General features: G+C 56.6%; 39 protein-coding genes and 2 pseudogenes. 28 read left to right on the top strand and 13 right to left on the bottom strand.

Features of this window, described 5'->3' with window-relative positions; translation table 11 throughout:
* The 14 genes and pseudogenes from ACFPDR_RS17015 to rpsQ all read left to right on the top strand — a co-directional run.
* Positions 1 to 117: pseudogene (locus ACFPDR_RS17015) on the top strand (elongation factor Tu); the annotation flags it as partial.
* Between the two features lie 146 nt (positions 118 to 263).
* Positions 264 to 575 (top strand): 30S ribosomal protein S10, encoded by a 312-nt coding sequence (gene rpsJ, locus ACFPDR_RS17010; RefSeq protein ID WP_003803053.1) that lies wholly within the window; start codon positions 264 to 266, stop codon positions 573 to 575.
* A gap of 272 nt (positions 576 to 847) precedes the next feature.
* Positions 848 to 2,782 (top strand): glycine betaine ABC transporter substrate-binding protein, encoded by a 1,935-nt coding sequence (locus tag ACFPDR_RS17005; RefSeq protein WP_254002463.1) that lies wholly within the window; start codon positions 848 to 850, stop codon positions 2,780 to 2,782.
* A complete protein-coding gene (locus ACFPDR_RS17000; protein WP_266109093.1) occupies positions 2,779 to 3,621 on the top strand; it encodes a quaternary amine ABC transporter ATP-binding protein in 843 nt (280 codons plus the stop codon). Before ACFPDR_RS17005 ends, ACFPDR_RS17000 begins: the two co-directional genes overlap by 4 nt.
* A gap of 240 nt (positions 3,622 to 3,861) precedes the next feature.
* Positions 3,862 to 4,536, top strand: coding sequence for a 50S ribosomal protein L3 (gene rplC, locus ACFPDR_RS16995; protein WP_003803046.1), 675 nt, complete (start codon positions 3,862 to 3,864; stop codon positions 4,534 to 4,536).
* Positions 4,537 to 4,539: 3 nt separating this feature from the next.
* Positions 4,540 to 5,160, top strand: a complete 621-nt coding sequence (gene rplD, locus ACFPDR_RS16990; RefSeq protein WP_009462425.1) for a 50S ribosomal protein L4 — start codon at positions 4,540 to 4,542, stop codon at positions 5,158 to 5,160.
* Entirely contained in the window at positions 5,157 to 5,453 is a 297-nt protein-coding gene (gene rplW / locus ACFPDR_RS16985; protein ID WP_003803043.1) for a 50S ribosomal protein L23, read from the top strand. Before rplD ends, rplW begins: the two co-directional genes overlap by 4 nt.
* Before the next feature lies 1 nt (position 5,454).
* A complete protein-coding gene (gene rplB / locus ACFPDR_RS16980; protein WP_003803041.1) occupies positions 5,455 to 6,282 on the top strand; it encodes a 50S ribosomal protein L2 in 828 nt (275 codons plus the stop codon).
* Between the two features lie 12 nt (positions 6,283 to 6,294).
* A complete protein-coding gene (gene rpsS, locus ACFPDR_RS16975; protein WP_003803039.1) occupies positions 6,295 to 6,570 on the top strand; it encodes a 30S ribosomal protein S19 in 276 nt (91 codons plus the stop codon).
* 3 nt (positions 6,571 to 6,573) lie between these two features.
* Complete coding sequence (rplV, locus tag ACFPDR_RS16970) at positions 6,574 to 6,903, top strand: 50S ribosomal protein L22 (protein WP_009462426.1); 330 nt, start codon at positions 6,574 to 6,576, stop codon at positions 6,901 to 6,903.
* 9 nt (positions 6,904 to 6,912) lie between these two features.
* Positions 6,913 to 7,686 (top strand): 30S ribosomal protein S3, encoded by a 774-nt coding sequence (rpsC, locus tag ACFPDR_RS16965; protein WP_003803035.1) that lies wholly within the window; start codon positions 6,913 to 6,915, stop codon positions 7,684 to 7,686.
* Positions 7,687 to 7,689: 3 nt separating this feature from the next.
* On the top strand, positions 7,690 to 8,106 hold the full coding sequence (gene rplP, locus ACFPDR_RS16960; RefSeq protein ID WP_003803033.1) for a 50S ribosomal protein L16: 417 nt from the start codon (positions 7,690 to 7,692) through the stop codon (positions 8,104 to 8,106).
* Positions 8,107 to 8,115: 9 nt separating this feature from the next.
* The gene (gene rpmC / locus ACFPDR_RS16955) at positions 8,116 to 8,307 is read left to right on the top strand and encodes a 50S ribosomal protein L29 (RefSeq protein ID WP_003803032.1); all 192 of its coding nucleotides are present in this window, start codon (positions 8,116 to 8,118) and stop codon (positions 8,305 to 8,307) included.
* Between the two features lies 1 nt (position 8,308).
* Positions 8,309 to 8,584: a 30S ribosomal protein S17 gene (gene rpsQ / locus ACFPDR_RS16950; RefSeq protein ID WP_009462428.1), complete on the top strand. Its 276-nt coding sequence runs from the start codon at positions 8,309 to 8,311 to the stop codon at positions 8,582 to 8,584.
* Positions 8,585 to 8,945: 361 nt separating this feature from the next.
* Here rpsQ and ACFPDR_RS16945 read toward each other — a convergent pair whose 3' ends face one another.
* Positions 8,946 to 9,914, bottom strand: coding sequence for an AraC family transcriptional regulator (locus tag ACFPDR_RS16945; protein WP_268378142.1), 969 nt, complete (start codon positions 9,912 to 9,914; stop codon positions 8,946 to 8,948).
* A gap of 129 nt (positions 9,915 to 10,043) precedes the next feature.
* On the opposite strand from ACFPDR_RS16945, the gene ACFPDR_RS16940 reads away from it, so the two are divergent.
* The 5 genes from ACFPDR_RS16940 to ACFPDR_RS16920 all read left to right on the top strand — a co-directional run bounded on the left by ACFPDR_RS16940 (position 10,044) and on the right by ACFPDR_RS16920 (position 14,520).
* Entirely contained in the window at positions 10,044 to 10,604 is a 561-nt protein-coding gene (locus ACFPDR_RS16940) for a carboxymuconolactone decarboxylase family protein (RefSeq protein ID WP_009462432.1), read from the top strand.
* Complete coding sequence (locus tag ACFPDR_RS16935) at positions 10,589 to 11,680, top strand: acyl-CoA dehydrogenase (RefSeq protein ID WP_376911568.1); 1,092 nt, start codon at positions 10,589 to 10,591, stop codon at positions 11,678 to 11,680. Before ACFPDR_RS16940 ends, ACFPDR_RS16935 begins: the two co-directional genes overlap by 16 nt.
* Complete coding sequence (locus ACFPDR_RS16930; RefSeq protein ID WP_268378138.1) at positions 11,677 to 12,486, top strand: ABC transporter ATP-binding protein; 810 nt, start codon at positions 11,677 to 11,679, stop codon at positions 12,484 to 12,486. Before ACFPDR_RS16935 ends, ACFPDR_RS16930 begins: the two co-directional genes overlap by 4 nt.
* 10 nt (positions 12,487 to 12,496) lie before the next feature.
* On the top strand, positions 12,497 to 13,693 hold the full coding sequence (locus tag ACFPDR_RS16925) for an ABC transporter substrate-binding protein (protein ID WP_376911566.1): 1,197 nt from the start codon (positions 12,497 to 12,499) through the stop codon (positions 13,691 to 13,693).
* A 77-nt stretch (positions 13,694 to 13,770) separates the two neighbouring features.
* The gene (locus tag ACFPDR_RS16920; RefSeq protein WP_035269569.1) at positions 13,771 to 14,520 is read left to right on the top strand and encodes an ABC transporter permease; all 750 of its coding nucleotides are present in this window, start codon (positions 13,771 to 13,773) and stop codon (positions 14,518 to 14,520) included.
* 298 nt (positions 14,521 to 14,818) lie between these two features.
* Here the strand turns inward: ACFPDR_RS16920 and cysG are convergent, their stop codons facing one another.
* From cysG to ACFPDR_RS16860, 12 genes are all read right to left on the bottom strand, one after another.
* Positions 14,819 to 16,273 carry a siroheme synthase CysG gene (gene cysG / locus ACFPDR_RS16915; RefSeq protein ID WP_226349462.1) on the bottom strand — a complete coding sequence of 485 codons (1,455 nt, stop codon included), beginning with the start codon at positions 16,271 to 16,273 and terminating at the stop codon, positions 14,819 to 14,821.
* 1 nt (position 16,274) lies between these two features.
* Positions 16,275 to 17,984: an assimilatory sulfite reductase (NADPH) hemoprotein subunit gene (gene cysI, locus ACFPDR_RS16910; RefSeq protein ID WP_302357837.1), complete on the bottom strand. Its 1,710-nt coding sequence runs from the start codon at positions 17,982 to 17,984 to the stop codon at positions 16,275 to 16,277.
* 11 nt (positions 17,985 to 17,995) lie between these two features.
* Positions 17,996 to 19,828, bottom strand: a complete 1,833-nt coding sequence (locus ACFPDR_RS16905) for an assimilatory sulfite reductase (NADPH) flavoprotein subunit (protein ID WP_302357838.1) — start codon at positions 19,826 to 19,828, stop codon at positions 17,996 to 17,998.
* A gap of 154 nt (positions 19,829 to 19,982) precedes the next feature.
* Positions 19,983 to 21,647, bottom strand: coding sequence for an AMP-binding protein (locus tag ACFPDR_RS16900; RefSeq protein WP_035269577.1), 1,665 nt, complete (start codon positions 21,645 to 21,647; stop codon positions 19,983 to 19,985).
* A gap of 23 nt (positions 21,648 to 21,670) precedes the next feature.
* A complete protein-coding gene (locus ACFPDR_RS16895; protein ID WP_026484838.1) occupies positions 21,671 to 22,243 on the bottom strand; it encodes a chalcone isomerase family protein in 573 nt (190 codons plus the stop codon).
* A 19-nt stretch (positions 22,244 to 22,262) separates the two neighbouring features.
* Positions 22,263 to 22,781 carry a DUF4442 domain-containing protein gene (locus ACFPDR_RS16890; RefSeq protein WP_026484839.1) on the bottom strand — a complete coding sequence of 173 codons (519 nt, stop codon included), beginning with the start codon at positions 22,779 to 22,781 and terminating at the stop codon, positions 22,263 to 22,265.
* A 9-nt stretch (positions 22,782 to 22,790) separates the two neighbouring features.
* Positions 22,791 to 24,116 carry an OmpP1/FadL family transporter gene (locus tag ACFPDR_RS16885; protein WP_137431141.1) on the bottom strand — a complete coding sequence of 442 codons (1,326 nt, stop codon included), beginning with the start codon at positions 24,114 to 24,116 and terminating at the stop codon, positions 22,791 to 22,793.
* A gap of 125 nt (positions 24,117 to 24,241) precedes the next feature.
* Positions 24,242 to 26,185, bottom strand: a complete 1,944-nt coding sequence (locus ACFPDR_RS16880) for a 3-hydroxyacyl-CoA dehydrogenase NAD-binding domain-containing protein (RefSeq protein ID WP_302357840.1) — start codon at positions 26,183 to 26,185, stop codon at positions 24,242 to 24,244.
* On the bottom strand, positions 26,182 to 27,477 hold the full coding sequence (locus ACFPDR_RS16875) for an acetyl-CoA C-acetyltransferase (protein ID WP_022983329.1): 1,296 nt from the start codon (positions 27,475 to 27,477) through the stop codon (positions 26,182 to 26,184). Before ACFPDR_RS16875 ends, ACFPDR_RS16880 begins: the two co-directional genes overlap by 4 nt.
* Complete coding sequence (locus ACFPDR_RS16870; protein WP_026484842.1) at positions 27,474 to 29,819, bottom strand: acyl-CoA dehydrogenase; 2,346 nt, start codon at positions 29,817 to 29,819, stop codon at positions 27,474 to 27,476. Before ACFPDR_RS16870 ends, ACFPDR_RS16875 begins: the two co-directional genes overlap by 4 nt.
* 212 nt (positions 29,820 to 30,031) lie before the next feature.
* A complete protein-coding gene (locus tag ACFPDR_RS16865) occupies positions 30,032 to 30,685 on the bottom strand; it encodes a TetR/AcrR family transcriptional regulator (RefSeq protein ID WP_083055325.1) in 654 nt (217 codons plus the stop codon).
* 106 nt (positions 30,686 to 30,791) lie between these two features.
* Positions 30,792 to 32,219 carry an NAD-dependent succinate-semialdehyde dehydrogenase gene (locus tag ACFPDR_RS16860; RefSeq protein ID WP_083055327.1) on the bottom strand — a complete coding sequence of 476 codons (1,428 nt, stop codon included), beginning with the start codon at positions 32,217 to 32,219 and terminating at the stop codon, positions 30,792 to 30,794.
* 849 nt (positions 32,220 to 33,068) lie between these two features.
* On the opposite strand from ACFPDR_RS16860, the gene ACFPDR_RS16855 reads away from it, so the two are divergent.
* The 9 genes and pseudogenes from ACFPDR_RS16855 to ACFPDR_RS16815 form a co-directional block, all read left to right on the top strand.
* Positions 33,069 to 34,586: a TolC family outer membrane protein gene (locus ACFPDR_RS16855; protein ID WP_080747981.1), complete on the top strand. Its 1,518-nt coding sequence runs from the start codon at positions 33,069 to 33,071 to the stop codon at positions 34,584 to 34,586.
* 43 nt (positions 34,587 to 34,629) lie between these two features.
* Entirely contained in the window at positions 34,630 to 34,851 is a 222-nt protein-coding gene (locus tag ACFPDR_RS16850; RefSeq protein WP_022983326.1) for a hypothetical protein, read from the top strand.
* The gene (locus tag ACFPDR_RS16845; protein ID WP_338129240.1) at positions 34,835 to 37,018 is read left to right on the top strand and encodes a type I secretion system permease/ATPase; all 2,184 of its coding nucleotides are present in this window, start codon (positions 34,835 to 34,837) and stop codon (positions 37,016 to 37,018) included. Before ACFPDR_RS16850 ends, ACFPDR_RS16845 begins: the two co-directional genes overlap by 17 nt.
* 71 nt (positions 37,019 to 37,089) lie before the next feature.
* A complete protein-coding gene (locus ACFPDR_RS16840) occupies positions 37,090 to 38,376 on the top strand; it encodes an HlyD family type I secretion periplasmic adaptor subunit (protein ID WP_230940577.1) in 1,287 nt (428 codons plus the stop codon).
* A 108-nt stretch (positions 38,377 to 38,484) separates the two neighbouring features.
* On the top strand, positions 38,485 to 39,099 hold the full coding sequence (locus ACFPDR_RS16835) for a response regulator transcription factor (RefSeq protein ID WP_035269588.1): 615 nt from the start codon (positions 38,485 to 38,487) through the stop codon (positions 39,097 to 39,099).
* A 175-nt stretch (positions 39,100 to 39,274) separates the two neighbouring features.
* The gene (locus ACFPDR_RS16830) at positions 39,275 to 41,410 is read left to right on the top strand and encodes a retention module-containing protein (protein ID WP_376911558.1); all 2,136 of its coding nucleotides are present in this window, start codon (positions 39,275 to 39,277) and stop codon (positions 41,408 to 41,410) included.
* Positions 41,407 to 42,249 (top strand): Ig-like domain-containing protein, encoded by an 843-nt coding sequence (locus ACFPDR_RS16825; RefSeq protein ID WP_376911556.1) that lies wholly within the window; start codon positions 41,407 to 41,409, stop codon positions 42,247 to 42,249. Before ACFPDR_RS16830 ends, ACFPDR_RS16825 begins: the two co-directional genes overlap by 4 nt.
* A pseudogene (locus tag ACFPDR_RS16820) lies at positions 42,159 to 42,383 on the top strand (Ig-like domain-containing protein); the annotation flags it as partial. The gene ACFPDR_RS16825 and the pseudogene ACFPDR_RS16820, both read left to right, overlap by 91 nt.
* Before the next feature lie 164 nt (positions 42,384 to 42,547).
* A partial coding sequence (locus ACFPDR_RS16815) for an Ig-like domain-containing protein (protein ID WP_376911554.1) occupies positions 42,548 to 43,569 on the top strand: 1,022 nt, incomplete at its 3' end.

The following is a 43,569-nucleotide window of genomic DNA, read 5'->3' as shown; positions in this document are numbered from 1 at the left end:
ATTTCGATGAAAGTGTCCCTGATCGCTCCTATCGCCATGGAAGAAGGTCTGCGCTTCGCTATTCGCGAAGGCGGCCGTACCGTCGGCGCTGGCGTGGTTGCAAAAATCATCAAGTAATAAGCCTTGATCGCGGTGTGAAGGTGCAGACCTTCCCGCCGCGTCTTTGCTACCCCCAAAAGGGGTGCTTTTTAGTCAGCGTTTCTTCGAGTCATCGATAAACCTGGTCAAAAAGCCCCCACTTATATCGTTCTTTAGGATTACCCATGAAAAACCAGAAAATCCGCATCCGTCTGAAGGCTTACGATTACAAGTTGATCGATCAGTCTGCTGCTGAGATCGTAGAAACCGCCAAGCGCACTGGCGCTGTTGTTCGTGGTCCAGTACCACTGCCAACACGTATCCGTCGCTACGACATTCTGCGTTCGCCGCACGTCAACAAGACATCGCGCGATCAGTTTGAAATGCGTACCCACCAGCGCTTGATGGACATTGTCGATCCTACCGACAAGACCGTCGACGCTCTGATGCGTCTGGATTTGCCAGCCGGTGTTGACGTCGAAATCGCTCTGCAGTAATTCTGCCTAGCTGTTCGAGTTACATCGAAAGAAACGCCATGCAACTGCATGGCGTTTTTTTTCGTCTGCACGTTTCCTTCGGACGCTGCAGGAGCAATGGCGACTGCCCGTTTATCCTGAACAGAACAAGAGCTTTGCTCTTAGGTGCTTCATGGCTAGTTCATCATGGTGTTGTGATTGGGAAAAAGCGGGTTTTGGTCTATTTTTTACGACCGGACACACTTTGCCAGGGCTACAAATGCGACGATGGGCAGGGTTGAAGGAGGACAAGAATGATAAATCGGAGACGACAGCCGTTCCTGGCCCTGTGGTATTTCCTGGCGCTCTGGCTATGTCTGTGGGGAAGCAGTGCATCAGCGCAAGCGTGTGGGGACGACAAACCCATACGGCTGGCGGACCTGAGCTGGGAGAGCGCAGCATTTAGCACCGAGCTGTATCAGCAGATTCTGGAGAAGGCCTACGGTTGCAAGACCGAACGGGTTCCAGGCTCCTCGGCGGCTTTGGAAAGTGCGCTGGCGCAAAATGATATTCAAGTAATTGGCGAGATCTGGTCGGGACGTACCGAGATCATTGAAAAAGCCATTGAAGCCGGCCAGGTGCAGGTACTTGGTAATACCCTGAAGGGTGGGGCAGAACAGGGCTGGTATGTGCCGGACTATGTCGTCGATGGCGACCCGGACAAGGGAATCAAGCCCACTGCACCCGAGCTACAGAAAGTTGAGGATTTAGGGCGCTACGCCACTGTTTTTAGTGACCCGGAACAGCCCAATAAAGGCCGCTTCTATAACTGCCCCTCCGGCTGGGTATGTGAAACCTTCAATAGTCGCCTGTTCGATCTCTATGGTCTGGGCGAACACTATCAAAACTTTCGGCCCGGTACGGGCGCGGCTCTGGATGCGGCAATCAGCGCCGCCTATGACAGGCGTGAACCGATCCTGTTCTATTACTGGCAGCCTGCGGGTCTGATGGCCAAGTATTCCTTCAAGAAGTTAGCTAGCGCGCCTTTCAATGAAAGCTGTTGGGAAGCCGCTGTGTCGGGTAAGGGCAAGATCTGTCCAACGGACTTTATCCTGGCGCATATAGGCGTAGCGGCTTCTACTCCTTTCGTAGAGTCCCACCCCGAGCTGGTCACCTTGTTTGAAAAGATCCAGCTGGAGCCCGAACAGATGAACAAGATTATTCTGGGCATGACAGAGGGTGGGCAGAACGCCAGCACCCAGGTACAGAAGTTCCTGAAAGAGAATGCAGAGCAATGGCGTCAGTGGATGCCAATGGCCCAGGCAGATCGCTTGCAGGCAGCTTTGGAACCTCAGGCAATACAGCCGGTAGCCGCAGCGCAGTCCCGCTTCTTCCCGGAGTGGTCAGCTGCAGACTGGGTTAACCGTCAGTTGTTGGTTGCCGTGCAGGATTGGGGCACAGGTTTTCGTCAGATCAGCGCCTGGATTCTGACGCATGCCATTTTGCCGGTGGAACGTGTCTTGCAGCAGGTGCCTGCCTGGGCGATTCTGGCTTTGACCGGTTTGCTGGCCTGGTGGGGACAACGGCGCTTTTTGCCTGTTCTGCTCTATGTAGCTGGCCTGTACTTGATAGGCGCCATGGGTCTATGGGACAAGCTGATGCAAACCTTCACCTTGGTGCTGGTGGCCACAGTCTTTTCTGTGCTGATCGGCGTCCCGGTTGGCATTCTTAGTGCTCGTAGCCGCCTGCTTAGAAAAGTGCTGACGCCCGTACTGGATGTGATGCAAACCATGCCCAGTTTTGTCTACCTGATCCCGGTACTGATGCTATTCGGTCTGGGTAAGGTTCCCGCCGTCCTGGCCACTGTTGTCTATGCCGTTCCTCCCTTGATTCGTCTGACCAGCCTGGGTTTGCGACAGGTAGACAAACATGTGATGGAAGCAGCCCAGGCGTACGGGGTTACACGCTGGCAAATGCTGACCAAAGTCACCTTGCCCCTGGCGCGGCCCAGCATTATGGCCGGTATTAATCAAACCACCATGATGGCCTTGTCCATGGTGGTAGTTGCTTCCATGATTGGAGCCCAGGGCTTGGGTGAAGACGTGCTGGCTGGTATTCAGACACTGGATATAGGGCGTGGTTTGCAGGCAGGGGTGGCGATCGTGATCCTGGCCATTGTTATTGACCGAATTTCTCAATCCTTTGGCCGTTCTCAGCGTCACCGTCGCAAGGTCAGGAGGCAAGCATGAATATCATTCCTACCCCCTCGGGTGAGCAGGCCTGCAAGATAGAACTGCGAGACGTTTATAAGGTCTTCGGCAACCGGGCGACCGAAGCCGTGGAGTTGTTAAAGCAGGGGGCTGACAAGCAGGCGGTGCAAAAGCAGACGGATTGCATCGTAGGCCTGGCAGGGGTCGATGCCTGCTTTCCCGCGCAGCAGATATCCTGCGTCATGGGTTTATCCGGTTCGGGCAAATCCACGCTGGTGCGTCACATCAACCGTTTGATCGACCCCAGTGCCGGGCAGGTGTTGGTGGATGGGCAGGACATATTGCAGCTGGACATGGCCAGCTTGCGACAATTTCGTCGCTATGGAATCAGCATGGTCTTTCAGGCCTTTGGCTTGCTGCCCCATTTGACGGTGGTGGAGAACGTCGCCTTCGGTCTGGAGGTCCGAGGAGACAAGCGTTCACAGGCCAGAGAGCAGGCTCGGCAATGGCTGGAGCGCGTGGGTCTGCATGATTATGCCGATAACTATCCGGACGAATTGTCAGGCGGGATGCAGCAACGAGTAGGACTTGCCCGAGCCTTGGCCGTTGATGCAGACATTCTTTTGATGGACGAAGCCTTCTCGGCCCTGGATCCCTTGATTCGCTACGAGATGCAGGATGAGCTTTTACGCCTGCAAAGCAGCCTGAACAAAACCATCATCTTTATTACTCACGATATTGATGAGGCATTACGGTTGGGCCAGCATATTGTGGTGCTACGTGAGGGCAGGGTGGAACAAAGCGGTACTCCGGCTCAAATTCGTGATGAACCGGTGAACGAATACGTGGCTCGTTTTGTCAATAAGGCGCACCAATAGAAAATGCGCGGCAGATCAATTTTTCTGATTCAGACTGTGTAGCCAAGCACCCCGAATTCAAAAAAACTGTTGTCAATCAAGCAGTTTAGGGCAGATTTTTGCAGTAAATCTTGCTTGGCTTTACAGCTGCGTGCTATATTTACTAGCTTAGCCAAAAAGTTTTGGCTATGGTCGTCGCGCAAATTATTGCGTGTACTCTCAGTTAGCCCTGACCAATCGTAGTCAGGAATGGAGAAAACGATGTCGAACTCGACACCTACGCCTGCCGCGTGGCGGCTGGGCCTTGTTGGGCGTAAAGTTGGCATGACCCGTGTGTTTACAGAGGAAGGCGAGTCCATCCCTGTGACCGTGCTGGACGTGTCCAACAACCGCATCACCCAGGTCAAGACGCCCGCAGTTGACGGTTACGCTGCTGTACAGGTTGCCTTTGGCACCCGTCGTGCAACACGCGTTACCAAGCCCCAGGCAGGGCACTATGCAAAAGCTGGCGTTGAAGCTGGCAGCATCCTGAAAGAATTCCGCCTCGACCCCGCTGCTATCGCCGAGCTTTCCGCCGGTTCCGTAGTTGCTGTGGAAAGCATTTTCGAAGCGGGTCAGAAGGTTGACGTTACGGGCACCACGATCGGTAAAGGCTTTGCCGGTACCATCAAACGCCACAATTTTGGCGGCCAGCGTAACAGCCACGGTAACTCGCGCTCGCACCGCGTACCCGGTTCCATTGGTCAAGCCCAGGATCCAGGCCGTGTGTTCAAAGGTAAAAAAATGTCGGGCCATATGGGTGACGTTACCCGTACGGTTCAGAATCTTGACGTGATCCGCGTCGACGCCGAGCGTGGCTTGTTGCTGGTCCGGGGCGCTGTCCCAGGTCACAAGAATGCCAATATCGTTGTGCGCCCTGCTGTGAAAGGAGCCTAATCCATGGAACTGAAGCTCCTGAACGAACAAGGCCAAGCTGCATCCACATTGCAGGCCAACGAAACCGTTTTCGGTCGTGAATTCAACGAAGCACTGGTTCACCAGATCGTTGTTGCATACCAAGCCAATGCTCGCAGCGGTAACAGCAAGCAATTGACTCGTGCCGAAGTCAACCACAGCACCAAGAAGCCATGGCGCCAGAAAGGCACCGGCCGCGCTCGTGCTGGTATGACATCCTCGCCCGTGTGGCGTGGAGGCGGTCGTGCATTCCCCAACACCGGTGAAGAAAACTACGCACACAAGGTCAACAAGAAGATGTACCGCGCCGGTATCAGCGCGATTCTGTCTCAGTTGGTCCGTGACGAGCGTCTGTTGGTTGTTGATTCCTTCACTCTGGAAGCACCCAAGACCCGTCTGGCAGCCAACAAGCTGAAAGACCTGGGCCTGGAATCCGTGCTGATCATCACCGACGCGCTGGACGAGAACGTGTACCTGGCTACGCGTAACCTGCCTCACGTTGCTGTGGTTGAACCACGCTACGCCGACCCGCTGTCCCTGATCCACTACAAAAAAGTGTTGGTCACCAAAGCGGCTGTCGCTCAGTTTGAGGAGATGTTGGGATGAACGCCGAACGTCTATTGCAAGTAATTCTGGCTCCTGTCGTGACTGAAAAAGCCACGTACGTTGCCGAAAAAAATCAGCAAATCGCTTTCCGCGTCGCTCCTGATGCTACCAAGCCTGAAATCAAAGCTGCTATTGAACTGCTGTTCAAAGTAGAAGTTGAGTCGGTGCAGGTGCTCAATCAGAAGGGCAAGGAAAAGCGCTTTGGCCGTTTCATGGGTCGCCGCCGCAGTGTGCGCAAGGCATATGTCTCGCTCAAGCCCGGTCAGGAACTCGACTTTTCTGAGGTGAACTAATATGGCATTGGTAAAAGTAAAACCAACGTCGCCAGGTCGCCGTGGCATGATCAAAGTGGTTCACCCTGAACTGCACAAAGGCGCTCCTTACGCGGCTTTGCTGGAAAAGAAATCCAGCAGTGCTGGCCGTAACAACAACGGCCACATCACGGTTCGTCACCGTGGCGGCGGTCACAAGCAGCATTATCGTATTGTCGACTTCCGTCGCAACAAGGACGGTATTCCTGCGAAAGTAGAACGTCTGGAATACGACCCTAACCGCAGCGCTCACATCGCATTGGTGTGCTACGCAGACGGCGAGCGTCGTTACATCATCGCCCCTCGTGGTCTGGAAGTGGGTGCAACGGTTGTGTCTGGCGCGGAAGCTCCTATCCGTTCCGGCAACACTTTGCCTATCCGCAACATTCCTGTGGGTCAAACCATTCACTGCATCGAGATGCTGCCTGGTAAGGGTGCTCAAATCGCTCGTTCCGCTGGTGGTTCCGCTGTGTTGCTGGCTCGTGAAGGCACGTACGCTCAAGTGCGTCTGCGTTCCGGTGAAGTTCGCCGCATTCACATCGACTGCCGCGCCACGATTGGCGAAGTCAGCAACCACGATCACAGCCTGCGTCAAATCGGTAAAGCCGGTGCTGTTCGCTGGCGTGGTATTCGTCCTACCGTTCGCGGTGTGGCGATGAACCCAGTCGATCACCCGCACGGTGGTGGTGAAGGTCGTACGGGTGAAGGCCGTGAGCCAGTCAGCCCATGGGGTACTCCTGCCAAGGGCTACCGCACCCGTCGTAACAAGCGCACAGACAACATGATTGTTTCGCGCCGTAAGCGCAAGTAAGGGGCGAACACTATGTCACGTTCGATCAAAAAAGGCCCATTCGTTGATGCTCACCTGATCAAAAAGGTTGACGCAGCCGTTGTGGGTAACGACAAGCGACCAATCAAAACCTGGTCGCGCCGCTCTACCATCCTGCCCGAGTTCATTGGGCTGACGATTGCCGTTCACAATGGCCGTCAACACATTCCCGTTTACATCAACGAGAACATGGTTGGCCACAAGCTCGGCGAGTTCGCTTTGACCCGTACTTTCAAGGGTCACGCTGCGGACAAAAAGGCCCGGAGATAAGTGATGGAAACTACAGCAATTATTCGTGGAGTCCATATTTCGGCGCAAAAAGCACGTCTGGTTGCGGACATGGTCCGCGGCAAGTCCGTCGCTCACGCTCTGAATACGCTGACTTTCACTCCCAAGAAAGCCGCTGGCATCATCAAGAAAGCTCTGGAATCGGCTATTGCCAACGCTGAGCACAATGACGGCGCCGACATCGACGAACTGAAAGTCACCTCCATTTACGTGGACAAGGCTCAGTCGTTGAAGCGTTTTTCTGCACGAGCCAAAGGCCGCGGTAACCGTATTGAGAAGCAGACTTGCCACATTGTGGTCAAAGTCGGCGCTTAAGGAGTCACAATGGGACAGAAAATCCACCCAATTGGGTTCCGCCTGGCTGTTAACCGTAACTGGAGCTCGCGTTGGTACGCTGACGGTGCTGAGTTCGGTACGATGTTGGCTGACGACATCCGTGTGCGCGAATACCTGAAACGCAAGCTGAAAAGTGCGTCCGTTGGCCGTGTGGTCATCGAGCGTCCTGCCAAGAATGCTCGCATCACTATTTACTCGGCTCGTCCTGGTGTAGTGATCGGCAAGCGCGGCGAGGATATCGAAAGCCTGAAGGCTGACCTGCAGCGCCTGTTGGGCGTGCCAGTGCACGTTAACATCGAAGAAATTCGCAAACCTGAAACCGACGCTCAACTGATCGCCGACTCCATTGCTCAGCAATTGGAAAAGCGCATCATGTTCCGTCGTGCGATGAAGCGTTCCATGCAAAACGCCATGCGTCTGGGTGCCCAAGGCATCAAGATCATGAGCTCGGGTCGCTTGAACGGCATCGAAATCGCTCGTACCGAATGGTACCGCGAAGGCCGTGTGCCTCTGCACACCCTGCGCGCTAACATCGATTACGGTACTTCCGAAGCGCACACGACGTACGGGATCATCGGTATCAAGGTCTGGGTCTACAAGGGCGACATGCTGCCTAACGGCGAAATGCCTGTTGACACCGTAGCCCCTGAAGAGCGCCGCCCACGTCGTCCACGTGGTGACCGCCCTGAAAACCGCCGTCCAGGTGGTCGTGGCCGCGGTCCTCGTAAAGACGCTGCTCCTGCTGCGTCCGAAGGAGAATAAAACATGCTGCAACCTTCTCGCAGAAAGTATCGCAAAGAGCACAAAGGCCGTAACACCGGTCTGGCTACTCGCGGTGCGCAAGTTTCGTTTGGCGAATTTGGTCTGAAAGCCACTGACCGTGGCCGTCTGACTGCTCGCCAGATCGAAGCAGCACGTCGTGCAATTAACCGTCACATCAAACGTGGTGGCCGCATCTGGATCCGCATCTTCCCCGATAAGCCAATTTCGCAGAAACCTGCCGAAGTTCGTATGGGTAACGGTAAGGGTAATCCAGAGTTCTGGGTCGCTGAGATTCAACCAGGCAAGGTCCTGTACGAAATGGAAGGTGTTAGCGAAGAGCTGGCACGCGAAGCATTCCGTCTGGCCGCTGCCAAGCTGCCTATCTCGACGACGTTCGTAACGCGTCAGATCGGTGCTTAAGGAGACGTCATGAAAGCCAGCGAACTCCGTACTAAAGATGCCGCCGAGCTCCAAAAAGAGCTCGAGAGCCTGTTGAAAGCACAATTTAACCTGCGCATGCAGCGTGCTACTCAACAGCTTTCCAACACCAGCCAATTGGGCAAAGTACGTCGCGACATCGCTCGCGTCCGTACCGTCATGGCTGAGACCGCAGGAAAGTAAGATGAGCGAAACTCAAACTACCGCAAAACGTCAACGTACCCTGATCGGTCAAGTTGTCAGCAACAAGATGGACAAAACTGTCGTCGTTCTGGTTGAACGCCGCGTTAAACATCCCTTGTATGGCAAGATCATCGTCCGCTCCAATAAATACAAAGCGCACGACGAGACCAACCAGTACAACGAAGGCGATACCGTTGAGATTACCGAAGGCCGTCCTATCAGCCGCAGCAAGTCCTGGACTGTTGTGCGTCTGATCGAAGCAGCCCGCGTGATCTAAACGCTTGCTCAGATGTCCAGGCTTCGGCCTGGCTCTGGTAGGTCAAAAACCCCGATCTGTTTACAGATTGGGGTTTTTTTATGCTTGTCCACTTTGCTGTTGCTCATAGACAGGAGCAATGTTCGTATTTCGTCTTGTGGCCCGTCATGCCGCTTAAACCCGGAGTTGAACTGAATGATCAAGCTTGGGGCATGGCGGCTTGTATGCGTAAGCCGGAAGCCTTCACAAAAAAGCGGGAACAGCTTGTTCTATTCTGTGCGGTGGCAACTATGGGGCGAGGGCGATATCGTGCCAGCTACCCTGCATACGTACTCGGGTTAGGACGACAATCTGGGGGTCAGAGTTGTAGCAGCTTGCTGACTTATGGACGCGCGTCTTGCTTGCGCCATTGTGCCGGGCTGACACCCACACTACGCCTGAACGCGGCGCTGAATGCGGCCGCAGAGCTATAACCGATACGCTCGGCAATCTGCTCCATGGTCAGACCTTGCTCCAGCTGACGCTTGGCCAGCTGCATACGTAGTTGCAACAGTACTTGGGCTGGCGCCATCCCGCACAGCAAGGTAAAGCGGCGGTGAAAGGCAGCGCGTGACATGTTCAAGTAGGCGGCCATATCGTCCACCGACCAGGCTTTGGCAGGTTCACGCAGCAGCTGCTCGATCAGGCCACCAAAGGCAGGGTCACTTGCCAGATGAATCAAGCCGGCGGGCAGGGCACCTTCGGCAGGTGTCTGTCCGATTTGCTGGCGCAAGGTATAGAACAACAACAGCTCCACCAGCTTTTCCAGCAGGCTGGAGTTGGCTTGCGGCTGGCGTCGCATTTCGGCCTGGATCAAGTCCAGCAAAGGGCGTCCTGAATCTGCATCTGTCTGAGAACCATCAATCAACAAAACATCAGGCACGGTCGCCAGCAGCAATTCGCTCAAACCACGGCCCAGATCCAGAAAACCACAGAGCAAGCCCGTACTGTGTGGCACTTGTGGCTCCAGGCTCTGCATGGTTTGTCGCCGCATGGCCGCATTCCAGTCTGGCGGCGTGGGCGAGGAGCTTAAGCGATGGGGCACATCCCGCAAGAAGAACACAGCGTCACCCGCCTGCAAGGCCAAGGCTTCCTGATACTGAATATGCAGCCAGCACGGCCCATGCAAGACCACATGAAAGCCTGCGCGTTGGTGCCCGTGCAGGCTGCTTTCCCATTGATTGCAGTATTGCCCCAAGTGAAACAGGCTGGCAGAGATCTCCAGCCCGGACAAGAGCAGTTCCTCCACAGGGTGTCCTGTGTCTTTGGAGTCGACAGCGCAATGGCTGTCAGGAAAGGCAGAGTCGCTCATGCAGAAAATATGCTTATTTCTTTTCGTGGATATTTTTAATATGAATACCGCTATGTTCGCACATGGAGATAAGGCGCCAGTCAATCGACAATGAAACCTTCTCGGATTAACTAAGGAATTGTCGCCATCATGACTCGCTTAACTTTGCATACTGTGGACTCCGCACCAGAGGCGGTCAAACCAGCCCTTGAGAAAGCTGTGCGTGGTAGCGGCTTTTTGTCCAATTTGCTGGCTATTTTGGCTAATGCTCCCGTTGCCCTGCAAGCCTATCAGGATATGTCTGCCTTGAACGCCACCGCCAGCCTGTCGCTGGTCGAGCGTGAAGTCGTGCAACTGGTTGCCGGTACCACTCACGGTTGCCGCTTCTGCGTGGCCGGTCACACCGCCATTGCGACCAATAAAGCCAAGCTGGACCCGGAAATTCTGGCCGCTTTGCGTGCGCGTGGCTTTGATCAGATCAACGACGAGCGCCTGCAGGCTCTGGCTCTGTTCAGTCGCGCCGTGATTGATACCCGTGGTCAGGTGTCGGATCAGGCTCTGGCCGATTTCCGCGCTGCTGGTTACGGCGACCAGCAGGCTCTGGAAGTGATTACCGGTATTGGCTTGGCGACGATCTGCAACTTTGCCAATAATCTGGCTCGTACGCCGCTCAATAGCCAGCTGGAGGCCTACGCATGGGAAACGCCTTAAAGCGCGCTGAGCAGCCTGTGCTGGCCTCAGAGCGCCCTGTTTTGTCGCCTGGCTTGGCCCAGTGGCTGGAAGAGCATGCCCTGTCGCTGGATAGCGATGCATCTCAGGCGCAGGCCTTGTTGCCTCGCCTGGCGCAAGACGGTTTGTTGAGCCTGGGCCTGAAAGCGGATTTTTCCGACTTCGGTGATGCCGTTCAATCCATCGTGGAAGTGGCCGAGCATTCGCTGACGGCAGGTTTTGTCCTGTGGAGCCAGCGTACCTTTATTGAATACCTGCGTGACGTTCAGGACCCCGCCATGCGCGAGCGCTATTTGCCCGGTTTGCTGAATGGCAGTGTTGCGGGTGCGACGGGTCTGTCCAATGCCATCAAGTTTTTGGGTGGCATTGAAGAGCTGCAAGTGCGTGCTCAGCCTGAACAAGGACATTGGCAGTTTGAGGGCCGCTTGCCCTGGATTACCAATCTGCGTCCCGGCAACTGCCTGGTTGCCATTGTGGCCGCCATGCCTGAAGAGCAAGCCGGTATTTGGGTGGCAGAACTGGGCGATCCAGGCTTGGAGCGTTCCGCAGATCTGGATCTGGTCGGACTGCGTGGCAGCAATACCGCCGCTTTGAAGTTCAATGCTGTGCGTCTGGGACAAGAGCGTTTGCTGCATCCCGATGCAGGCCACTTTGTGCGCTCGGTACGCCCCCGTTTCATGGCGCTGCAATGCGGGATGACCATGGGCTTGGCACGTCGTTCCTTGAAGCAAGTGCTGGATGCGCCACGCTGCCAATGGGTACAGGAGCAGCCCGCCCGCCGCCTGCTGGATCGTGTGCAGGAATTGTCGGATGTGCTGGTTGATGCCGTACGTAAGCCCGGCTCGGCCACGCCGCCTGATTTGTTCAAAGTCCGTATCGAGCTAAGCGGTCTGGCGTCGCAAGCTGTGGCCCTGGAAAGCTCCGCGATCGGCGGGGCGACCTATATGCAGGGCAAGCATCCGCAACTGCTGCGCCGTTATCGCGAAGCCATGCTGGTGCCTTTGATTTCACCCACGGTGGCGCAACTGAAAGCCGAACTTGGGCAGGATGCAGTATGAGTTCCGGCGCCCCCTCGCCTACCGATTCTGAAGGGGCCGGGCTCTTGTCCGCACGGGGGATCAGTCTGGCCTACGGTGGCCAGACGATCTTGCAGAACCTGGATTTGAACGTGCGCGCGGGAGAGATCGTGGCGCTGCTGGGCCCCAGCGGAGTGGGTAAATCCTCTTTGTTGCGGGTACTGGCAGGCCTCCAAACGCCCACCCAGGGAGAGGTGTCCTTTCTGGGGCAGCCCGTGCGTGGGGTTCACCCCGCTTTGGCCATGGCGTTTCAAGAAGCCATTCTCTTGCCGTGGCTGAATGTGCAGGCCAATACCGGTTTTGGTCTGGGCTTTGCGCGCCAGCCATCCGTATCCGCCGCCGAGCGCCGCCTGCGGGTTGAACAGGCGCTGCGTCAGGTTGGTTTGTATGAAAGCCGTCATCAGCGTCCTGGTGCCTTGTCGGGCGGTATGGCACAGCGTGTTGCCATTGCGCGTTGTCTGGCTCGACGCCCACAAGTCTTGTTGATGGACGAACCCTTTGGCGCCCTGGATGAAGTAACTCGTCGCCAGATGCAGGAGCTGATTCTGTCGATACGCGATCAGACCGGCTGCGCCATTGTGCTGGTCACTCACGATATTGATGAGGCCCTCTTGCTGGCGGACCGTGTCCTGCTGTTAGGTGGCCGTCCTGCCGGTTTGCAGCGTGAATGGAGCTGCCCGGCCCACCCCCGATCTCATCTGGATAACTGGCTTCAGGCCATACGCCTGGAAATTGTGGCCAGCCTGGAGCAAAGCCTCTCCCAGGTGGTTCACGCTTCTGTTTTGTAAGGTGCACGTCATGATTGAATCTCCTACGTCTCGTACCCGTCGCGACTTGCTGAAACTGGCGTCTTTGCTGACCGTGGCGGGTGCTGCGCCCTTGCTGGCCCAAGGGACTGCTCGTGCACAAAGTGAGTCAAATGCGCCTTTGCGTATCGGCTATTTGCCGATTACCGATGCCACCGCCATGTTGGTGGCGCATCACAATGGATATTTTGAAGAAGCGGGTATTGCGGTTGAAAAGCCCGTGATGGTGCGCAGTTGGGCTCAGTTGATCGAGGCTTTCATCTCCGGTCAGGTCAATCTGGTGCACTTGCTCTCTCCCATGACGGTGTGGGCGCGCTACGGCAGCAAAGTCCCTGCAAAAGTGGTGGCATGGAATCACATGAGTGGCTCTGCTATCACGGTTGCGCAGAACATCAGCTCGGCCGAGCAATTGGGCGGGCAGACGGTGGCGATTCCTTTCTGGTATTCGATTCACAACGTGGTGCTGCAGCATGTGCTCAAAGCTCATGGCCTGACGCCTGTCGTGAAAAACGCCGGTGCGCTGGCACCCAATGAGGTCAATCTGGTGGTGATGGCGCCGGCTGATATGCCGCCGGCCTTGGCTTCTGGGCGGATTGCCGGTTTTACGGTGGCCGAACCTTTCAATGCCTTGGCCGAAACTCAGGGCATGGGCCGCATCTTGCGCTTTACTGGCGACGTCTGGCGCGATCACGCCTGTTGCGTGGCCTTCATGCACGAGCAGGATTTGCAGACTCGCCCCCAATGGTCGCAAGCCGTGGTGGATGGCTTGGTCAAGGCACAGATCTGGATACGTAGTCACCGTGCCGAGGCGGCCCAGATTCTGTCGCGTGAAGGCGGGAACCGCTATACCCCGCACACTCAGGAAAACCTGTTGAAAGTGCTGTCCCCGAACCCGGCGGATCGCGCGCAATACGTGAAGTCTGGCGTAATTCGTCATCCGGACTGGGACGACCAGCGTATCGATTTTCAACCTTATCCCTTCCCCAGCTACACCGAGTCCTTGGTGCAAATGCTGCAAGGGACCTTGATTCAGGGCGAGCGTGGTTTCCTGGAAGGGCTGTCTCCTGAACACGTAGCCAGCGATCTGGTGGATGACCGCTTTGTCCGTGCCGCGTTGGAAAAGCAGGGGGGCCTGGCGCAGTTTGGCTTGTCCGAGCAATACATCCGCAACGAGAGCATTGTTGTATGAGTTTGAGTGCGTCTGCTTCTTCTCCGTCATTGGCGCAGTCTGATCCGCGATCGGCTGCGTCTTTGCGACGCCCCAAAATGAATGCCTGGATTGCCAGCACCCTATGGGGCTTGGGCGGTTTGTTGGCGGGAGTCGTGCTGTGGTACTTGGCCACAGCCTGGTCCAGCAGCTCTTTGATGCAGCAATTCGGGCCGGCCGCTGCCTTTCATAGCTTGCTGGAGATACTGGGCTGGTCCGAGACCTGGATGCACGTAGGTGCCAGCTTGCAGCGTATTTTTGTAGGGCTGGCGATCTCATTGGGTGTCGGCGTGCCCGCCGGTTTGCTGCTGGGTTTGTCAGCCCGAGCTCACGCCGCATTGACTCCCTTGTTCCAGTTCCTGCGCATGATCTCGCCCCTGTCCTGGATGCCTATTGCCGTCATGGCCTTTGGCATTGGGGATGCACCGATTTATTTTCTGTTGGGTGTGGCCGGTGTCTGGCCTGTCTTGCTGAATACAGCCTCGGGCGTACGGCATCTGAATCCGCGCTGGCTGATGCTGGGTCGCAGTCTGGCGGCTACCAAGCTGGAAACGCTGTTGTACTTGATTCTGCCCGGCATTGTAGGCTCGGTGCTGACGGGTAGCCGACTGGCAATCGGCGTCTTGTGGATTGTGCTGGTACCTTGCGAAATGCTGGGTGTGTCGGCCGGTTTGGGTTACCTGATTCTGGATACGCGCGACCGTATGGCGTATTCCGAACTGATGGCCGTAATTGTCTTGATTGGTCTGATTGGCTATCTGCTGGATAGCGCTTTGCGAGCCTTATTTGCGGCCTTGGGACAGCGCTAAATAATCAGCCCTTGGGCCGACAGGCGAAGAGCTTTGACTGTTTTGTATTTCCAGGAAAGACAAGTGACAGAGCATGCTCAGGCTATCTGCCGCTGCCAGTTTTACCTGGTGCTTAGTGGCTTTTCAGAAGCTGCAGAAAGATAAAAAAGGCCCTCAACATTGGGATGTTGAGGGCCTTTTTAGATTCAGTTTGAAGCGGTATTCAAGGATGCTAATCCCGCACTGACTGGAGCCTTAGTTGGTATGTATAGAAAAGTGATCTTGAGACGAGACTCTAGCTAGGCCTTGATCACTGCCTTCATGCAGCGACCAGGGTATTGTCCGCATCCTGCGTAATTGCTGTACGTGGACTGAGCTGGTCGATTAGCTCGCCATACCAGGACAAGGTACTGCCCAAGGTAGCTACCTGACCGATCACCAGAATGCAGGGGCTGGCAAACTGATGCTGCTGCGCATCCTGGGCAATGTTTTGCAGCGTGGATAGCAAGGTGCGCTGTTCGGGGCGCGAACCATTTTCAATCAAGGCGCAGGGCGTAGTGGCACTGCGGCCCCGTTGTACCAGCTCATGGCTAAAGCCCAGAATCTGCTGCAAACCCATGTAGACAGCAACCGTCTGGCTGGTATCCAGCAGCGGGTTCCAGTCCTCAATACCATGACCGCTTTTGCGGTGAGCCGTCACAAACTGCACGGACTGCGCGTGGTCACGATGGGTCAGAGGAATACCGCTATAAGCCGCACATGCAATGGCAGCCGTGATGCCGGGTACCACTTCAAATGCGATGCCATGCTCGGCCAGATATTCCAGTTCTTCACCGCCACGGCCAAAAATAAAGCCATCACCGCCTTTCAGGCGCACCACGGTTTGACCTGCTCGGGCGTGTTCAATCATCAACTGATGAATGCGGTTTTGGGTCTGGTGATGATCTTCGCCCAATTGCTTGCCTACAAAAATACGGTGGGCATCGCGACGAGCCAGTTCCATCACCTGATCGGATACAAGACGATCGTACAGAATCACATCAGCACGATTCAGTGCACGCAGGGCATGCAGGGTCAGCAGACCTGGATCGCCTGGACCGGCGCCCACCAGAATCACGCGGCCTTGTGTGGCGCGGGGTGACTCAGGCTGTTGCAGCGCGCTCTCCAGGCTCAAGCGGGCTTGCTCGGCTTGCTGGCTGCGCAGGGCGGCACCTACCGGGCCATCCAGCAGCCAGTCGTAGAAACGGCGGCGTGCACCCAGCTCGGGGCGGGCGCGCCGAATGGCGCTGCGGTATTCCTGCGCCAGACGGCTGATCGCACCCAGGCTGTGGTCCAACATGGTTTCAAGTTGCTCCCGTACTCGCCGTGCCAACATGGGGGCTGATCCCGCTGAAGAAATCGCAATAATCAGCGGTGAGCGATCCACAATGGCAGGCACCTGAAAACTGGACAATTCGGGGTCGTCCACCACATTGACCAGAATGCGGGCTTCTTGTGCGTCCTGGGCAATGACCTGGTTCACGTCACGCTTGTCAGTGGCGGCAATAATCAGCCAGGCCCCTTGCAGATGCTGGGCCTGATAGCGCTCCCGAATCAGGGTGATGCGCCCTTGATTCGCCAGCTCTTCCAGACTGTCCACCACATAGGGGGCGACCAGCGTGACCTGGGCACCGGCGGCCAGGACCAGACGCACTTTGCGCTCGGCGATTTCTCCACCGCCGATCACCAATACCGCGCGCTGCTTCAAGTTGGCGAATAAAGGAAAGAGGTTCATGTCAGGCTGGCTGTAAAACTAAAGGAATCAAGCGGCTTGTAGGCTCGGCAACCACGCCAGCGCGAACTAGAAAATCGCCAAAGTGCTCGCCTTCCAGACGCTCGGCAGCGAAGCGGCCAAACAGCTCGTCCAGAATGCTCAGAATTTCAGGTTCGGCAATATTTTGGCGATAGATTACGTTCAGGCGTTCGCCGCTGAAGTTCGCACCCAAACGCAAGTCATAACGGCCCAGAGCACGGCCAACCAGGGCAATTTCACCCAGGTAAGGACGGGCGCAGCCATTGGGGCAACCGGAGATACGCAGCACAATGCGTTCGTCACGCAACTGGTATTTGTCCAGCAAGGCTTCCAGCTTGGGCAGCAAGATGGGGGCGTAGCGTTCGCTCTCGGCCATGGCCAAACCGCAAGTGGGCAGAGAGACACAGGCAATCGTGCTGCTGCGTATGCCGCTTTGTGTCTGGTACACATCCAGCTTGTGATCTGCGACCAGCTTGTCGATCTTGGCCTTATCTTCTTCAGGCACATCGGCAATGATCAGGTTCTGGTTGCAGGTCAGGCGGAACTGCCCTTGGTGGATCTTCGCGATCTCACGCATACCCGTCAGCCAGGGGCCGACTTCGGTATCCATGATGCGGCCCGAATCGATACGCAGACTCAGGTGCCAGCGGCCATTGCTGCCTTGGGTCCAGCCGAAGCGGTCGCCATTGTGGTCAAAATGGTAGGGGCGTGACGGCTCCAGCGTTTGACCACTGCGGTTTTGCACTTCTTCCAGGAACCAGTCGGCGCCCAGCTTATCCACGGTGTATTTCAGACGGGCATGACGGCGCTCGTCGCGGTTACCGTGGTCACGTTGTGTGGTGATAACGGCCTCGCAAACGGCCAGCAATTGCTCGGGGCGTACAAAGCCGATCACGCTGCCCAGCCGTGGATAGGTGGTGTCGTCGCCATGTGTGGCACCCATGCCACCACCAATGGCGACGTTAAAGCCCAGCAACTGATTGTTCTCAATAATCGCGATCAGGCCGATGTCCTGCGCAAATACGTCCACATCATTCAAGGGAGGCACGGCAATGCCGATCTTGAATTTGCGGGGCAGGTAAGTCTTGCCGTAAATCGGTTCAAAGTCTTCGCCGTCAATGGCGTCTTCGACTTTTTTGCCGTCCAGCCAGATCTCGGCATAGGCGCGGGTTTTGGGCAGGAAGGTTTCGGAAATCTTTTCAGCCCACTCTTGAACCAGACCATGCTGCTCGGACAGCAAGGGATTGGTGGCGCTGACCACCTGACGGTTCACGTCACCACAAGTAGCCAATGTCGTGGACATGGCCTTGTTGATGGCTTGCAGTGTGGGCTTTAAAAAGGGCTTGCGCACGCCGTGCCATTGAAAGGTCTGACGGGTGGTGATGCGCAGGCCAAACTGGGCCCAGTCACAGGCGATCTGGTCAAAGGCCAACCACTGGGCGGGCGTAACCACGCCGCCGGGCAAGCGGGCGCGAATCATGAAGCTGAACGCCGGTTCCAGCTTTTGCTTGCGACGCTCTTCACGCTGATCGCGGTCGTCTTGCTGATAGCTGCCGTGAAATTTCAGCAGCTTGTTGTCGTCTTCGCTGATGGCGCCCGTGATTGGGTCTGCCAGACCCTCGGTAATGCCACCGCGCAGATAGCGGCTATCAATTTTTACTTGTTCGATAGCGGCGATTTTCTTTTCTGTCATGTCCTTGCTTCTCAGTAAACGTCGCGGGCGTAGCGGCCCTGCGCCGAGAGTTCTTCCAACCAGCTGCGAGCCTGGTCTGCGTCCAATCCACCTTCCTGGCGGGCAATTTCCTGCAGGGTCTGGTGTACGTCCTTGGCCATCTGATTGGCATCACCGCACACATAAATGTGGGCGCCGCCCTGAATCCAGGCATAGACCTCGGCTGCTTTTTCCAGCAAGCGGTGCTGGACGTAAACCTTGTTTTCCTGATCGCGCGAGAAGGCCAGATCCAGGTGTTGCAACTGACCGTCCTGCAAGGCGCGTTGCCATTCGGTCTGGTAGAGGAAATCGGAGTGAAAGTGCGGGTTGCCAAAGAACAGCCAGTTGCGACCTTCGCCACCCTGAACGCTGCGCTCCTGCACAAAGGCGCGGAAAGGAGCTACACCGGTGCCAGGACCAATCATGATTACGTCACGGCTGGTATCTTCAGGCAGGCGGAAGCGTGTATTGGGGTCGATAAAGACAGGCACGGTATCGCCTTCGTTCAGCCGGGCCAGATAGTCGGAGGCCACGCCCCAACGATCCTGCTCGTTGAATTGGTAATGCACATTGGCCACGGTCAGATGTACTTCTTCGTCCACCTCGGACTGGCTGGAGGCGATGGAGTACATGCGGGGTGCCAGAGGGCGCAAGGCTTGCACCAGCTCGGCAGCGCTCCAGGTGGCCGGGAAGCGCTCCAGTACGTCCAGCACTTGATGGGTTTTCAGCAGCTCTTGCAAAGTGCTCAAACCTTCTGGGCCTACGGCTGTCTGTAGCACGGCATCGCTATTGCGCTTGGCCAGTTCCACCAGGAAAGGTTTGGTCAGTTGTGTCAGCTCGCGGTAATGGCTAAGCCACTCTTGCAGCGTGTGTGACTTGTCCTGAATGGTGACGGTCTCTTGCGGGTCCAGCTTCAACGTCTGGATAACTGCTTCGACCAGCTTGGCGTTTTGTGTAGGCCAGACACCCAATGCATCACCGGGTTGGTACTTCAGGCCACTGCCTTCCAGCGACAACTCGTAGTGATAGATGTTGCGGGTGCTGTCGCGGCCCGTAATGCTTTGGCTTTGCAGCACGGTGGCCTGGAATGGATTGTCGCGGGTGAAGCTGCTGCGGGTCTGGGTTTCCAGCACCGTAACGTTGCTGGATTGGGCGGCAGGAACGGCCGCAGCGGCGTGGGCCTTGTGATCCGTTTCCAGAAAACCAAAGGCTTTGTCCTGCCAGGGGGCGGCGACCGTATCAATATCCAGATCAGCCAGCCCTGCGTCCAGAATGCGTTCCGCACCCAGCGCCAGCAGACGTTGATCAATCTTTTCCGCGATCCCACAGAACAGGGGATAGCTGGAATCACCCAGACCCAGCACACCGAATTTCAGCTCGGGCAGCTTGGGAGCACGGGCGCCGGATAGGAACTCGAAGAATGCGATGGAATCGTCTGGCGGGTCGCCTTCACCCTGGGTGCTGATAATGACGTACAGCAGACGCTCTTCTTTCAGCTCGCGCGTGGGGTAACGATCGGCGCGCAGCAGGCGCACGGGGATGCCGGCGGCTTCGCAGCGTTGGGCAAAGGCTTCGGCGACGCGTTGGGCATTGCCTGTCTGGCTGCCAAACACAATAGTGGCAGGTCGTTGGGCGGGCGCAGCGGTGGCGGGCACCAACGACAGTTCAGGAGAAACAGGCGCTTGAGCGGGAAGGCCGGTGTGGCGCACTTGCGCGACACCCGCGAGATAGCCGGACAGCCAGTTCAGGGACAGCGGATCGAGCTCGTCGGTAATTTGAGCAATCGCCGTGCGATTGGACTCCGAGAGGCGGGACAGGGCGTGCATTCTGACACTCGCTTATATAAATAGTTTGTCCCATTCTAAAGAGCGGTATCAGGGCTACGAACGATCCGATTCTTATTTGTTTATGAATACTCCGGTTAATGAAAAAGGGGCATAAGCCCCTTTCATCTTGGTCTAAGCGCGTGCGAAATACGTGTTATGGACGCAGTTCCCGACGCAGGATTTTGCCCACATTGGTGCGGGGCAGATCGTCGCGGAATTCGACAATACGTGGGGCCTTGTAGCCGGTCAGCTCCTTGCGGCAAAAGGCAATCACGTCTTTTTCCGTCAGCTCGGGATTACGGCTGATGACATAGAGCTTGACGATTTCGCCTGCTTTTTCATCCGGTACACCGACGGCGGCGGCCTCGACAATATCCGGGTGCTGGGCGGCGACCGCTTCCACCTCATTGGGGTAGACGTTAAAGCCCGAGACCAGAATCATGTCTTTTTTGCGATCCAGCAGGAAGACATAACCTTGCTCGTCCATATAGCCAATATCGCCCGTGCGTAAAAAGCCGTCGCGATCAAAGACCTTGGCGGTTTCATCGGGACGTTGCCAGTAGCCGGGAGTAACTTGCGGCCCACGAATGCATAGCTCGCCCGTTTCGCCCAACGGCAGGTCGTTCTGGTTTTCGTCGCGTATGCGTATGTCGGTAGAAGGAACGGGCAGCCCGATTGAGCCGGTGAACTCTTTTTTATCCAGCGGATTGATCGTGGCTGCTGGTGAAGTTTCAGTCAGTCCATAAGCCTGGGCCAGGGGTTTGCCGGTCGCTTCCAGCCAGCGCTTGGCGACCACTTCCTGCACTGCCATACCGCCACCCAATGTAAAGCGCAGCGAGGAGAAATCCAGCTTGCGGAACTCGGCATTGTTCAGCATGGCATTAAAGAGCGTGTTCACCCCCGTAATGGCAGTAAAACGCAGCTTGGACATGTCCTTGATCATGGAGGGAATGTCGCGCGCGTTAATGATCAAGAGGTTCTCCGCACCCAGACGCAGAAACACCAGCAGGTTCGCGGTGAAAGCGAAGATATGGTAGAGCGGCAGGGCAGTAACAACGCAGTCGATCTGGCCTTCTTTCAAATAAGGGCGAATCCAGGACAGGGCCTGGCTCAGGTTTGAAACCAGATTGCCATGGGTCAGGATGGCTCCTTTTGCAACGCCCGTCGTGCCCCCGGTGTATTGCAGGCAGGCAATATCATCGTGGGTCAGCTTGACCGGGGCCGGTGCGCGGCCTCGGCCCTGAGCCAGTACGGCTTTGAAAGAGACGGAGCCAGGCAAGGACCAGGCAGGCACACCTTTTTTAATGTGGCGCACCACTTGATTGACCAGCCAGCCCTTGAAGCCGCCCAGACAATCCCCCACGCTGGTCACAATGACTCGCTTGATGGGGGTTTCGTGCAGGATTTCCTGCAGCACGTGGGCAAAGTTTTCCGCAATGATGATGGTTTCCGCGCCACTGTCTTGCAGCTGGTGGCGCAGTTCACGGGCGGTATACAGCGGGTTGGTATTGATAATGGTGGCCCCACTGCGCAACACCCCATACAGACTGATGGGGTACTGCAGCATATTGGGCATCATCAGGGCGACACGATCGCCTTTTTTCACGCCTTGGCTTTGCAGCCAGCTGGCCAGGGCCAAGGCATTGGTCGACAGTTCGCGGTAGCTCATGCGTTTGCCCATGCTGATATAGGCAGTGCGCTGCGCGAACTCGGTACAACTTTGTTCAAATACATCCAGCAAGGACGAGTACTGCTGGGCCTGATCTTCGATAGTGGCAGGAATACCGGCGGGGTAGTTCTGCAGCCAGACTTTATCCATGAAGCGCTCCGAGGCGTGTAGGTTCAAGACAATCCCAGCAGGGCCTTTTTGAGCGATTCTTGGGCAGGCTTCTTGCCTAGCCAGATTTTCAACAAAGCAGGGGTCAGATCAGGGTGAGAGAGCTCGCCCAGCGTCTTGTCGTTGAACAGGATCTTGACCTGAGGGGTGTGCATGTCCAGCACCACAACGTCGCCTTCCTTGGCTTCACCCACCTGGCGCATCAAGTCTTCAAATTGCTTGATGACCGGGTCCAGTTCTTGTTTTTCAGGATCAGTCAGGTTGCTGTGAATGCCGTCTTTCAGGGCATCGATCAGGGTTTGGGCATCCAGGTCGCGTTTGAGGACCAGCCGGATCTGATGTGGTCCGGGGGATTGAATAATGGCCTCGGCATCCTGGGAAGGCGAAGCGGTATACAGGGCGGCGACGTACACATCAAAAACAACTTTCTTGCGCAGGCCTGCCCCATTCAGTTTCAGGCTTTGCTGCTCGACGGTGACCGTGTCTGGCACGGTGACATTCGCAACAGTAGCGGCCTGGGCGGCGGGTAGCCCCAGGGACAGACTTAAAATCAGGGCGGCACAGCGGGGGGTAAACATGAAGCGGTCCTCCGGCAAATTAGCGTGATTGTGATTTCTGCTTGTAGAAGTGGGCGTCGGCGATATAGATGGTGCGTTCCACCGTGGTGTAGATCTGGCCTTCGGGGTCCTGGATCTGCACGGTAAATGTGGCTTCAGCCTCGTGGTATTGGTCTAGCTGTCCTCGTATTGCGTCCAGTTCATCTGGATTGATTTGAAAATTGGCGTACAGAGTTTGGTAGCCGGGGCGGCGGTACTGAATCTCTGCATTCTTGTCCCAGACAATCACATGGCGTTGCAGCCCAGCCAGAAGCATGGTGGCGTGCACGCCGTCTGTAATGGCAAACAGGGAGCCGCCAAATAAAGAGCCATTGATGTTGCGAGTGCGACGACGCAATGGCAGGCGTACGACGATGTGTTGCAAGTTCGCTGAAACTTTGTGGACCCGCCCGCCGGTTGCCCGGAAGGCGGGGTGCCAGTTAAAGCCCAGCTGCAAAAAGCGCGCACGCCATGTGGGGGGTAGGCGTGCGAGCAGCTCCATGCGGCGACTGCGGGCCATAGTGCATCCTTAGAAGCGATAGCTGAACTGCACGCCCAGGATGTCACCACTGTTTTTGTAAGTACCGCGTGTCAGACCACGACCTTTCAGATCAGTGTTGTTGTTCATGTCGGTATTTTTCAGGAACAAGTGGGTGTAGCCGATATCCCAGGTGGCGTTCTTGCTGGCACGATACTGAGCACCCAGGGACACCCAGTAACGATCGCTGTCAGGCAGGGCGGTTGGGCGGTAGTTCTTGTCGCGAACGGGGGATTGGTCCCAAGCAATACCACCCTTGAAGGTCCACTGCTCGTTGTAGTGGTAGTTCGCACCCAGGGCGACGCGCCATGCGTCCTTGAACTTCAGTTCCAGACCGGAATCCTTGGCACCGGGGCCGCTGTTTTCAATGGTCAGACGCGGGATGCTGCTCCAGCCTGTCCAGGACACATCGGCCAGCAATTGCCAGCGCGAGTTCAGGTCGTGCACCAAGCTGACAATGGCGGTGTCAGGCAGCTTGATGGTGGCTTCTGCGTCCCAATTGATGTTGGGGGCAGGAATGCCAGCCGGCACGTTGCGGTTACGCAGTTTGGTGTCGCCATCAGCCGTGATCTTGATTTGCGAGCGATAGGAAACGCCCAAACGAGTGCTGGGGGTAATTTGGTACAGCAAACCGGCATTCCAGCCCCAGGCGTCGCCCTTCATCTTGACGCGGGTGTCCATGTCCAGTGGACCCAAAGCCGGGTGATAACCAACCGGGGTAGCCAGACGGTAGTCCGCATCAATGTGCAGCCAGTTCACACCCACACCGAAGGACAACTGATCGTTGACTTTGTAAGCCACCGACGGGTTGACGTTGATGGTTTCAATGGCAAATTTTTCAGAGTGGTAACGGCCAACCCAGCCTTCGTCATATTCAGTTGTCAGACCAAACGGGACACCAATACCCAGGCCCACCCACCACTTGGGCGAGAGCTGATGGGACAGATAAATATTGGGAACGGCGGCGACTTTACCGGCATCACCACCTGAGCCGCCAGTAGCGGGACGGCTGGCGCCACCTGTCAGGGCCAGGGGGTCGGTACTGCCTTTATCGGAGAACTTGAAGGTAGGTTTAATCGCGTTAAAACCTGCCGAGAAGTTGGTCTCGGGCAACAAGGTCATGCCGGCCGGGTTGAAGTAGATCGTGCTGGCATTGTCACCAATGGCGGCCGAGCCTGCGTAGGCATTGCCCAGGCCGCTCGCATTTTGTTCGAGCAAGTTAAAACCAGCCGCATGGGCTTGACCCATTCCCATGCTCATTCCCAGAGGAATCAGCAAGGCGGGGATGGTACGCAAAGCTACAACCGTCTTTTTCATGTCTCTTCTCCAAGGTATAGGTGCGACGTCTGACAGAGGCTTATGACAAGTTTTAAAACACCTGTTTGTTTTCTATGGTGCATGACCTAGGCCAATCGGCGTATAGGTATTTGTGCCAATCCGAACTAATTGCGTTGTTTTTGTGTTGCTTTGTAATGCAGAGGGCCCCCTCTGAATGGCGCAAAGCCGGTACCGAAAATCACGCCTGCATCGGCCAGATCGTCGTTCTCCACAACACCGATGCGAACCTGGTGTTCGGTCTGTTCGATAAGTGGTTTGATCAAGCGATCTGCCAGACCGCTTGGGACTGTTCCCGCAGGAGATTTTTGGGCTTTGCCGTCTTTCCAGGTGTAGAAACCCTGGCCGGTTTTGCGACCCAGTTCCTGGCGGTCCAGATGGGTTTTCAGGCAGGCTGGCATGGCCGCCTGCTGGCTTAATTGGGCACCTGCATCACGGGCAATATCCAGGCCCACGGTGTCGGCCAATTCAAGCGGGCCCATGGGCATGCCGAACTGCAGCATGGCTTTGTCCACGGTGGCCGGGTCTAGCCCCTCGTCCACGCAGCGCATGGCTTCCAGCATGTAAGGAGCCAGCACGGCATTGACCAGAAAGCCGGGGCTGTCTTTAACGGGCAGGGGCAGCTTGCCAATCTGGTTCACAAAGGCGTAGGCAACGCTGCGCACTTCCGGGGCCAGCAACTCGCTTTCCACCACTTCAACCAAGGGCATGCGAGAGACCGGGTTAAAGAAGTGAATGCCTACCAGTCGTTCCGGATTGATCAGGTTCAGGCTGAGCTCGGATAAAGGGAGGCTGGAGGTATTGCTTGCCAGCACAGCACCGGGCTTTAGCAAGGGCTCAATGGTGGCGTACAGGCTGCGCTTGGCATCGGCGTTCTCGAAGATGGCCTCCAGAACCAGATCTGCCGACGGGATGCCGTGGCCGTCCGGGTCCGGGATCAATCGGTCCAAGGCGGCTTGTACCAGTCTGCGGTCTTTGAGACGGCGCTGGAACAGCTTGGCGGCACGACCTTGTGCCTGGGCGATACGCTTGCGGTCCTGATCCTGCAGCGTCACACGCATGCCTTTCAGCGCACATACGGCGGCAATATCGCCTCCCATGACACCCGCACCGACCACGTGAATATGCGTGATCTCCTGAGTCGACGAATGCTTGCCTACGCTTTTCAGACGCTCTTGCAAATGGAAGACACGCAGCAGATTGGCTGCGGTGTTCGAGCGGGTGATTTGCTCGATCAGCTCGGGAGCCTTCAAGGCATTGCCGTTGTGCTTTTCCCAGATCTCCAGGATGGCACGGGGCGCCTGATAGTGCTGATAGGGATCGCGCTTTGCCAACTGCTTGCGTACCTGATTAGCAACCAGGGGGCGTAGCAGCTTGGTATTCATCAGGCGTGGCAGACCCTTGGCGCGACGCGGCTTCTTGCCACTGAGCACCTGTTTGATGGCAGCTTGCTTGGCCAGACGGACGGGAACGCAGGCATCGACCATACCCAGACGGGCGGCCTTGCGGGCATCCACGCTTTTGCCGCTCAGCATCAAGTCCATGGCGGCGGCAGGGCCTATATATTCAGGCAGGCGCAACATGCCGCCCCAACCGGGGAAAATACCCAGCATCACTTCAGGCAGAGCCAGGCGTGTATCGTCCTGATCTACGGCCAGGCAATAACGGCATGCCAGGGCCAGCTCCAGACCACCGCCCAGGCAGTGGCCCTGCACCAGCGCCAACGTGGGGTAGCTCTGCTTGGCCAGCTTGTTGAAGACGGTCCAGCCGCGTGTGACCAGTGCCAAGCCCTTTTCAGGGTTGTTGTTGTGTTCCGAAAACTCGTCAATGTCCGCACCGGCTACAAAACCGGCAGCTTTGCCGGAGTAAATGATCAGTGCTTTAGGAGGATGGCTGCCCAGGTAATCCAGTGCCTGGTTCAGCTCCTGCAGAACGGCTGCCGAGAGTCTATTGACCGAGCTGCCCACGCAATCGATTTTCAGCCAGGCAATTTGCTGATCGTCCGTGTACAGCGTGAAGTTTTGCAAATCCAGGGTAGCGACGGGCATCATGATTCAGTTCCTTGCAGCGATTCGATCAGCATGGCACCGCCTTGTCCGCCGCCAATACAAATAGCGGCCATGCCCAGACGCAAGTTGCGACGACGCAGGGCATTCAAGCAATGCAGCACAATTCGGGCTCCGGAGGCACCCACCGGGTGGCCGATCGCAATGGCGCCACCGTCCACATTGAGCTTGTCCATATCCAGCAGACCCAAAGCATCACGACCCAGATGCTTTTGGCACCACTCCTGGTTGTCCCATGCAGCACGACATGCTAGTACCTGTGCTGCAAAAGCCTCGTTGATTTCCCACAAGTCCGGGCCATTTAGGGCCAGACGGTTGCGCTCCAAAATAGGCGTCGCGGCGAAAACAGGGCCCAGGCCCATGGTGGCCGGATCCAGACCAGCCCATTGCGCATCCACAATGCGGCCAATGGGTTTGAGCTGATGTTCCTTGACGGCGGCTTCGCTGGCCAGAATCAGCAGGGCAGCGCCATCGGTCACTTGGGAGCTGTTGCCGGCCGTGATATTGCCCCAAGGCGGATCAAAGACTGGGCGCAGCTTGGCCAGCTTCTCGGGCGTGGAGTCTTCGCGTACGCCATCATCTTGTGGGTAGTTATTACCGCGCGTGTCGCTTAACGGCACGATTTCTTCAAAAGCGTTTTCTTGTTGAGCACGCAAAGCCAGACGGTGACTGCGGGCCGCAAACTCGTCCATATCCTGACGGCTGATACCAAACTCGTGAGCCAGAATTTCAGCGGTCTGCCCCATGGACAGGCCAACGACGGGATCAGTCAGCCCTTTAAGCAGGCCGATGACTGGTTTCAGATAGGACAGACGCAGACTGCGCAGCGCTTTCAGGCGTGCGCCCAGGCTACGCGCTTTGCCCCAGGTGGCCAGCCAGCGCACCATGTCGTCGCTGAACAGGATGGGGGCGTGAGACAGCGCATCTACGCCACCGGCCAGCACCAGATCCGAGCGGCCGGTTTGAATGGCCTGTACGCCCGAGTCCAGTGCCTGCATACCCGAGGCGCAGTTACGCATCACGGTCCAGCCCGGCACTTTGTGACCTGTGCCCAGACGCAGACCCAGAACCCGGCCGATATTGGTTTCATCGGGCGAGGGGGCGGCGCAACCCAGGATGACCTCGCTTAGCTGCGGGGCCTCAAAGGGTTGGCGCAGCAACAGCTCGCGACCCGTTTGCACGGCCAGATCTCCAGCAGAGAAGGGGCCGGGCGCATTGCGCGCTTTCAGAAACGGGCTGCGTGCGCCGTCAATAATATAGACCGGTTGAAAACTCATGCTTGGCTCCCACTGGCGGCTTCAGCGGCAGGATTTTCCCGACGCAAATCGAAGGGGAAATCATCAACGGCAATAACCCGATCGCGCACGATGTCGCGGGCCTGGATTTGCTCGTATTCCTGAGCCGTGATGCCACCGGCCTGAAAGACGGCTTCGGCCAGATCGCGTACGTTGGCTTTGGGGTTGTCCTGCAATTGACCGCTTTTCTCGAACTGACGGATTTTGGCGTCAATATCGCGGGTGTTCAGCGAAGCCAGCAGGGCCGCTTCAATCGCACCGACGGGTTCCATATCGTCGTCAGGCAAGTAGGTGTCGTAAGTCAGGCGATCTCGAGTGGCACCGGGCTTGGTCAACAGTTTGGCAACAGTGTGGTCCAGCTTGTCATCAGGGCCCAGACGGCGCAGACCCAGAGGGAAGACCAGGAAGCGCAGCACGGCCGCCAAAGGACGGTTCGGGAAGTTCTCCAGTACTTTGTCCAGCGCATGTTGAGCGCGCATCAAGGCGTCTTGAGCCGCCCAGTGAGCCAAAGGCGCATCTTCTTGCTGGCGGCCTTCGTCCTGGTAACGTTTGAGTACGGCGCTGAGCATGTACAGCTCGGACAACACATCGCCCAGACGCGAGGACAGACGCTCACGCATTTTCAGGGAACCACCCAGAACCAGCATGGACGCGTCGGCCAGCAAGGAGAAGGCGGCACTGTAACGGCTGGCCTGGCTGTAGTAGGTGTGCATGGCCTTGGAGGTGCCGGTAGGGCCACTTAGCAAGCGCCAGCCACCCAGGCCCAGCCAGAAGGAGCGGCCTGTATTGGCCAGTGTGTAGCGGATGTGTGCCCAGAAAGCCTGGTCAAATTTACGCAAACCGGCTTCGCGGTCAGGGTTCAGTGCAGCTGTCATCTCTTCCAGAATGAAAGGATGGCAACGAATCGCGCCTTGGCCAAAGATGATCAGGCTGCGCGTCAGAATATTGGCGCCTTCCACCGTAATACCGACGGGGATCTGTTGGTAAGCACGGCCCAGGAAGTTTGATGGGCCAAGACAAATACCTTTACCACCAATGACGTCCATACCGTCATTTACCACAATACGACCACGCTCGGTCACATGGTATTTGACGATGGCCGAGACCACGGAAGGTTTCTCGCCCAGGTCCACGGCAGCAGCCGTCATGGTGCGGGCGGCATCCATCGCATAGGTATGGCCGGCAATGCGAGCCAGTGCTTCTTCCACACCTTCAAATTTACTGATGGCGCTGCGGAACTGGGTACGGACGGCGGAGTAACCGCCCACGGCGCGGCTGGTCAGTTTGGCCATGCCAGTAAAGGAAGAGGGTAAAGAGATGGAGCGGCCAGCAGCCAGACATTCCATCAACATGCGCCAGCCCTGGCCAGCCATGGCGGGGCCACCAATGATGAACTCCAGCGGCATGAACACGTCTTTGCCACGGGTGGGGCCGTTCATGAACATGGCATTCAGGGGGAAGTGACGGCGACCGGTATCAACGCCGGGGTGGTCGCTTGGAACCAGGGCGCAGGTAATGCCAATGTCTTTTTCGCCACCCAGCAAACCGTCCGGGTCATATAGGCGGAAGGCCAGACCCAACAAGGTGCAAACTGGAGCCAGGGTGATGTAGCGTTTGTCCCAGGTGACGCGCATGCCCAGCACTTCCTGGCCTTCCCATTCGCCTTTGCAGACAATCCCTACGTCAGGAATGGAGGCGGCGTCCGAACCGGCCCAAGGGCTGGTCAGTGCGAAAGCGGGGATGTCACGGCCATCAGCCAAGCGGGGCAGATAGTGTTGTTTCTGCTCGTCGGTACCGTAGTGCAGCAGCAGTTCTGCCGGGCCCAGCGAGTTGGGCACCATGACCGAGACGGACAAGGCCGAGTTACGGGTGGAGAGCTTGGCGACAACCGCCGAGTGCGCTTGCGCCGAAAAACCGCGACCGCCGTATTCCTTGGGAATAATCAGGCTGAAGAAGCGGTTTTCTTTCAGGTAGTTCCAGACCTCGGCAGGCATATCGAAGTCTTCCTGGCTGACTTGCCAGTCGTCAATCATGGCGCAAGCCACATTGACTTCATTGTCCATGAACTGGCGCTCTTCATCGGTGAGCCGGTAGGCCGGATAAGAGCTCAGGGTATTCCAGTTGGGTTTGCCGCGAAACAGCTCACTTTCCCACCAGACCGTACCTGCTTCCAGCGCATCGCGCTCGGTTTGGGACATGGCAGGCAGAACGCTGGAAAAGGCGCGGTAGATTGGGCGGCTTAGCCACTTGGTGCGTAGATTCCGGTTTTTGAGAACGTAGACGCAGCCAAGCACTAGCACTATCAATAGCAAGGTCACAAACATAGCAACTCCGGACTAGCTCAGAAAAAAAAGAAGAAGGCCCCCACGCTGCGCCTTCGGCTTGTTGCCCCCCGAGGGGGCACTTTTTACCGGGGGCGCCGAGCTTTGGGAGCGACCCGGCGGTAAAACCCCCTCATGCTGCACCTTCGACTTGCTGCCCTTAAGAGAGGGGCGCGGTTCACCGTGGTGTAGCTTGGTGGTCAGGGCCGTTCAGCTCAGGTGCTGGTGGGTAAAGGAGCTCGTAATCCACCCAGCAGGAAACTCATCAAGCGCTGTTGCAGTTGTTGCTCACTTTCCGGGCTGTCGCTAAGGGGTAATTGCAAAGCCCGACGCAGTGATTGGGTGCCCATCAAGGCATAAGAGGTGGCACCCAGCATGAAATGGAATCGCCAGATGATTTCTTCTTCAGGCACGGTAGGCAGAGCTTCATGCAAAGCCTGCTTGAAGGGCAGGAAGATGGCGACTTGTTCGTCCCAACAGATGGACTGAATGAAATCCTGCGGCGCCGGGCGGTCCTGCCCCGGCAAAGGAATAAACGAGCGTGGGGCGCCGTTGCCTGAACCCGCCAGGCGGATCAGTGGGCCAAAAAAGGCATCCACCACCTGGGATGCTTTCAACGGACCTTCACCGGCTTGCTGGCGATAAAACGCCAGTTTTTCCAGGCGCTCTTGATTGATGCTGTTCAGGCGGCGCTGGAACACGGCCTGTGTCAGTCCGTCTTTACTGCCAAAGTGATAATTGACAGCCGACAGGTTCACCTTGGCTTGCGCCGTAATCTGGCGCATGGAGGTATTTTCGTGGCCATACAGCGCAAAAAGATGTTCGGCTGCATCGAGAATGGCGGACTGTGTCCGATCAGAGCGTTTCACCGTTATTTCCTAATTTCAAACGAGTGTTTGAATAATGTAACGGGAATGCGCAGTTAGTACAGTAGGGGTTCACCCTAGCCCCGCAAAGCGGGGCCAGGAGCCAGTCTTAGATCTGGGTCACAAATTTGGTGACTAAGTATCCGTCAAAGGTTTCGGCACCGCCTTCGCTGCCAATGCCGCTGTCCTTGACGCCGCCAAACGGAGTCTCGGGCAGGGAACTGCCGAAGTGATTGATATTGACCATACCGGATTCCAGTTCGGTACCCAGTCGATGCGCGTCTTGCAAGGATTGTGTAAAGGCATAGGCCGACAAACCGTAGGGCAGGCTGTTGGCACGGGCGATGGCATCGTCCAGATCGCTGTAGCGCGTCAAGGGGGCGATGGGGCCAAATGGCTCTTCGGTCATGACCAGTGCATCGTCGGGCAAATCCGTCAGCACTGTGGGCGAGAAAAAGAAACCATCGCGCTTGATCTGTTCTCCTCCCAGCAACACTTTGCCACCCAGAGAGCGGGCGTTGTCGACAAACTTTTGCATCATGGGCAGGCGGCGCTCGTGAGCCAAGGGCCCCATTTGCGTATCCGGGTCCAGACCATCGCCCACTTTTACATTGGCCAGCTCCTCGGTGAAGCGGTCCACAAATGCAGTGTAGATGTCGTCGTGGATATAAAAACGCGTGGGCGAAATGCACACCTGACCAGCATTGCGAATTTTGAAACGAGCCAGCTGACGAGCAGCGCGGGCTACATCGGCATCAGGCAGGACCAGCACAGGCGAGTGACCGCCCAATTCCATGGTGATGCGTTTCATATGGGCACCGGCCAGTGCAGCCAGTTGCTTGCCTACAGGTACAGATCCGGTAAAGGAGACTTTACGCACGATGGGCGAGCGGATCAGGTAGTCCGACACCTCCTGTGGCACACCCCAGACAATATTTAGTACACCCGGAGGCAGGCCCGCATCATGAAAGGCTTGGGCAATAGCCATGACCGCACTGGGGGAGTCCTCGGGGCCTTTCAGAATAATCGTGCACCCAGCACCGATAGCCGCGCAGATCTTGCGAATGGCCTGGTTGTAGGGAAAGTTCCAGGGCGTAAAGGCGGCGCAGACCCCGATGGGCTCGCGCAGAACCATTTGCTGCACTTTGGGGTTGCGGGCGGGGATGACGCGGCCATAAATACGGCGGCACTCCTCGGCGTGCCAATCCGCATGGTCCGCGCAGGACATGATTTCGCCTACCGCCTCGGCCAAGGGCTTGCCTTGGTCCAGTGTCAGATTGCGGCCAATTTCCTGGGCGCGTTCACGCGACAGTTCCGCGACCTTGCGCAGGATCGCGCTGCGATCCATGGGCGAGCTGTGACGCCAGCTTTTGAACGCGTCCTGGGCGGCGTTCAGAGCCGCGTCCAGATCCGCCTGGGATGCCAGCGGAAGTTGGCCCAAGGTGCTGCCATTGGCAGGATTGATGACGGCCTGGGTCTGGCGACCTTGTCCATCCAGAAATTGACCATTGATATACAGGGCCAGGTGTTGATACATGAGCGGCCTCCAAGTTGTCTGTGTTGCTAACTAAATACGTACCGTTCGATGGTATCGGGCGAGCAGAAACGGGACAAGCGTGGGCGGCGGATATTGCAGCAACGGATTGTTCAGAGAAGCTACAAACGGGCGCGAAACAGGGAGCCCTTCAAGAAACCGTTATAAGTTTTTGATTTCATATCTCTTTTTGAAGGCCTGACAAAGAGATGAAAACTGGCATCAAGCTGCAATAAGAAATCGTTACAAGTGCAGCATTCTTAATGTGAGCGATTGTTATATTTTTAACGATGAAAATATTTTTATCGCCTGGTGATAACCTGGTTTTATCTTGATGTAACCTAAATGCTTATTAAGGTGAAAGTTTTTTGTAGATTATTACCAACGATCGCGCCACGTGGGATAAGCGCAACAGTTATTGCTTAAGCGCCTAATCGCCCGAAATCGTTTAATTTCAGTGTATTGTTGCCTTTTTTATCACGGGCTATTTATCATTTTTAACATTGTCGTCCACGAAGCTCCTTGTAATCTAAGATACAATTTGTCCCGTGATCTACGTGATGAGTTTCACTATGCGTCACGTAAAAAGTCACAATCAGACACAAGGTTATGCTCCAAGAATACAGGTCAGAAGCCTGTAGCTCCGCCTTGTCTTGCCCCGGTCCATTATGAACATACTGCTGCGGCTGGCGATGTACTTACCAGTCTTAGATGTAAAGCCCATGTGCAATACATAGGTGTTGGGCCCTCGGGTGGTGTTTCTTTCGCTTTGTTTGAGCGACACACCGAACCCATTCTTCTTTCATTTTTGTACTTAAATTTGATCTGGCAATGCGTTGCAACGCTGACGTAATGACGTCTGTTGCGAACGCGGCACAGGATCTTACGGAGGCCGACGTGCGTGGTAAGAAAACTCTAACGGTAAGTGCGCTGCTGACAGCGCTACTGCTGGCGCAACCAGCGCTTGCCCAGCAGGAAAACAGCTTGAGCTTCAAGGACAGTATTGAGCGGGCAATTATGTCCAATCCTGAACTTGGCGCTCGCTTCCAGGATTTCCAGTCTGCGCTTGAAGGTCAGAACGTTGGCCGTGGCGCCTTGTTGCCCGAGGTCAATGCACAGGGTTGGGTTGGCAAAGAGTGGCGTGGCAGCACCTCCGGTGCTCCGTCTACCGACTGGTCCCGCAGCGGCTACAGCCTGCAACTGCGTCAGTTGATTTTTGATGGTTTCTCCTCGATCAACCAGGTTCGTCAGTTGGGTTACGAAAAACTGGCTACCTACTACGAGCTGCTGGCTTCGGTAGATTCTCTGGCTCTGGAAGCGGCCAACGCGCACATTGATGTGCTGCGTTACCGCGAAATGGAAAAGCTGGCCCGTGAAAACTACGGCATGCACATGAACATCCTGAGCCAGATTCAGGAGCGTTCGGCATCCGGCGTGGGCCGTGGTGTGGACCTGGAACAGGCTTATGGCCGCCAGTCCCTGGCTCAAAGCAACATGATGACCGAGGCCGGCAACCTGAACGACGTGCTGCAACGCTACCGTCGCATTGTGGGTGTGGCTGCTCCTGAAGTCATGCAAGCGGCCCCTAGCCTGAGCGAGTCGATTCCTGCCAATACCACCGACTTCTTGCCATCCTTGCGCACCAGCCCCGTGATTTTGGCCAAGCAGGCTTTGTATCAAGCTGCTGAGTCGGGCAAACACGTGGCTCAAGGCCGCATGTCGCCTACTTTGGAATTCCGTGCTGCGACAGGCAAGGACAAGAATGATCCTCCCGGTTCCGCATACCGCAACTCGCAAAGCAGCAACGTGCAGTTGATGCTGTCGTACAACCTGTTCCGTGGTGGTGCCGATGCTGCTCGCATCCGTCAAACCACAGCTCAGCAGTACGCTGCCCGCGACGTGCGCGATTACACCTGCCGCAACGTACAGCAGGATCTGGCCGTGGCCTGGAACAACATCGAGCGCCTGCGTGCTCAGTTGCCATTCCTGAAACAACACGAACTGGCTACGTCCAAGGTTCGCGTTGCTTACATGCAGCAGTTCCAGATCGGTCAGCGCTCCTTGCTGGACTTGCTGGATACGGAAAACGAACTGTTTGATGCGCGTCGCGCTCTGGCCAATGCCACTTACGACCTGCAACAAGCCGAATACCGTTGGTTGACCTTGTCGCACCGTCTGGTGTCGGCAGTTGGCCTGTCCCAGCCTTACTCGGAGCAGCCTGAAGAAGCCGCCAAGCTGGACTTCCCCGAAGAGGCATTCAAGGCATGTATGACGCCTGTTCCAGATACCAGCAACCTGACCCCGGTTTCTGTTGATTACCGCGACGGTATGGCTCCGCCAGTCCTGCGCGAGAAACCAGCCGGGCTGTAAGTAGCTGCTTCTTGGCGTTATTGGATAGTGAAGGGAGGCACGTATGAGTCAGAACGAAGATGACTACAAACAAGAGCTTTCAGTCTCGGATGCCAGTTTTATCCGAGTGCTGGAGGATTTGATTGACGCACTGGTTGCTAACGGTGTGCTTCGTATGACTGATCTGCCTCCCCAGGCCTTGGCCAAATTGAACGAGCGCAAACGTACCCGTCAACGCCTGCGGGATTCGCTGGATTTGATTAATGACGATGAACCACTCATCTGACAGCACGACACAAGCAAGCGGGCAATACAGTATCCCGCCTCATCTGACGCATGATGATCCTCTTCTGACCTGCCTGGCAGAGATTACCCGTATCCACGGTAATCCTTGCACGCCGCAGCACTTGTCTGCAGGCTTGCCTTTGCAGCGTGGGCGTTTGACGCCTGCCTTGCTCAGTCGAGCGGCCGCGCGTGGTCATTGCACGGCCCGAGTATGGCGTCGCGCCTTTACCGAACTCGACACCAATCTGTTCCCGGTTATTTTGTTGCTGAACAATAACCGGGCATGTGTGTTGCTGGGGCTGGAAGAAGAACGTGCCCGGGTGCATTTCCCGGAAAGTGGTAGCCCCAGCGAAATCAGCCTGGAAGATCTGCAAGCGCAGTACTCCGGGCTGTTGGCTGTGGTGCAGCCGGATTTCCGCGTCGAAGCGCGTGCCAAAGATGGTGTGGCCCCCATGAAGGGCAAGCACTGGTTCTGGACAGCCGTAGTGCAAAACTGGCGTCTGTATCGCGACGCCATTGGCGCTGCCTTGCTGATCAACCTGTTTGCGCTGGCCATTCCGCTCTACACCATGAACGTGTACGACCGGGTGGTTCCCAACAAAGCGATTGAAACCCTGTGGGTGCTGTCGATTGGGATTGGGCTGGTGCTGGTCATGAACATGGTGCTCTCCAGTGTGCGAGCCTATGTAGTTGATGCTGCCAGCAAACGGGTGGATATTCAGTTGTCTGCGCGGATTATGGAGCGGGTGCTGGACTTGCGCATGGAGAACCGACCGCCGTCGGTGGGCTCTTTTGCTGCCAATCTGCGCTCTTTTGAATCGGTGCGCGACTTTATCGCTTCGGCCAGTTTGACGACACTGGTCGATTTGCCATTTGTGCTGCTGTTTTTGGCTGTGCTGGCCTGGATCTCGCCCTGGATGCTGATCCCGCCCGTTGTGGCCATTGTGATCATCCTGGGTATTTCCTGGTTTGCTCAGGCACGTATGGAACGTCTGACCAAACAGACCTTCCAGGCTGCTGCCCAGCGTAACGCCGGCCTGGTCGAATCCCTGGCTGGTATGGAAACCTTGAAGGTCCTGAATGCGCAAAGCAATGCGCAGCGCGATTGGGAGCAGTCCACCGAGTACCTGGCTCGTCAGGGTGCGCGCATCAAGATGACTTCCACCCTGACCGTAAACACGGTGCAGATGCTGCAGCAGATGGTCACCATCAGCGTGGTGATTATCGGGGTGTATCTGGTTCAGGAAACCAAATTGTCCATGGGGGGCATTATTGCTTCCTCCATGATTGCAGGCCGTTGCCTGGCTCCTTTGGGGCAGGTGGCTGGCTTGATGATGCAGTATCAGAATGCCCGTACCTCCCTGGGTTCGGTGGATTCGTACATGAATATGCCGGTAGAGCATCCTGAAGAGCGTCACTTTGTGCCACGCCCTTATCTGGAAGGCTCTATCGAGTTCCGCAACGTTAGTTTCAGCTATCCCGGCACTAATCAGAACGTGCTGGATAAGGTCAGTTTTTCCTTGAAGGCTGGCGAGAAGATAGGGATTATCGGCCGTATTGGCTCCGGCAAAACCACCTTGTCCAAGCTGATCCTGGGTCTGTACAAACCGACGGGCGGCACCGTTGTGCTGGACGGAATTGATAGCCAGCAGATTGACCCGGCAGACGTGCGTCGCTCCATGGGCTATGTCTCGCAGGACCCCACGCTGTTCTATGGCACTTTGAAACACAATTTGCTGATGGGCACGCCTTACGCAACTGACGATCAAATGTTGGCAGCGGCTCGTCAGGCCGGGGTGGATGATTTCGCACGACGCCATCCTGATGGCTACGACATGATGATTGGCGAACGCGGCGAATCCCTCTCGGGTGGTCAGCGTCAGGCTATCGCTGTGGCTCGTGCCTTGATCGGTAACCCGTCCATTCTGTTGCTGGATGAACCCAGCAGCAATATGGATAACCAGAGCGAATCAGCCCTGCGTCGCAGCCTGCATAAAGAATGTGAGGGCAAGACAGTTGTGCTGGTGACCCACCGCACCGCCTTGCTGGAGCTGGTGGATCGCCTGATCGTGATGGATATGGGGCGTATTGTGGCGGATGGTCCTAAGGATCAGGTCATTGCCGCCTTGCGTAGTGGGCAGATTGGTAAGGCCCGGAGTGCAGCATGAAAATAAAGAACCTGACCAATTGGGTGCGTGCGCAACTCCAGGACACCAATTCCCCACCTCCTGGTAGCAATATGCTCAAAAACGCATCGTGGACGGCTCGTTACCAAGATGTACGGGGTTCCACGCTGCTGATCTGGTTGACCTTGCTGGCCATCAGCCTGCTGATTGTCTGGGCCAGTTTTGCCAGCATTGATGAAGTGGTGCGTGGCGAGGGCAAGGTTGTGCCATCTCGCCAGGTCCAGATTGTGCAAAGTCTGGACGGCGGTGTGGTGGAAGAAATTCTGGTGCGTCCTGGCCAGTCCGTGGAAGCGGGCGAAGTGCTGTTGCGTATCGATCCTACCCGTGCCTCGTCCTCCTTGGGCGAGAACGAAGCCGAGTCCTTGTCCTTGATGGCCAAGGCAGCTCGACTGGAAGCGATTGCTGCCGATCAGCCCTTTGATATGCCCAGTGAAGTGCTGGAAAAAGCCCCTGATCTGGCAGAAATGGAACGCCGCGTCTGGCAGGCTCGTACCGAAGAGCTGCGCTCCAATATTTCGGTGGCTCAGGAACAGCTGAACCAGCGTCAACAAGAATTGCGTGAGACGCAGGCCAATCGTGATCAGGCCGCGTCCAGTTGCGGGCTGACCTCGCAAGAATTGCAAATGACACGTCCTTTGCTCAAAAGTGGGGCGGTGTCCGAAGTGGATTTGCTGCGCCTGCAGCGTGATGTGGCTCGTTACTGCGGTGAGCAAAAAGCGGCCACGGCACAGATCAGCCGTATTCAGGCCTCGATTCAGGAAGCCCAGAACCGGATTGGCGAGGTGGAAATTACCTTCCGCAATCAGGCCCGTACCGAACTGGCTGAAACACGTGCCAAGCTGGCTTCCCTGGAGCAAGGCCAACGTGCCCTGGCCGACCGTGTGCGCCTGGCTGAAGTGCGCTCGCCCGTGCGCGGCACCATCAAGACCCTGTCTGCCAATACGGTCGGCGGCGTGGTGCAGCCCGGTAAAGACATTCTGGAAATCGTGCCTACTGACGACACCCTGCTGTTGGAAGTGCGTATTAATCCGCGCGATATCGGGTTTCTGCACTCAGGCCAGACTGCCGAGGTCAAATTCACCGCCTATGACTTTGCTGTTTATGGCGGCTTGCCCGGTGTGCTGGAACAGACCAGTGCCGACACCATTACCGATGAAAAAGGCAATTCATTCTATATAGCTAAAGTACGTACGGACACGGTGTATGTCGGTGACGATAACCGTCCAATCTTGCCCGGTATGGTGGCCGAAGTGCACATCATGACTGGCAAGCGGACTGTTATGCAGTACTTACTCAAACCTATTCTCAGGGCCAGATCCAACGCATTCAGAGAGCGTTAAGGCTGATTGGTCCGTTGGGGGAGTAGCGCTGACGATAGAGGTGTAACACCCGAGTCAGACCAAGAGCTGATGGCATATAGCTCGTGTTACCAGTAAGGGAAAAGCGGTATGCGACAAGTAAATTCGGTTTTATTTCTGACTGCCGATGAGGCGTTGTGGCAGCATTGGCGTCATCTGGATTCGGTCACCTGGCTGCCCGCCAGAGGGCAGGGCATGGACGATTTATTGCGTTGGAAACAACAGCAGCGTGATCTGGTGGTGGTCGATAGTGCCCTGGCTTTGTGGAATCATCCCCAATGGTCCAAGGCTGTGCAGGGCATGAAGATTATTGTCGCCAGCCCACGTCCTTTGGATAGCGAAGGTCAGGCCGTACTGGCCCTGGGGGCTCGTGGTTACATTCACGCCTACAGCTCGTCGCCTTTGCTGGTGCAGGCGCTGGACCACGTGGCTAGTGGGCAGGTTTGGGTTGGGGAGTCCTTGCTGAGCCGTTTGCTTAGCGACGTTACCCGTCGTCTGGAACCCAAGGCGGGCTGGGAAAGTACCCTGACCAGTCGTGAAGTCGAGGTTGCGCAACGCGCCTCGCTGGGCCACTCCAATCAGCTGATCGCAAAGGACCTGGGCATCACCGAGAGAACGGTTCGCGCCCATCTGCAGGCGGTTTTTGAAAAGCTGGATGTAACAGATCGTTTGATGTTGGCGCTAAAAGTACACGGCATAGCCTAAACCCCTGCTCGCCGTCCCGTTCGTATTGTTAAGTAAGGTCAATAACAATAAATAAAACAGCGAACTGGCGGCGACGCCAATATCGACTAGCGGACCAACTCGCTATTCTCTGATCAAAGAAAGTCCATTTCTGACTGCTGCTTGGCGGCAGTCTTTTTTTAGGAATCAGACAGTCATGGCACTGGATACTGTTTTAGTGACACGAGTTGAAGGTACGGCATGGATCCGTACCGCCGATGGCTCCAAAGTAGCTGTCAAAGAAGGGATGCGCGTCCCTGTTAATGCCGAGATCATCACCGAGACCGGCGCCAGCGTCGAGCTTGAGATCCCTGGCAGCCCATCGATGACCATTTCCGATAACCGCTCCTTCCTGGTCAGCGGCGATATCGCAGAAACCGATGTGGACCCAGTAGCCGCTGCTCTGGCCAACCCGAACGACCCAGCCATTACGGCTGTGTTGGCCGCTCTGGAAGCTGGCGATGACCCATTCTCCCAACTTGACCCAACCGCTGCCGTATTGACCGGTGGTGGCGAAGGCGGTGGCAGCAGCTTCACCCGCCTGGTCAGCATTGTGGAAACCACACGCCCTCTGGCCCTGGAATACCCACGTCCTGGCGTGCCCACCGTTGAAAACGTGCGCCTGGGTGGCTACAGCGGTACTGGCGAAGAAGAGGCCGGTCCTCTGGTTCCTCCCTCCGTTACTGTCAAGATCAATGACGACGGCACCGTTACCTTCACATTTACTGAAGTGCCATTTGGCTTTGATATCGAAGATATCGTGGTCACCGGCGGCGGTCGCATCGAAGGTCTGACACCAGACAACAAAGATCCCAAGACCTGGACCGGAACGCTGGTTCCCCCACCGAACTACGAAGGTGAAATCACCGTCAAAGTGCCTGACGGTAGCTACACCAACGAAGTTGGCACCCCAGGTAACGGCGGCGAAGACACGACCACGGTCGACACGCTGCCCCCAGAAGCTGAAATCACCATCGATTCCATTACTGAAGACGGCGTCATCAATAAGGAAGAGTCCGAAGGTGATGTAACTATTACTGGTACGGTTGGTAAAGACGTCAAACCTGGCGACAAGGTCACTGTGACCGTCGGAGGTAAAGAATACGAAACCACCGTCAACCCGGACGGCAAGACCTGGAGCGTGGACGTTCCTGGTTCCGAACTGGTCAACAACGACAAGGTTGAAGCCAAAGTCACCACGACTGACGACGCTGGCAACACCACGACGGCGACCGACGAGAAGCCTTACGATGTCGACGTTACGCCTCCTGAAGCCGAGATCGAAATTGATCCGATCACAGGCGACGACGTGATCAACAAGGAAGAGTCGGGCGGCGACGTCACGATCACCGGTACGGTTGGTAAAGACGTCAAACCTGGCGACAAGGTCACTGTGACCGTCGGCGGTAAAGAATACGAAACCACCGTCAACCCGGACGGCAAGACCTGGAGCGTGGACGTTCCTGGTTCCGAACTGGTCAACAACGACAAGGTTGAAGCCAAAGTCACCACGACTGACGACGCTGGCAACACCACGACGGCGACCGACGAGAAGCCTTACGATGTCGACGTTACGCCTCCTGAAGCCGAGATCGAAATTGATCCGATCACAGGCGACGACGTGATCAACAAGGAAGAGTCGGGCGGCGACGTCACGATCACCGGTACGGTTGGTAAAGACGTCAAACCTGGCGACAAGGTCACTGTGACCGTCGGCGGTAAAGAATACGAAACCACCGTCAACCCGGACGGCAAGACCTGGAGCGTGGACGTTCCTGGTTCCGAGCTGGTCAACAACGACAAGGTTGAAGCCAAAGTAACCACGACCGACGACGCCGGCAACACCACGACTGCGACCGACGAGAAGCCTTACGACGTCGACGTTACGCCTCCTGAAGCCGAGATCGAAATCGATCCGATTACAGGCGACGACGTGATCAACAAGGAAGAGTCGGGCGGCGACGTCACGATCACCGGTACGGTTGGTAAAGACGTCAAACCTGGCGACAAGGTCACTGTGACCGTCGGCGGTAAAGAATACGAAACCACCGTCAACCCGGACGGCAAGACCTGGAGCGTGGACGTTCCTGGTTCCGAGCTGGTCAACAACGACAAGGTTGAAGCCAAAGTAACCACGACCGACGACGCCGGCAACACCACGACTGCGACCGACGAGAAGCCTTACGACGTCGACGTTACGCCTCCTGAAGCCGAGATCGAAATCGATCCGATTANGATACCGATCTGCCCGAAGCTTCGATCACGATCGACACCATTGCGGGTGACGACGTGATCAACAAGGCCGAGTCCGAGTCCGACGTGACCATCACTGGTACGGTTGGCAAGGATGTGAAGGCCGGTGACACGGTGACCGTGACCGTGAACGGTAAGGATTACACGACCACCGTTAACGCTGACGGCAAGACCTGGAACGTGGACGTTCCTGGTACCGAACTGGCTCAGGACAGCAATGTTCACGCCAAGGTGGAAACGGAAGACGCTGCAGGCAACCCAGCGAGCGCTGAAGCCGACCGCGGCTACGGTGTGGATACCGATCTGCCTGAAGCTTCGATTACCATCGACACCATTGCCGGTGACGACGTGATCAACAAGGCCGAGTCTGAGTCCGACGTGACCATCACTGGTACCGTGGGTAAAGACGTCAAGGCTGGCGACACCGTCACTGTGACCGTGAACGGTAAGGACTACACGACCACCGTTAACGCTGACGGCAAGACCTGGAACGTGGACGTTCCTGGTACCGAACTGGCTCAGGACAGCAATGTTCACGCCAAGGTGGAAACGGAAGACGCTGCAGGCAACCCAGCGAGCGCTGAAGCCGACCGCGGCTACGGTGTGGATACCGATCTGCCTGAAGCTTCGATTACCATCGACACCATTGCCGGTNTCCGGACGGCAAGACCTGGAGCGTGGACGTTCCTGGTTCCGAACTGGTCAACAACGACAAGGTTGAAGCCAAAGTCACCACGACCGATGACGCCGGCAACACCACGACTGCGACCGACGAGAAGCCTTACGATGTCGACGTTACGCCTCCTGAAGCCGAGATCGCTATTAATGTCATCGCTGAAGATGACGTCATTAACAAGGCCGAGTCCGAATCCGACGTGACCATCTCCGGTACGGTTGGCAAGGACGTCAAGGCCGGCGACACCGTCACTATCACTATCGGTGGTAAAGAGTTCACTACAACGGTTAATGCCGATGGCAAGACGTGGAACGTGAATGTTCCAGGCGTGGACCTGCTGGGTCACGCTAAAGTTGACGCTAAGGTTACGACTGAGGACGAAGCTGGCAACCCCGCTTCCGCCAATGCAGAACGTCCATACGATGTTGATACCGATGCTCCGGAAGCCGCCATCACCATCGACACCATTGCGGGCGNAACGCTGACGGCAAGACCTGGAACGTGGACGTTCCTGGTACCGAACTGGCCCAGGACAGCAATGTTCACGCCAAGGTCGAGACCGAAGACGCCGCCGGCAACCCAGCGAGCGCTGAAGCCGACCGCGGCTACGGTGTCGATACCGACCTGCCTGAAGCTTCGATTACCATCGACACCATTGCCGGTGACGACGTGATCAACAAGGCCGAGTCCGAGTCTGACGTGACCATCACTGGTACGGTTGGCAAGGATGTGAAGGCCGGTGATACCGTGACCGTGACGGTCAACGGTAAGGATTACACCACCACCGTTAACGCTGACGGCAAGACCTGGAACGTGGACGTTCCTGGTACCGAACTGGCTCAGGACAGCAATGTTCACGCCAAGGTCGAGACCGAAGACGCTGCGGGCAACCCAGCGAGCGCTGAAGCTGACCGTGGCTACGGCGTGGATACTGACCTGCCCGAAGCTTCGATCACGATCGACACCATTGCCGGTGACGACGTGATCAACAAGGCTGAGTCCGAGTCTGACGTGACCATCACTGGTACGGTTGGCAAGGATGTGAAGGCTGGCGACACCGTCACTGTGACCGTGAACGGCAAGGATTACACCACCACCGTTAACGCTGACGGCAAGACCTGGAACGTAGACGTTCCTGGTACCGAACTGGCCCAGGACAGCAATGTTCACGCCAAGGTCGAGACTGAAGACGCCGCCGGTAACCCCGCTTCGGCTGAAGCCGACCGTGGCTACGGTGTAGACACCGATCTGCCCGAAGCTTCGATTACGATCGACACCATTGCGGGTGACGACGTGATCAACAAGGCTGAGTCCGAGTCTGACGTGACCATCACTGGTACGGTTGGCAAGGATGTGAAGGCCGGTGACACCGTGACCGTGACGGTCAACGGTAAGGACTACACCACCACCGTTAATGCCGATGGCAAGACCTGGAACGTAGACGTTCCTGGTACCGAACTGGCTCAGGACAGCAATGTTCACGCCAAGGTGGAAACGGAAGACGCTGCGGGTAACCCAGCCAG

This window comes from Alcaligenes sp. GCM10023179 (assembly GCF_042653705.1).
GTDB classification, from domain to species: Bacteria; Pseudomonadota; Gammaproteobacteria; order Burkholderiales; family Burkholderiaceae_B; genus Alcaligenes; species Alcaligenes phenolicus.
This window is presented reverse-complemented; position numbering and strand designations above follow the sequence as displayed.

Excerpts from the sequence above, each read along its gene's own strand:
- rpsJ (WP_003803053.1), top strand. The coding sequence starts at position 264 with ATGAAAAACCAGAAAATCCGCATCCGTCTGAAGGCTTACGATTACAAG.
- ACFPDR_RS17005 (WP_254002463.1), top strand. The coding sequence starts at position 848 with ATGATAAATCGGAGACGACAGCCGTTCCTGGCCCTGTGGTATTTCCTG.
- ACFPDR_RS17000 (WP_266109093.1), top strand. The coding sequence starts at position 2,779 with ATGAATATCATTCCTACCCCCTCGGGTGAGCAGGCCTGCAAGATAGAA.
- rplC (WP_003803046.1), top strand. The coding sequence starts at position 3,862 with ATGTCGAACTCGACACCTACGCCTGCCGCGTGGCGGCTGGGCCTTGTT.
- rplD (WP_009462425.1), top strand. The coding sequence starts at position 4,540 with ATGGAACTGAAGCTCCTGAACGAACAAGGCCAAGCTGCATCCACATTG.
- rplW (WP_003803043.1), top strand. The coding sequence starts at position 5,157 with ATGAACGCCGAACGTCTATTGCAAGTAATTCTGGCTCCTGTCGTGACT.
- rplB (WP_003803041.1), top strand. The coding sequence starts at position 5,455 with ATGGCATTGGTAAAAGTAAAACCAACGTCGCCAGGTCGCCGTGGCATG.
- rpsS (WP_003803039.1), top strand. The coding sequence starts at position 6,295 with ATGTCACGTTCGATCAAAAAAGGCCCATTCGTTGATGCTCACCTGATC.
- rplV (WP_009462426.1), top strand. The coding sequence starts at position 6,574 with ATGGAAACTACAGCAATTATTCGTGGAGTCCATATTTCGGCGCAAAAA.
- rpsC (WP_003803035.1), top strand. The coding sequence starts at position 6,913 with ATGGGACAGAAAATCCACCCAATTGGGTTCCGCCTGGCTGTTAACCGT.
- rplP (WP_003803033.1), top strand. The coding sequence starts at position 7,690 with ATGCTGCAACCTTCTCGCAGAAAGTATCGCAAAGAGCACAAAGGCCGT.
- rpmC (WP_003803032.1), top strand. The coding sequence starts at position 8,116 with ATGAAAGCCAGCGAACTCCGTACTAAAGATGCCGCCGAGCTCCAAAAA.
- rpsQ (WP_009462428.1), top strand. The coding sequence starts at position 8,309 with ATGAGCGAAACTCAAACTACCGCAAAACGTCAACGTACCCTGATCGGT.
- ACFPDR_RS16945 (WP_268378142.1), bottom strand. The coding sequence starts at position 9,914 with ATGAGCGACTCTGCCTTTCCTGACAGCCATTGCGCTGTCGACTCCAAA.
- ACFPDR_RS16940 (WP_009462432.1), top strand. The coding sequence starts at position 10,044 with ATGACTCGCTTAACTTTGCATACTGTGGACTCCGCACCAGAGGCGGTC.
- ACFPDR_RS16935 (WP_376911568.1), top strand. The coding sequence starts at position 10,589 with ATGGGAAACGCCTTAAAGCGCGCTGAGCAGCCTGTGCTGGCCTCAGAG.
- ACFPDR_RS16930 (WP_268378138.1), top strand. The coding sequence starts at position 11,677 with ATGAGTTCCGGCGCCCCCTCGCCTACCGATTCTGAAGGGGCCGGGCTC.
- ACFPDR_RS16925 (WP_376911566.1), top strand. The coding sequence starts at position 12,497 with ATGATTGAATCTCCTACGTCTCGTACCCGTCGCGACTTGCTGAAACTG.
- ACFPDR_RS16920 (WP_035269569.1), top strand. The coding sequence starts at position 13,771 with ATGAATGCCTGGATTGCCAGCACCCTATGGGGCTTGGGCGGTTTGTTG.
- cysG (WP_226349462.1), bottom strand. The coding sequence starts at position 16,273 with ATGAACCTCTTTCCTTTATTCGCCAACTTGAAGCAGCGCGCGGTATTG.
- cysI (WP_302357837.1), bottom strand. The coding sequence starts at position 17,984 with ATGACAGAAAAGAAAATCGCCGCTATCGAACAAGTAAAAATTGATAGC.
- ACFPDR_RS16905 (WP_302357838.1), bottom strand. The coding sequence starts at position 19,828 with ATGCACGCCCTGTCCCGCCTCTCGGAGTCCAATCGCACGGCGATTGCT.
- ACFPDR_RS16900 (WP_035269577.1), bottom strand. The coding sequence starts at position 21,647 with ATGGATAAAGTCTGGCTGCAGAACTACCCCGCCGGTATTCCTGCCACT.
- ACFPDR_RS16895 (WP_026484838.1), bottom strand. The coding sequence starts at position 22,243 with ATGTTTACCCCCCGCTGTGCCGCCCTGATTTTAAGTCTGTCCCTGGGG.
- ACFPDR_RS16890 (WP_026484839.1), bottom strand. The coding sequence starts at position 22,781 with ATGGCCCGCAGTCGCCGCATGGAGCTGCTCGCACGCCTACCCCCCACA.
- ACFPDR_RS16885 (WP_137431141.1), bottom strand. The coding sequence starts at position 24,116 with ATGAAAAAGACGGTTGTAGCTTTGCGTACCATCCCCGCCTTGCTGATT.
- ACFPDR_RS16880 (WP_302357840.1), bottom strand. The coding sequence starts at position 26,185 with ATGATGCCCGTCGCTACCCTGGATTTGCAAAACTTCACGCTGTACACG.
- ACFPDR_RS16875 (WP_022983329.1), bottom strand. The coding sequence starts at position 27,477 with ATGAGTTTTCAACCGGTCTATATTATTGACGGCGCACGCAGCCCGTTT.
- ACFPDR_RS16870 (WP_026484842.1), bottom strand. The coding sequence starts at position 29,819 with ATGTTTGTGACCTTGCTATTGATAGTGCTAGTGCTTGGCTGCGTCTAC.
- ACFPDR_RS16860 (WP_083055327.1), bottom strand. The coding sequence starts at position 32,219 with ATGTATCAACACCTGGCCCTGTATATCAATGGTCAATTTCTGGATGGA.
- ACFPDR_RS16855 (WP_080747981.1), top strand. The coding sequence starts at position 33,069 with ATGACGTCTGTTGCGAACGCGGCACAGGATCTTACGGAGGCCGACGTG.
- ACFPDR_RS16850 (WP_022983326.1), top strand. The coding sequence starts at position 34,630 with ATGAGTCAGAACGAAGATGACTACAAACAAGAGCTTTCAGTCTCGGAT.
- ACFPDR_RS16845 (WP_338129240.1), top strand. The coding sequence starts at position 34,835 with ATGAACCACTCATCTGACAGCACGACACAAGCAAGCGGGCAATACAGT.
- ACFPDR_RS16840 (WP_230940577.1), top strand. The coding sequence starts at position 37,090 with ATGCTCAAAAACGCATCGTGGACGGCTCGTTACCAAGATGTACGGGGT.
- ACFPDR_RS16835 (WP_035269588.1), top strand. The coding sequence starts at position 38,485 with ATGCGACAAGTAAATTCGGTTTTATTTCTGACTGCCGATGAGGCGTTG.